The following is a 41,237-nucleotide window of genomic DNA, read 5'->3' on the forward strand; positions in this document are numbered from 1 at the left end:
TGGAAAACATCGTTATCTGATGGGTGATTGCCAGATGCTGGTCGCTGATGATACGGCAGAATTTAAGGCGGCAGCAAGGCGAGCGATTGACTCGTTCTTGGAAAAAACTGTTGTCGCTTTGGATTTGCCCACGCTGATGCAAGAACAAAACATGCTGGTGCAGCGCATCGCACAATGTGGCGACTATCGTGAGCCGATGGACATCTGGAAAATGCTAGGCATCAGCGAGCCAGAAAAAATCCCCATGCTGGATGCTGATGCATTTTTACAGCTGGCAAAATTACAGTTGAAATCTTCACTGATTCAAGAGGCATCGACGATGTCCGAAGTGAGCGTGGATGGTGGCGATGCCAAGGATGAATATTGGCGCACTATCGCTGATCAACTCTTTCCGCATGGTCATAACATCACCGAGCATCAGGAATTTTTATCTGGTAGTGCACAGCTCGGTGACACTACCATCTGTATCATCGGTACCAGCCGACATACACCTATCGGTGTCGAAATCGCTTTGAAACAAGCGCAGGCTGTGTTGCAAACGATACGTGATTTTCCGCAGCGACCGATTTTGCTGATGGTGGATACGCAAGGGCAGCGGCTGCGACATCGGGATGAAATGCTGGGTATTAACAGTTACATGGCGCATTTGGGCAAATGCATAGAATTGGCGCGGCAATCAGGGCATAAGGTGATTGCGCTGGTTTATGATCAAGCCTTGTCGGGTGGATTTATTACCAGTGGCATGATGGCAGACGCTTGTTATGCGCTGCCGCAAGCAACGATCAGGGTGATGGGATTGCCAGCGATGGCAAGAATTACCAAAGTCTCTGAAGAAAAACTCAATGAATTGGCCATCGATAATCCGGTATTTGCGCCTGGCCCGCGCAATTACGAACGCATGGGTGGCATACAGGCAATATGGGAGCATGATCTGGCGGCGCAACTCGCCGCCGCGTTTGCCAATGCGGATGCAAGCGATCAAAGAATTGCCACTGGCGCAACACGTGGCGGCCGTTGGATGGCACAAAAAGTAGTGGATGCCGTATTATCTGAGGATATTTCCAGCTAATACCAACAAAGAGCATTATTGATGAAGGCAGCACTCACTTGGACCAGATAGAACAATTTCAGCGACATGATCTGGTGTGGTTATCTCATCAGGCCTGGGCGGCGGTGTTTGCCCAACAAATGCAGCGCGTACCGGATGAGATGACCAGCTTCACGGTACAGGCTTTACATCGTTGGCAACAAGAAGAATGGCCAGCTGTCGTTCGACGCCGTGATATCGATGCGGCCGATGATGAAGTCTGCATCGGCTTTGCTCTGGTACCTGTGAATGGACGCAAGCCACGCATCGCTGCGCGGGTAAAAGCGCAAGATATTTTGGAACATCAACCAAGCTTGGCGCTGAGCACGGTTATCCCCTTCGTTGCGCCACAATGGCAACCAGCCTTGAAAGTGTTTAATAGCGAGGGCAATGCCGTTGGCGTGCGTTGGCGCGTCTATGGTTCCGTTGTATTTGAGTTTCTGACCGGACAATCTTATGTGAACGAGCAATCGGATATCGATGTGCTATTTCGTCCGCAAAGTCAGGAACATCTGGTACAAGGCCTCGCGTTGCTACGTCAATTTCAGACGCAAATTCCACTCGATGGCGAAGTGATTTTTCCGCAATCCCAGGCGGTGTCGTGGAAAGAATGGTTGTTGTCTGATCTGGTGTTGGAATCGAGTCAGACGCAACGACTGTTGGTCAAAGACAATCAGCAGGTCAGGCTGGTGTCTAAATTGGAACTCATGCAAAGCTTGAGCGCGAGCTGATTCTATGCAAAATTTTTTCCTTCCCGCATCTGAACTCCAACATCATCACGCATTGAGTTGTAAAGCGCCGGTCACAGCTGATATCTCAGCGCTTGCCAAACCGATTGCCATCATGGCGCTGCGCAGTTTGTATGCAGAATTGGTGCTGTATCCCAAACCAGGTCTGGTTTCTTTGCGTGATAATGGCAGCCATACAGACATGACGGCGACGACGTTTTTTCGCAGCTTGTTTTCTTTACGACATTACTTTCTGGCGATGGCGAATGCGGGAATAGGTGACGGCGATTTTCAAACCTTAAAAAACTTAGGTATCGTTGCTGAGCAACAAATGTTGCGCGCAACGCACGGTGTGAACACGCATCGCGGCGCCATTTTTTGTCTGGGGTTGTTATGTGCCGCAGCGGGACGTTGTTTGTCTCAAGGCGTGGCTTTACGAGCGCAAAACATACGCGCTGCGTTGCTTGAACATTGGGGGGCTGAGTTACTCGCACACAGTAATGCCGCGCTCAAGCTTATCGCAAATCAACAAACAAAAAGCCATGGTCTGCAAGTCGCGCAAAACTATGCCATTAGCGGTGCGCGTGAAGAAGCCGCGGCCGGATTTCCATCGGTATTTGAGTTGGCGTTGCCACGTTTGATGCAAAGTCTGGATCAGGGCCGCTCGCAGACAGAAGCGCAAATCGACAGCTTGTTTGCGTTGATGGCGCATATGCACGACACCAATTTGTATTATCGCGGCGGCGTTGCTGCGGCTGAATTTTCGAGACAATCAGCACGCGCTTTTTTAGCTGCGGGAGGCACAGAACAAACTGATTGGCTTGCTCAGGCTGAACATTGTCATCGTGAATTTGTTCAACGCCGTTTCTCACCTGGTGGCGCTGCTGATTTATTGGCGGCCAGCTGGTTTATTTATCAGGTTCAACAAATGCCATTGCCGCCAGCGTATGCCTAGGTTTGCATTATTGTGTCCCGGGCAAGGCGGGCAAGAGGCGCACATGTTTGCCATCGCCAACAGCAACCCGCGTGTCGCCGCGTTGCTGGATCAATTCGATACCAGCCAGTATTTTGGGATGCCATTAACAGCATTGCTCGCCTCTCCCTCACTGATGTTTGAAAACCGATTCGCACAACCCTTGATTGTCGCGGCGACACTTGCGAACTGGTTGGCCTTGCGTGAAGAATTGCCGCCCCCCGATGTGATCGCTGGCTACAGCGTCGGTGAAGTGTCAGCGCATGCTATCAGCGGCGAATTAGACGTCGGGCAAGCGATACATCTGGCGTCGATCAGAGCTACAGCAATGCAATCCTGCGTGAAGCCCCAGGCTGCACATGCGATGTTATCGGTCAGCGGTTTGCCGCTGGCACCATTGCAGGAAATATGTTTTTCTCATCACTTGTATATCGCCATTGTGACGGGTGAAACCAATGCCATCATTGCGGGTCTGCGTGACGATATTCTGAAGGCTGAACAAGCATTGCGGGAACATGCAATTGCACAATTGCATCTGAGCTTGTTACCAGTGCATATCGCGTCTCATACGCCATTAATGGCGGATGCTTTGCCGACAATGAAGCAGGTGTTGGATAAGCTACCATTTCAAGCTATTACAACGCCGGTATTGGCTGGCGTCAATGCCATGAAGAGCGTCAATAGCGCCGAGAGCAAACAAAGCTTGCTGGCGCAGATGACCCAGACCATACGCTGGCATGAATGCATGGATGCATTGGATGAAGCCGGAATGAATGTGGTACTGGAATTGGGACCAGGAAGCGCTTTATCGCGCATGCTGCAAAGCCGTCACCCACATATCGCCTGCCGTTCTGTGGCAGATTTCCGTAGTTCGTCTGCCGTGGCAGAGTGGGTGAACAGGCAAATGCTGCGTGAATAATCGCTTCATCGCTTGATCGTTCAATAATCCACGAGCCGGATTCAACAATGAATCGGCAATGAGCGATGCTGATTAATAACGACGACGCGGTTGTCCGCCACCACCGCTTTGCTTTTCGATATGACGGAAAGTGATGCGACCTTTGCTTAAATCATAAGGCGACATTTCCAGTGTCACTTTATCACCCGCCAGAATGCGGATGTGATGCTGACGCATCTTGCCAGATGTGTAAGCGATCAATTGATGACCATTTTCCAGGTTCACGCGAAAGCGGGAATCCGGCAGCACTTCTTCTACCATACCGCTCATCTCTAACAGTTCTTCTTTTGCCATTGTATTTTCACATTCATAAAAGGGTGGGTACAGCCAGACAAATCACAGGCGGTACATGCCAGCGGGTAAAAATCCACCTGCCGGGCGTTGGAGTTTGGTTCTAGGTGCACGTGATATGCACAGACAGTGTGCAATGGTGCAAAAATGATACGTTATGTAGGCTGATTCTGCTGGGCTGATAGGCAGCAAGCAAAGACAGAGCGTGAGATTGAAACGAGGTCAAGGTCACCACAACATACAACCAGGGGGTGTCCAGATAGAGTCACAGATACATGAAAATCTGTTCGATCAAAAGAAAACCGGGCTACAAGTACGGAATTATACCTTGATGTGCTGGTTTGGCCGAAAATCTTAGGCTATTTTCAGAAAATAGTGCGATCTTGGGGCAATCTCACCTCAGTATTGTCTTATTCTGTCTCAAGGTCAAGCTGCTTATTTTTTCAGCGTTTTGTTAGATTTGACACTTTTACTCTTCAGTGCAGCCGGGAAGGTTTGTAACAAGCCTGCCATTAAGACATCAAGTAAAGCATCGACGTGCATTTGGTGATTGAGCTTGGGCGTCCATTCATCACCTTCATCCATGACCAGATTGATTGATGTCAGACCATGTATACCTTGCCAGAAAATTTGCGTCATCATGTGCAGACGCATCTCATCACCGTCGACCAAACCTTGATCTTTGAGTTGGACAAATAAGCTGTGTGCAAACGCATAAGGATCTTGTTGCACATTCCCGTGTTCTACTTCGGCCGCTTCTACCGGTGCATGCGGACGACGTTCCATGAAGACCAGCGCGTATTCGTCGGGGTTGCTTAGGCCGTATTTGATATAGGCTTTACCGGTATGCTTAATTTTTTCGATAGGGTCTTCGGTCAGCGCGGCGGCTTTTTTCATGACCTTCACTAGTTCTAACAAGGTTTCGTCCATCGCCTGTGTGATGAGGGTGGCTTTGTCATGAAACAGTGCGTACACAATGGTGGTAGAAAAACCTGCTTCTTCTGCGACTTTACGGATCGTGATTTCACGTGCGCCGCCTTTTTTTACCAAGGCCTTGACCACAGAAATAATATGCTTTTTTCTGTTCTCTGATTCACGGCGTTTGCGTTCTTGTAAATTTGCGGAAGCCTTGGTCACACTTATTTCCTATTGAAAATTTCATTGAAAATTCCGAATGCACGCTGGTTCGTCTGTTTGATGAATTACCACCATGATACGAAGCAGCGTGCATATTATAGCAAGCAGCACTAAGACAACTCATGCTGCATCTTGGTGACTACATTCTGACCTTCACTTGCACACCAAACAGACGTGGTGCGGTGATCGACGCAAATGGCGTACCCAATACTGAAGTAATCGGACTGCCATCAAATACATAGCGTTTATCGAACACATTGTTCACATACATGCTGACATTCCAACGCCGGTCTTCACTCTGCCAACCCAGATGCAAATCGGTGCGGTTTTGTGCTGAACCTATGCTAAATGTCGGTGCTGTCAGGCAAGTCATCTGTGCTGCAGAATTGGCATTGCAACGGGTTGCGCCAGTGTAAGCATGTTGTATGCTCAAATTGACATTGCCATGCATGACATCGTACCAGGTGTAATCGGCACCCGCTGCCGCGCTGAAGCGTGGCGTGCCAACTGGTTGTCCAGACAAATCCGGGCCATTTTGTACGACATAGTTGGCGTATTTTTGGTCGATGTATTCCAGATTGCCATACAACTTCAGACCACGCATCGGTGCCCAATGTGCATCCAGATCGATACCGGTCGCGTTCTGATCGCTATTGGTGACCTGATACGCCGGAATCGGTGCGCCTGGTGCCTGTACCAGCGTCAAGGATTGCAGATTCGTGAACTTGTAATGGAATAAAGATGCATTCAACATCAGCTTGGCTTCTTTGAAGTAGGACTTGATGCCGAATTCGTAATTCCATACGTCTTCTGGCTGAAATTGCGCACCCATAGAGACCGAGTTAAAGCCGCCGGACTGATAGCCTTTGGTGACAGACGCATAGCCCATGATGTCTTGCGTGTAGTGGTAATCCAGCACCACGCGCGGGCTGGCATCGGTCCAACTCTTCTTGATACTCATTGCAGTTGACGGTGCGGAACTATCGACAAAAAAGTTTTGCGTCAATGCAGCCAGTGCCTGACTTTGGCCATTGAAAAAGCCATACTGATTTGCCGTTGCAATCACACTATCAAGACCAGGTGCTATCCGGTTAGGATAATTCCAGCTAAAGGTTTTACTGTCATGCGTTACTCGTAAGCCAGTCGTTAAATTCCATTTGGGTTGCAAGTGCCAGATCACGTCGCCATAAATCGCCTGAGATTGATAGCTGCCATTGTTCATCATGTTTTCTTGCCAGGAATTGCCTAAAAAATTCAAAGGCAAACCATTTTGCGCCGCCGCACCATTGAGCGTCGTAAAAAGCGGGAAACCCAGCATATTATTGGTGATGGTATCGTAACTATCGGTATTGGTATTGACCTGACTATCCTGATACGCATTTTCTTTATAAAAACTAATACCTCCTAACCAGTCGGCCGTATCATTTTTACCAGCGATTTTAAATTCTTGTTGCCAGGTCGTATTGGTTTCTATATTGGCCGTGTTTAAGAACGTCACATTGTAATTGGTACCGTCCTCATCTTCCTGATTAAACGACTTAAAGTGGCGATACGCTGTGGTCGATGTAAAATCGCCCCATGCGAATGGTTTTTCAATTTTTAAGGTGAAACCGTCGTAGCGACGGGTTTCTACATTGTTGGCATTGGTATCGTTGTAGACGATGCCGCGGCGTGGATCGACAAAGCTTGAAGGATCAGCCGGAAATGCTGGTGCAACACCGTTAGGGCTTGGCGCGACCAAAGAGATTGCCGGACGCGCCATCTGGTGTAAATCTTCATGTTCCCAGGTCAGCAAGACGCGGGTTTTTTCCGGTCCTTTCCAGAGCAAAGCAGTTCGCGTGCCCCAGTTGTCATTGTCTTTGTATTTCTGACCGTTGCCACTATCGGTCAACCAGCCGTTGCTCTTATTATCAACGACATTAAAACGCAACGACCAATCAGAATTGAGCGGGATATTCAACAAACCTGCGGCGTATTTCGTACCGTAGTTACCGAGCCTCAATGTGGCTTCGCCCTCTAATTCATCCGATGGTTCATTAGAGACAATAGAAATGGCACCGCCAGCACTATTGCGACCAAAAAGTGTCCCTTGCGGACCTTTTAACACTTCTATCCTTTGCACGTCATTGAAATTCATCAACGCACCGCCGGTTTTGCCGCTATACACCCCATCAACATAAATCCCGACGGGGGCATCGGTACCGATACCAAAATCCTGTGTGCCGACGCCACGCAAGTAGAAGCTGGGCTGCGTAGGGCGATTACCATCCACAGTCAACCCCGGAATATAACCATTCATGCTATCGAGATTGGTCGCGGCTAATTTGTCGAGCTGATCAGCTTTTAAAATCTGAAACGGAATCGGAACCGCCTGTGCTTCTTGCGAACGGCTTTGTGCTGTAACTGTCACGGTATGCCCGCTATCGAGATCGTCGGCGCTGGCAATTAAGGGTAGGCTGCCGCTAAATAGGAGTGTCTGCGAAATGCAGATCACGATTTTGCGCTGCTTGAATTTCATGTCTCTTCCTTTGGTCGGATTTCATTTGTTTTTGTATTATTTGAGCTGGCTCTTGTCCTTTGTACTCACTAGTCAAACGCTTTTTACTTCTGATTTACTTCCCTTTTTACTGCATAAATTGATGATGATTTATTCTGCTCGGATGTTGGCTTTACGCAGTGGCAGGAAAGGCTGGCCACATGTCGACGATCTTTCCATTGTCATAAACTGCAATATCGCCAAATTGCAAAAGCACGGCTTCGCTTTGACGTGGTCGGAAGATGACGACATCATCGACCTTCAAGCCTTGTCGTCCTGACTCCACCAATAACTGCTGGTTTGACGAAGTTCCATATAAGCCACTGGCGCTTAAGCCCTCGGGTGATACCGGATCAGCCAGCCAGTTACCACCGTAAATAAAGATGCCGCGCTGTTGATTGACGTCCCATGCACGGGCTGCATCCCCCAACCATTCAACGCCATACGGCATTTGAAATTGATCACTGACTTTTAACACTGGTGTGGCAATGAAAGCGGCGGCTTGCAAATCGGCCAAACCAGGTAAATCAAAGTCGCTGGCTTTGACGAAGGCTGAACCAATGGATACTTCATTTTCTATGCCTGAACCATCGTATAAACGGTAGGTTGGTGATCCTGCGGCGTTAAAAGTGAGTGGACGTTTTGGCGCGTGGCTAGTGCTGTTTTTTAACGCATTGAGCGCATATTGAGCAAAGCTGGTGTAAGTCTGATGAGCATGTTCATGTGCCGCTTTTTGCAAACCAGGTAAGTCAGGAATTTTTGCCACATGGGCGTCGTAACCCATCATGCCTGCGAATTGCAAACGTGGATCGCTTTGTAAAATCGCCAGCATTTGTTGCAAGGTGTCGGTGTGATTGATGCCACCGCGATGAAGACCAACGTCAATCTCAAAGTTAAGTAATAAATTCAGATTTTGTTGGCGCGCCAGTTCCCGATATTGGCTTAGACGTTCAGGCGTATCGACCAGCCATTGCAACTGCAGATCAGGGCGAAAGCCAGTGCTTGCAACATTATGCTGACGATAAAATTGCGCGGCCGCCGCAATAGGCATAGGCTTTCCAAGCAAAATATCGGTATCCGCTTTAGACATGCTCAGCAATTGCGGTAAGCTAAATAACATCATGCGATGGCTGCCAGTTATGCCGGTAATTTCTTTAATCAAGGCATGCGAAGGCAGAGATTTCACCACCAGGCGCTGCGCCATTTTGCCGCCGATGTTCTGCATGATATTGCGTGCATTTTGCCGTAGACGCTCGCGGTCAATGATCATCGTTGGTGTTGCTATGCCAGCATTCTTCATGGCCTGTGCGATGCCAGCGAAATACGTCGTGTGCGGCGCACCTTTCATACCTGGTTTGAGTGCAATAGCACCTGCTACGCCAAGGCCAGCAAGGGCTAATAATTTGCGTCGTTTGGTCGAGATCATGCGCTGACTCCAAACACTTGTCGTAAGTGTGGATTGAGCATGCGTCCGTGTGGATCACAATGCTCGCGGATCGCTAAAAAATCTTTCCAGCGCGGATACAAGGCCGTGAAATCAGCGGCCTGATGGGCATGCAATTTTCCCCAATGTGGACGCCCCTGGTATTTTCTAAAGATAGGCGCAATGTCTTGCACCAAATATTGATACGCTTCTCCAGCGGCTGCATGTACTGCGATTGAGCAAGTTTCACGATGATAAAATGGGCTGAGCCACGCGTCATCGGCTTTGACAAAGCGGAACTCCAGCGGGAAAAATACATCATGCCTTTGCTCTAATTTTTGTATGACTTCACGTACGCAATCTATCCCATGTTCTTGTGGGACATGGCATTCTGATTCGTTGAATTTGGTTGGACGCGATGTCGATAACAGTTTCCAGGATTTATCCTGCGCCAGTTCAACTTGCTGCGGGTCTATTAATTTCTTAGCCAGCCAGCGGCGTAAATCCGGGAAGCGTCCCATCCAATCGCGTAGCTGACGCAAGTCATGCAACATGGCTTCATCACCAGATTCCGGACGTACGATTTTTTCATCGTTAACAATGTTGTGGGTAATCGCGGCTGCATAGCCAGTGAAGGGCAGATAGTAGAATTCAAAATGCCGATGTTGATTCGCCAGATCATGCGCCATCGCCAACATCTCGTCGACCGGTTTTAACCATACTTTTCTTTGCAGGCGATATGCTGGAACTGCTTCTAACGTCACCTCGGTAATCACACCTAAACTACCAAGTGACACGCGCGCAGCCTGTAGTAAATCGGCATTGGTATTGGCGTCACAAGTCAGAATCTCGCCGTTTGGTGTGAGAAGGCGCAACGCCTGTACTTTGGCGTGCAGCGCAGGCAATTCTTTACCGGTGCCATGGGTTGCAGTGCTGATGGCCCCGGCGAATGATTGCGCATCGATGTCAGGTTGATTATGCATCGCCAGACCGATGCCATCGAGTTCACGGGCTAATTGGGCAAGGCGGGTGCCTGCTTGCACACGTACCAGATGATCATGGCGATCAATGATGCCAGACATTTTGTCGAGTGAAACGATGGTGCCGTCAGTCGGAACTAAAGGTACAAATGAATGCCCGGCACCGACGCAGCGTATGGTGCCTGAACTTTGTTTGAATAAGTCCGCAATCGCACTTTCATTTGCCGGGCTGTTGATGCCGAGGGGTTGGCAGCTTTGTATGCCTGACCAGTTTTGCCAGGTGATTGCGTTTGCGTTTCCTGCTGGTAAAGCTGGAGAAAGATTTGCTGGTGTTGCGGCCAGTTCTACCGGGACTTTAGCAAGTTCTGCCAGCATGCCCAGACCGCCGATAGCACCGACTGCAACGCCTGCTTTTAACAGTGTTCTACGAGAGCTGTGTGCAGTGTCGTGCGGATATTGCTTACTCATGAGTTGTCCTTTCCGGCTGGAATGGTGGTCGACATAAATTCAATCAGCTTTTGTAAATCCTGATCGCTACAGTCGCTGCAATAGCCTTTAGCAGGCATCGCCTTGTAGCCTTCACGCGCATGCTGTACCAGTGTCGCCATACCTTGTTGCAGGCGTGGTTGCCAGGCAGGTGCAAAGCCAACGATCGGTGCAGTGCTACTGACGGCGGTGTGACAGCCTATGCAGGAACGTTGATAGATCTTGGCTATTTGTGGATCGGCCGGAAGCGCAGTTTCGGCGGCACTGATTTGGCCGGCAGTAGGTGTGGCAGGTTTCGGGGTGCACGCCGCCAGCACCGTGGCAGCGCAAGCCGCCATGATGAGTGTTCTCAACATAGGTCATCCTTTTTTCGCTGTTCAATCGTGTGAACTAGCTAGTCTCATTCATAGTTATTTTTATACTGCATGCTGGATATTACATAACAGCGTTTTTATTATATAACGTTGTTTTTTATTTGGGACGCAATTTTTTAGTTGTTGTTTTTTGCGTCTGAAGTGAGTTTTATCGTTCAGATAAGTAGGTTGTCAGAACCGTATTCAATGCACACGCGGTGTGATTAGCATTCAGTTCCAAAAATAAAAAAAGGGTGCCGTGATGTTATCCACGGCACCCTGAGGCAAACGAAGCGTTAAATTTTTATTAGCGATTAGTAGCGTTAATCGCTTGTGTTTTCATGATTGTATTGAGACCATCACTGAGAGATATTTGCACGCTACCAGCTTGAGTCAGCTTTGGCAGACTCAGATTGATATTGCCCCCAGTGGCGCGCATGGCTAGTGTTGTACGGCTGCCGTCATTAGCAATGAAAATGGCGGTCAGCCACGGATAGTGGTTGTTATCCCACACCAGATGCAGATTGCTTCCGGACTGCTCAATCGTTGCAGTGTCAGCGACAAGTGCAGATGATTTTTTTGCGGGCAAAGTGCTCATGGCTGCGACTGTCGGTTGGGCCGAAACGACTTTAGTTGGCGCGGCTTTTGGCATGATTTTTCCGTCTTTCATCACGTCGATACTGACAATACCCGGAATGGCAGGCAGCAATACGGAGATGTGCTTTTCATCCAAATGATCCAATGATGCCGGAGTAAAGCTACGATACGTGGTCTTGCCATCAGCGCTGACAATGCGCAATTGATAGGCGCCACTTTCTGCATCTGCCTGATAACCGTTACCCAAAAGTTGCACCGGATCCAGACTGACATGGCCATCTGCGGAAATGCTACCGGATACCATCAGAATTGCTTGCGATGCAACCGATGTGGCAACACTGGCAGATTGCGCTTTATCTGCAAGCGTGGCGACCTGATAATTTGTTTTACCACGGATGTAATTCGCAATTTTTTGGTAACTGTATTCGGATAACCAGGTACCACTGCAATATCCCATCAGATCAGTAGTTCTGGAACCGACAGCACCCGGCGAGGACAACACATTATTTTCCTGATCGTACAGTGGTGCTGCTGTTAATTGTGCGGTATCCGAATTTGCCCAAGGCAGTGGATTGGTTGAGAAATAAGGATCGGGTCCACCCGCACCACCACATGGTGCATGCGACAAACTGAGGTTGTGACCGACTTCATGCACAATGACATTGTGCAGAGAATAATTTCCTCCGCGCATATCGTTACCGACGGCAGCCAATCCAGGAACGTAACCTAAGCCCGCGGTGCCATTAAATTTTACTGCTGGCACCATTGCGTAATAATGAGTTTGGCTATTCTCTGTCGTTCGTAATTGATTGATCTGACCCAACACGTTTCCGTACTCACCGGTACCCGTTAAAGAGTCCGAAAATTGACCATTTGGAGACCATGGGGCATGAAAATTCACAACCACACTTGCCAGTGGCATGACTTGTTTGAAGACGCTGATTAGTTGTGCCGAAGTTGGAACATTGGCAGTATTTGCATTGATGATCAAAGGGACGATCGTTAAATGCAAGGTATTGCTATTGTTGACGATGGGCGTTGCGCTTAGTCCCTGACCATCGGTCGTTGCAACGTCCAAAATCATGCCGGGCTGTACTTGATTGCCTGGAATCGTGGCATAACATTGTCCGTTGAGGCTATACGAAATATTGATGTCGCCATCGTAAATTGGCAGCGTAGTCGGGCAGGTCATTGTAATCGGGCTATTGGTACCACGAACTTGTACCGAGACCACTGGTGGGGATGTATTGGCCGCATTGGCCGCGTACATGTATGCGCGTACCAAAGCATCGCGACCCGGCGTCAGAACTTGGTAGGCACTGGCTGGACGTTGCGCCAGGCTTTGTGCGAGTTCAATATGTGCCAGACGTGAGCTGGCCGTATTTGGTACAACGGTTAATGTATAAGTGGCGGCAGTTGCCGTATATTGATCTGAAGGCAAATTGGCGGAAATGGTTGTTGTCCCCACTTGTAACGCGTTTATGGCGCCGCTCACACTGTCTACTGTTGCCACGGCAGGATTGCTACTCGAATACCGGATGGCGGTGCTTGGTAATATCGTACCGCTTCCATTTTGTGCCTGTGCGACTTGCAGCATATTGCCGGAAATTTGAGCTGGCATTGATTTACTCGAAGCCGGAAAGCTCAAACTCGCTGGTGTCAAACAATTGATATTAATCGTCACATCGGTCGTGCTTGCAACACCAGATGGATCCGCGAGGCTGCTGGTGCAGGTCTGACCATTGCCAGGCTGTTGTGTCACCGAGCCGCTGTATTTTCTACTGCTTTGGGTTTTAATGAAGCTGGTGACTACGCCATTTTTTGACAGCGTTTCTATGCCATAGACACCACCTGCATCGAACCAACCGTTGACACGGAAAGAAATCGTCGCGCCGGATGTGTTATCAAAACCACTGACATTCAACAAAATATTATCAATCGCATTGGTTGTTGCAGTGGCCGTTGGGCTGGCGGCGGAACAACTGCTGGGATTGCATGCCGCTACCTGATAGCTATAGGCCGTATTGGCAACCAAGCCGGTGTCGATCAGACTCAATGCAGTCAAGTTTGTGCCACCGGCATCGGTACCATTGCGTGTTAAAACGTAGCGCGTTGCGCCGGCAACACTGGCCCATGACACTGTGACAGTACTGCTATTTTTTGCAACTGCGCTAGGCTGCGTTGGCACTGCTGGAGGTGGTGTTGTAGGAGGTGTCGGCGTAACTGGTGGAGTAGGCGTAACTGGTGGGTTAGGGGTGACCGGCGGTGTCGGCGTCACAGGGGGGGTAGTGACCACGGGTGCCGCTGCAGTTTGTAAGTTACCTACCGAGCTCCAGGCTGAGCAACCAGCGCTATTACAAGCTTGTACCTGATAAGCATAACTCGTTGCCGGTGTTAATCCGGTATCTGTGTACGTGAGCCCGGAAATGGTTGCTGCATTAGCAATCTGAAAACCGTTGCGCTGCAACTGATAACTAGAAGCGCCAGGAACGCTGACCCAGTTTAAAATAATTTGGGTACTTGTAATTGTCCCTGCGGTTGGTGCTACTGGTACGTTAGGCACCGCGACAGGTGGGGCGCTTGTGGCAGCAGGAAAATCAAAATTGCTTCCGCAGCCGACATTAGAGCAGGCAATTAAACGGTACACATAATTGGTTCCCGCAGTTAAGCCGCTGTCGACGTAAGAATTGGTTGTGACATTCCCTAAGGATGTAAAACTGTTAGCATTTGCCACGCTTCGCAAAACTTCGTAATAGCTCGCACCAGTGACAACTGGCCAATTGAGACTAATGCTGGTGGAAGAACTGCTTTGCACAGTTGCAGTCGTGATTGTTGCTGGTGGTGTTCCGGTGTTATTGCTGGTTGTTTGCGTGCTACTACTGTTGGCGCTACCCCCTCCGCCGCCGCCGCAGGCAGCAAGGGCGAGTAAAGTGCAAAGAAGTACACAGCTGCTGCGATTGAATTTCATACGAAGGTCCGTGCGAGATAGAAGTTAGTGATACGTTTGCTTGACGTTGGCGAGTATTTTACTTTGATGCCGTTTAAATGTTTCTAAATGAAATTTCTTGTTACGTATTTGTCGATTTAACCATGAGTATTGCATGCTATTTTTTTGATAAATAATGGATCAAAATTGAATTTTTTAATGAGATGTGCAACGTTGTATAAAGAAGTATAAAAAAATCACTTTTCATTGGTCAGTAAAATATTTTTTGCTGCGCCGCAGATATTTCGATCAATCAGACGCATAATTCGTCTATGAATTTTTTGACACAATATCGGCGTTTCAGAATCAACCCCCTGATCGCAAGAAATTTCAAATCAACAACTAAGCGTAATGCCAAGCCTGATTTTGTCGGTACATGCGCTTTGCTTGTTGCCGCGTTGTACTTTTCGTCTCCTCTGACGTGTCAGGCAGCGGTGAACGAAGTAGAACTCGATAATCTGACCTGGACGGAAGCGCAACATCGCATTACCAGCGGTAGCACCACGATTCTGGTACCGATAGGTGGGACCGAGCAAAGCGGACCCTATGTTGCCTTGGGTAAGCACAATGTGCGTGCCTTTTTGTTGGCGCAAAAAATTGCGCAAACGCTAGGAAATACGCTAGTTGCACCGGTGATTTCTTATGTGCCAGAAGGCAGCATCCATCCACCAGTTGCGCACATGCGCTTTACTGGCACCATTTCAATTCCGGATAGTGCTTTTGAATCTATGCTGGAAGGAACTGCACGAAGTTTTAAGCAGCACGGATTTAAAGACGTGATATTTCTCGGTGACCACGGTGGCTATCAAAAGAATATGCAAAAGGTCGCTGCACGTTTAAACCGCGAATGGGCGAATGATCCAACTTGTCGCGTATCCGCATTACCGGAATACTATCAGGCAGTTTCAGTGAGCTACGTCAATACTCTGCGTAGTCGCGGGTTTAGTATGGCGGAAATCGGTACGCATGCTGGTCTGGCAGACACCGCATTGACTATGGCGCTGGATCGCTCCTTGGTCAGAGCAGATGTGATGGCGCACGCAGCGAAACCAAGCGAGAGCGAAGGCGTGTATGGTGACCCGCGCAAGGCGACCGAAGAGTTAGGGCAAATCGCCGTCAAACAAATTATAGATGCGTCGGTTACAGCGATTAAACATGTAACTGCCGCCCGATGAATTACATTTTGCTAAAGTAGTGAGTCTTAAGTATGCCTTTGAAATTTAAATATGTTGTTCGTACTGGTGTTATTGCTGCTTTGTCGATCGCTGGATTTCAGTTTCTGACCGCAGGTGCTGCACCTGCCATTCAGGCCGCTGCTACCGTCAATACATTACCTGGTATGCCAGCGGTAGTGGATGCGCGTAACCTATACAGTGAAACTGGTGCCAGTCATTTGAGTCCTCAAGTGAAAGACGATCTGCAACGTGTCTACGTACCAAATTTGCGCTCGAATGACGTTTCTGTGATTGACCCACAAACGCTTAAAGTGGTTGATCGTTTTAAGGTCGGCAAAGCGCCTCAGCATATTGTTCCTTCATGGGATTTGCGTACTTTGTGGGTCGCCAATAATGCCGAGCGTCTGGATTCTGGAAGCCTTACGCCGATTGATCCACGCACCGGTAAATCTTCCAAAGCAGTACCAGTGGATGATCCGTACAACTTATATTTCACGCCCGATGGCAAATCGGCGATCGTGGTCGCTGAAGCGAAGCACCGTCTTGACTTCCGTGATCCTCACACCATGGCTATGCAGTACTCGATTTCTACTCCGCAGTGTGGTGGCATCAATCATGCCGATTTTTCGATTGATGGTAGTTATGCGATTTTTACGTGTGAATTTGACGGCAGTATTGCAAAGATCGATCTGAAAAATCGCTCCGTCATTGGCTATCTGAAATTACAAATGCCAGCAGTACGTTTTAAAGACGTACCTAGCCTTGCTGGTCCAGGTGCGACAGAAATTTGTTCGTCCAAAAAAGGCATGCCGCAAGATATCCGCATCTCGCCAGATGGTAAGCGTTTTTACGTCGCCGACATGGAGGCAGACGGTGTTCATATCATCGATGGCTATGCGTTTAAAGAACTTGGTCTGATCCCAACTGGCGTTGCAGCGCATGGCTTATACCCTAGTCGTGACGGTAGTAAGCTTTACGTTGCCAATCGTGGCTCACATCTGATCCACGGCCCACGCAATGGTAAAGGCAGTGTGACCGTGATCGATTTCGCCAGCGGTAAAGTGGTACAGCAATGGCCTATTCCCGGTGGTGGAAGCCCAGATATGGGTAACGTCAGTGCCGATGGTAAATACTTGTGGTTATCTGGTCGCTACGATGACGTTGTCTATCGTATCGATACTACTAGCGGCGCAGTCAATAAGATTGCCGTGGGTCAGGAACCGCATGGTTTAACTGTTTGGCCGCAACCTGGTCGTTATTCACTGGGACATACTGGTAACTTGCGCTAGTATTGATCGTAATTGGTAGAAATAAGCGAGATGTCGTTTTAAATAAAGCGACAAAAAAATGCCAGCTAGTGTGTATCTGCTGGCATTTTTTTATGTTTCTGTTTTGGGATTTTTTTTGTGCGGAAAATTGCTGTGCTTATGCGATTCAGTCGTAAACATCGCAATCAACGTGGAGCTTGACGCCCTTTTCAGTTAGTTTATTTTCACGTTTTGGTCTGTCCCGCAAGATTTGATGACGACGGTGATCTTTCATTTTGCTCCACTCCCGGCATTCAGGTAGGGTGCGCAAACAGGCAATGCAAAAACCTGTTTTTCCATCGAATTTGCACACCTCAATACAAGGTGATTTAACACTCATTGTGACCTCGTTTACTTGGTGTTGCGCTGACTATTTACATCTACGTTGCGCTGGTCGGGATCGTTTTGAAATTGCGACAGATGAATGATAGTTGAGGCTGGCGTAAGTCGAATTGACAGTGCCGAAACCTACTACGGCGAACCAGTCAACTCGTCTAATTTGATTATTGCCAGTTAGTCTTTAATTACTCACCAATGCCATGCGCCTGTTGGTCAGCATGGTAGCTGGAGCGTACCATTGCACCGACGGCGGCGTGGGCGAAGCCCATTTTGTAGGCTTCTTCTTCGTACATTTTAAAGACGTCAGGATGTACATAGCGGCGTACTGGCAAGTGGTGACCACTTGGTGCCAGATACTGTCCGATGGTCAACATGTCGACGTTATGCGCACGCATGTCGCGCATGACTTGTAAGACTTCTTCATCGGTCTCACCGAGGCCAACCATGATGCCGGATTTGGTCGGTGTGTTCGGGTGCATTTCTTTAAAGCGTTTCAACAGATTTAAAGAGTATTCATAATCCGAACCAGGGCGTGCTTCTTTGTACAGACGTGGTGCTGTTTCCAGATTGTGGTTCATCACATCTGGTGGTGCCATGTTCAGAATTTCTAAAGCACGATCCATACGACCGCGGAAATCTGGCGTCAGAATTTCGATGCGTGTCATTGGAGACAGTTCGCGGATCTTGCTGATGCATTCGGCAAAATGGGCGGCGCCGCCATCGCGTAAATCGTCACGGTCAACAGAAGTGATGACAACATAGCTGAGTTTTAAGTCAGCGATGGTTTTTGCCAGATTGGAGGGTTCATTGACATCGAGTGGATCTGGACGGCCATGACCCACGTCGCAGAATGGGCAGCGGCGGGTGCATTTGTCACCCATGATCATGAAGGTGGCAGTACCTTTACCAAAGCATTCACCAATGTTAGGGCAAGAGGCTTCTTCACAGACCGTCACCAGTTTATTGGCACGCAGGATGTCTTTGATTTCGTAAAAACGGGTGGTTGGCGAACCAGCTTTGACACGTATCCAGTCTGGCTTCGGCAGGCGTTCCATCGGTACAATCTTGATAGGAATACGCGCAGTCTTACTCGCGCCTTTTTGCTTTTCAGTCGGATCGTAGGCGGCAGTAGCCGCGTTGCTGGTGTCAGCAGGAGAGACAGGAGTATTTTCGGTTGTCATGATACGGAGCGGTGTCGAAAAATTTCAAAAATTCAATCGGGTGCAGACAATAAGTCTTGCAAATTCTGTGCGAGGGCGTTTTGTACATCGGCTAAGGCTGCATGGACGCCCAGAGTTTTCATGTCGACCGTTGCCAGTCCGGCATAACCACAAGGGTTAATCCACGAAAACGGCGCTAAATCCATGTCCACATTCAGGGATACGCCATGGTACGTGCAACCGTTACCGCGCACTTTGAGGCCTAATGCCGCAATTTTTGCGCCTTTAAATGCGCCATCACTAACATAGATGCCGGGTGCGCCTTCTTTGCGTTCGCCAGCCAGATTATACGCTGCCAGCGTGTCGATCACGGCTTGTTCTATCTTGTGAACGAATTCCCGCGCAAATAAACGTGCTTTGGGGTGGCTACGACGCAAGTCCATCATGAGATAAATGACAACCTGACCGGGGCCATGATACGTGACTTCGCCACCGCGGTCAGTTTGAACCACAGGGATATCATGCGCCGCCAACACATGCGACTGATCGGCACCCAGCCCCAGCGTAAATACCGGCGGATGTTCGACAATCCAGAATTCATTGGGCGTATTGGCATCACGCGCGTCAGTAAAGGCGCGCATCGCATCGAAGGTCTGCTGATAAGGCTCAGTGCCACGCTGCAGAATGATGGGCGTAGTGGAAGTAGAGGTGCTGTTTTGCATAGACCGCTAGTTTAACATTCCTTACCAGCGACTGCGATTTTTCGCAGAGGATAAACACCTACAACCAGCGTGTGTCGCCAGTTGTAGTGTGATTCAATAACATTAAGCAAAGACGTGCGTCAGTTTTTGAGACAGTTTTTGGAAGTAATTAGACACTGCGAATTCTGGTTGTTGCACGACGACCGGGCTGGTCACTGTTTGCAATTCGATCAAACTTGCTTTTTGATCGGCTTCTACGACCACCATGCGATTGGCTGGAATGACAACGGTTTCATCGTCAGTGAGCCAGAAATCACAATCTTCACCAGCAATGGTCAGCCAGACGCGACCACATACGACTCTGACTTTACGATCGACAGGAGACACGCCAGAAAGTGTTTTTCCAGCAGTGATAGTGTAAGATGGGTTTGCGAAATTATTTGTCATTTCCTTGCTCCTTGTTGTGCAGCAAAAAATCAATTTAAAATTGACCTCTCAGGGGGAAATCCAATGCTGCATTGCGATGTATGCATTGTAGGCGTTTGTAATTCAGAAACAAAACGAGAAATTTTGGCTTTGCTTGCTAATAAAATTCACATTGTTATGTGTATTCTTGATGATGGATATATGAAAAATGGATATCAGAAAACTGCCTAATTTAGCGGCACTGCGTGCATTTGAAGCGGCAGCACGGCATCAGAATTTTTCGAAGGCGGCAGAAGAGATCCATTTGACTCATGGTGCCGTTAGTCATCAGGTGCGGGCGCTGGAAGAAGAGTTGGAAGTCGAGTTATTTGCAAGGCACGGTAAGCGCTTGGTGTTGAATGCCGAAGGCGAGCGGTACGCGGCAGCGATACGATTGTGTCTGCAAAATTTGGTCGAAGCCACAGAACAATTACAAAAACGTAACCAACAAAAGCGTCTCGGTGTTACGTCATTGCCTTCATTTGCTGCGCGTTGGTTGTCACCACGTCTGGGGCGCTTTATTGAGCATTATCCGGATTTAGAGGTCAGTTTGCAGTCGAGTAATCAACTGGCGGATTTTTCGCGTGATTCTATTGATATCGGAATACGTTTTGGGCTTGGAAATTATCCGGGTCTGGTTTCTGAATTTTTGATGGGTGATTACTATTACCCCGTCGTCAGCCCGCGTTATCACGGCGGTAATTTGCCAATGACCCCGGCTGAACTGGCGGCATCCAATTTATTGCGTTGCGAAGAAGAGCCGTGGGAACCATGGTTTCGCGCTGCCGGTTTAAATAACGAAGAGCCTACCAGCGGCTTGGTGTATCAGGATGCATCGATTCTCGCACGCGCAGCGGTGGACGGGCAGGGCATTGCTTTAGGGCGGCATGCCATCGTGCAATCGGATATTGAAAGTGGTCAGTTAGTTAGGCTGTTTGATGTAGAAATCCCTAGCCCGGTTTCATATCATCTGGTGTATCAGGAACAGTCACTCAAGAAGCCGCAAGTAAGAGCATTTCGTGAATGGTTATTAGCTGAAGTGGCATTGATAAAACGCTAGGTCGCACAGACTAAATCAAGCAAGCATGATTTTTGTTTTGATTTTGTCAAAAGTTGCATGCATTTGTTCTGGCACATCTTTATCGGTAAACAGCACATCGATTTGCGATAAGTGTCCTAATTTGACCAGGGCTGGGCGATCAAATTTGGAATGATCTGCCGCTAAAAATACGGTTCGCGAATGTTTGATGATTGCCTCGGAAACCCGTACTTCCCGATAATCAAATTCACGCAGCGTGCCATCCATTTCTATGCCAGAAATACCGATGATACCGAAGTCGACCTGAAACTGATTAATCACATCCACTGCCGCTTCACCGGTTAAGCCGCCGTCGCGCGGGCGTACCACACCACCAGTCACAATCACCTCAATATCTTGGTAATTGCTCATGATGCTGGCAACGTTCATGTTATTGGTAATCACACGCAAATTGCGGTGATGACACAAGGCGCGCGCAATCTCTTCCGTGGTTGTACCCAGATTAATAAACAGGGTTGCCTGATCGGGAATATGCCGCGCCACCAAAGCGGCGATCCGGCGCTTTTCTTCTGAAAGCAACGTCTGGCGCGTGTTGTATGCCATATTTTCTGCACTGGAAGTTAATCCGACACCACCATGAAAGCGTCGCAATAAATTCATATCAGCAAGCAAATTGATATCGCGCCGTATGGTTTGTTGCGTGACCCGGTATTGCGCGGCGAGTTGTTCCACCGAAGCAAAACCTTCTCTCTGAACGTTTGCCAACATTTCTTGTTGTCGCAAATTGAGTGTTTGCGTAGATGTCTGGCTGTATGACGGCGGTAGCGTGGTCGGCATGTAACAAGCTTCCTTCAACGAAAGAGAAAATGTTCGAAAACGAAAATATGCATTGTAATCGAAGCATGTATCAAGCGTGTTTCAGAGAAAAATAAGGGTGAGGGGCAGGGCGGATGCGACCCTCTGCATTGATGAGCTTGGATTTTCGTATGGGTTGAACCCTCCATACTCTTTATATGTAGCAGGTACGGGTATTGGCACCTATGCTGAAATGATGAGGTAAGAACAGGGTTTTTGGGTGAAGTTAAAATGTTCGAAAACGAACTTGTAATTATTCGTTTGGTGATTTATGATCGTTTTAAAACAAAAAATTGATGATCAATTTCTTAATAACATCTAATTCTTCGATTTTTTTAATAATCTATTAATTGCAATGGCGGCCTGACATCATGGCGAATGATCAACATTACGATTTACTGGTTGTGGGTGGCGGCATCAATGGTGCTGGCATTGCACGTGATGCTGCCGGGCGCGGTTTGCGTGTTTTATTGTGTGAGAAGGATGACCTTGCCGGACACACTTCATCAGCGAGTACCAAACTGATCCATGGTGGCTTGCGCTATCTCGAATATTACGAATTTGGTCTGGTACGAAAAGCGTTGAAAGAGCGCGAAGTACTATTGCGTGCAGCACCGCATATCATCTGGCCATTGCGTTTTGTGATGCCGCATGTGCCGCATTTACGCCCGGCGTGGATGATACGCATGGGCCTCTTTTTGTATGACCATCTGAGCCGACGTGAATTGCTGCCGGGATCTTGCGGCGTGAACTTAGATAAACATGCGCTTGGTGTTCCCTTGCAAGATAGTATGCACAAAGGCTTTGTCTATTCCGATGCATGGGTCGATGATGCACGTTTGGTCGTGTTGAATGCGATCGATGCCCAAGAACGCGGCGCGAAGATTATGACCCGCACCAAGCTGCAGTCGGCGCATCGTGAGGCTGGTTTGTGGCAGGCTACGTTGGTCAAAGACGGGCAGATTGAAATCAAGGTTTCTGCGCGAGCGATTGTGAATGCAGCGGGGCCATGGGCAAGCGAATTATTGCATCAGCATTTGCATCAGACCGCGAGAAATGATGTACGCCTTGTTAAAGGTAGCCACATCGTCGTCAAAAAAATGTTTGATCACGATCATGCCTATATTTTTCAAAATCCTGACAAGCGCATCATCTTTGCTATTCCTTATGAGCATGAATTCACGCTTATCGGTACTACGGATCTCGAATATAAAGGTGACCCGGGTAAAGTCAAAATCTCTTCAGATGAAGTCAGCTATCTGTGTGATTCTGCAAACCGCTATTTCAAACAAAGCATCAAACCGGCGGATGTGCTGTGGACCTATTCCGGTGTGCGGCCTTTGCTTGAACAGGAAGATGCTTCGAACCCTTCCGCAGTGACGCGTGACTATCATCTGGAGCTTGACGCCACACACGACCAGGCACCAATCCTGTCCGTCTTTGGTGGAAAAATTACCACGTTCCGTTGTCTTGCTGAGGAAGCAGTTAACCTGTTTGAACAACCATTAAAAATCACTAAAACAGCATGGACAGCAAATGCGTCTTTGCCTGGCGGGGATATTCCGAATGCCGATTTTTCTGGATTTTTCCAGCGCTTTCAATCGCATTACCCTTGGCTGCCAAAGGCGCTTGCAGAACGTTACGCGCACAGTTACGGTACCCGCGCCTTGCGCATGTTGAGCGACTGTCGTGCGCTTTCTGACTTAGGCGAGCAACTGAGCCCTGGTTTGTATGAAGCCGAAGTGAGGTATCTGGTGGAGAGCGAATGGGCACGTACAACAGATGATATTTTGTGGCGCCGAAGCAAATTAGGTCTGCACGCCACACCTTCTTCAGTACAGGTTTTGCAGGAAAAGTTAACGCACCTATTAGCAGCGGCAGGTCAAGTGCCGTCAGCCGTTTCAATGAGTAATGCAGCAACAGCGGCAGGTGCCACAAGCTTAGCAGCAGTTTCAGCAACCTCAGCAGTCAAGTAGTCAAGCAGTCAGGTAGTCGAGCCAATCGTTAGTTAATATTGGTTAATTAAAAAACTAAAATCGGAGACAAGATGGAGAAGACGCAAATGGATGGCAAATTTATTCTTGCATTAGATCAGGGAACAACCAGTTCTCGTGCGGTGCTATTTGATCGCACTGGTAGTGTGGTTGCGGTCGCACAAAAAGAGTTTCAACAAATTTATCCGCAACCGGGTTGGGTCGAACATGATCCACAAGAAATCTGGTCAACGCAGGCAGGTGTCGCAGCGGAAGCCGTCGCGCACGCTGGTCTGGCGGGTGGTTCGATTGCTGCGATCGGTATTACCAATCAACGTGAAACGACGATCGTGTGGGACAGAGAAACAGGCCGCCCTTTGTATAACGCGATCGTCTGGCAAGATCGTCGTACAGCAGAATTTTGCGACAAGTTAAAAGCCCAAGGTCTGGAAGAGAAATTCCGTTCTAAAACAGGTTTGCCGATTGATTCGTATTTTTCCGCGACGAAGATTTGCTGGATTCTGGAACACGTACCAGGTGCACGTGAGCTCGCGAATCAAGGAAAATTAGCCTTTGGTACCGTCGATACGTGGCTGGTCTGGAATTTCTCTCAACAAGCATTGCACGTCACGGACGTGACGAATGCCTCGCGCACGATGTTATTCAATATTCATACTTTGGAATGGGATGAAGAGTTGCTCGATATTCTGAAAATTCCACGCAGTATGTTGCCTGAAGTGCGTTCTTGTTCAGAAGTCTACGGTAAAACCAAAACTACATTGTTTGCATCAGAAATCCCGCTTGCAGGAATCGCAGGTGATCAGCATGCCGCTTTATTTGGACAAATGTGTGTCGAACTAGGCATGGTCAAAAACACCTACGGAACGGGTTGCTTCCTGGTGATGAATACTGGCGAAAAGCCAATTGAATCGAAAAATAACTTGGTCACGACGATCGCCTGGAAAATCGGCAATCAGGTGCACTACGCATTAGAAGGTAGCATCTTTATTGGCGGCGCAGTAGTGCAATGGTTACGAGATGGATTGGGCATTATCCGCAGCGCATCAGAAATTGAGGCTTTAGCGAAGAGTGTCCCGCACAGCGATGGTGTGTATCTGGTGCCGGCCTTTGCAGGTCTGGGTGCGCCACATTGGAATCCGCGTGCTCGCGGCACGATGTTCGGTGTGACACGTGGTACAACTTCTGCACACATTGCACGAGCTGCACTCGATAGTATCGCCTATCAATCAGTCGACGTTCTGAAAGCGATGGAAGCTGATCTTGATGGACGTATTGCGGAGTTGCGTGTCGACGGTGGTGCCGTTGCAAATAATTTACTGATGCAATTTCAGTCCGATATGTTGGGCGTTGATGTCGTGCGTCCGCAAATCACTGAAACCACAGCATTGGGCGCGGCCTATCTGGCAGGACTCGCCGTCGGTTACTGGAAAGATTTAAGTGAAATCCAGAGTCAGTGGAAATTAGATCAACGCTTTACACCCGCGATGCCGCAAGCAGAAGTTAATGCCTGCATGAAGGGTTGGCAGCGTGCGGTCAATGCCAGCAAAGCATGGGCTGACGAAGTTTAAAAAATAATAATGTCCACCAAGCAAACCAAGCAAACCAAGCAAACCAGGCAACTTAAACATAGAGATAGCGCTATGTTTGAACGTTGATGTGTGATGGCTGATCTTTGCAAAAGTGCTGAACAGCGTGCCTGGCAAGCTGTGGTGGCTCACTTTCAAATATAAAGAAAGAGTAACAAATGAATCCTTTATTTGCTGAATTTGTCGGCACCGCTATTTTGGTTTTATTGGGAAATGGTGTTGTCGCTAACGTGATTTTGAGTAAAACCAAGGGCTTTAATAGTGGTCTGGTGGTGATTGCTTTAGGGTGGGCGATGGCGGTTTTTGTGGCGGTATTTTGTACTGCGGCCGCAAGTGGTGGTCATCTGAATCCTGTAGTAACTATTGCTTTGGCCGTCGCAGATAAATTCCCTTGGGCGCAAGTGCCAGGCTATATTCTGGCGCAAATGGCGGGCGGCATGATGGGCGCGTTTCTGGTGTGGGTTGTGTACTACAAACATTTTGCGGAGACCGCATGTCAGGACACCAAGCTTGCTGTATTTTGCACCGGTCCCGCGATTCGCGGTACGTTTGGCAATCTGGCATCCGAAGCAATTGCAACCTTTGTGCTGGTGTATGCCGTATTGAATATGGCTGCCCCTAAAGTGGGGTTGGGTGCCATGAATGCCCTGCCGGTGGGTTTGTTGGTACTGGGAATTGGTGTTTCTCTTGGCGGTACGACCGGTTATGCGATGAGTCCTGCACGTGATTTGGGGCCGCGCATTATGCATGCAATTTTGCCTATCCCAGGCAAACGTGACAGTGATTGGAGGTATGCATGGGTGCCTGTCATTGGCCCATTGCTGGGTGCTGTTTCTGCGGCCTTGCTATTTACCCTGACCGCATAATTTCATTGAAATTTTGACGGCTTAAAAAATTAGTTGAACAGACCTAAAAAGCAAACCCTGCTGCACATGCCAAATATGGACGTGCAGCAGGGTTTGTTTTTTGTACTTGATTTTTTTTCGGTATGATTAAAGAACTACTTTGACCATCGGGTGTGCCGACAACTCGCGATACAAGTTATCCAATTGCTCGCGGCTGGTTGCCCATACTGTGACGGTTAAGGCCAGATAGCTTCCTTTACTCGATGGGCGCATGTCCATTTTACCTGCATGAAAAGTTGGATCATACGCCGTAACGACTTCTACCATCGTTTGAGCAAATTCATCATGCATCGCACCCATAATTTTGATCGGAAATTCGCTGGGATAAACGATCAGACTTTCTTCTGGTGGGATAGGTTTCATTTCCATTTTATTTCCATTTCTTTAGTCAGAGTCGCACTAAGATTTCACACAACACCGAAACAGCCCGGTTTTGCCTCCTGCAGACCATCTTTGATCCAGACGGCCTTTGCTGAAGGTGGCAAGATTGCATGAATTCCTTTGCAGTATTCTGTTGCTCACATTGGGAAATAAATGTGGATGGCAGAATGTTCAGTTCGCTTTGGCTTGCTGATAAGCCTTATACAATTGTTGGTAGATGGGGCCAGGTACGCCATTTCCAATAGTCTGATCGTCAATCCGGACGACAGCAAGAACTTCTTTTGTGGCAGACGACAACATGACTTCGTCGGCGGCAAATACTTCTGCCCGGGAAATGCGGCGGGCTTCCAGGGGAATTTTTAGTTCGGCACATAATTCTTGAATCAAGCCGTAACGTATGCCTTCCAGGATCAAATTGTCTTTTGGTGGTCCCATCATGACGCCGTCTTTTACTATCCATACATTCGAGGCTGATGCTTCCGTCAGATAGTCATCTCTGAATTGTATGCTTTCTGTGACTGCATGCTCGGCGGCATTTTGCGCTGCCAGCACATTGCCAAGCAACGAAATCGATTTAATTTCGCAATGCAACCAGCGCTTGTCTTCCATAGAGACACAAGCAACACCTTGTTCACGGGCTGCGGCTGTCGGCAACACGATAGGATTGGTCATGATGAAGACGGTAGGCGTGGCCTCTTTGGGAAACGCATGTGCCCGTTTGGCAACGCCGCGCGTGACCTGAATGTAGACCATCTGATCATCGGCCTCATGCGCAGCCATGACCTGATTGATCAGAGCAAACCATTCCTCTTTACTATGCGGATTGGTAATACCTATCGCATTGAGACTACGGAATAAACGTGCGAGATGTTGCTCAGCGCGAAACATTTTTCGTGCGTATACAGGAATGACTTCATAAATCCCGTCGCCAAAAATAAATCCACGATCCAGTACAGGGATTTTTGCTTCAGAAAGAGGTGTCAACGCACCATTGAGGTAGACCAGAGGATCGAGCATGATAATGTTTCCATCAGTTGAGTGAGGAAATCATTTTTGCATGAATCCCGTGGAGGGTTTATGCAAATTATGCATGTCTCTGGTTTCTTAAGAAGGAGATATACGTTTTTGAGTTTTTTAAGAACTCAGCACGGATACTATTTATCGAGAACTACTACTGGAAGGAACGCTTAGAGGTGAAAGTTGACGTTGTATGTCACCAACTTGTTGTTTATCCAATGCTTGGATTGGTTGGCTAGAAGATCGATGCGGAATATGGCTTCCTGTGACGTAATCTTCCTCTTGAGCGATTGAAGTCTTACGGGAACTTTGTTGGACATCAGGTGTGCTGCATGCCGTCAAGGTAAACAACGCTATAAGTGCGATTTTTTTCATGTAGGTCTCCATTTTTTTTTAAATACCAATAAATTTTAAATAGTTAAATACCCAAAATGCATATAGAACAATTAATTTTACACATTGTTTAACATAATTAAAAGAACTTCAAATATTTTAAAAATGACGATTGGCGGAAAAAACTACCGCAATGACTTAATACGTCTGGAGATGTAGCAATCTGATGTCTTTGAAAGCTAGTTCTAAATCCCAGAATGTTCAGAAATAAAGCTGGTAAACCAAGTACTCTGACTTTCAAAAAATCTTAAGTGAAAATTGGATGGGGGTAAAAGTGATTCATTTATATTTCGCTAAATTGGATCTATTTAGCCATTTTTTATTAAGAGCGTTCTTACTCGTTCTTAAAGGGAAACGAATTCTGATAAAAAATCCCCGCAACGGCTAAGACGAGGCGGGGAGTGACACTGCTAAGAAATTTTTGAGAAAATTGATTATAACTTTTACTTAAACATCAATCGTATCGAATCCCAGGCACGCCCAAAAATACTCGCCTGATCAACTTGTTCCAATGCCGTTACTGGAAATTCTGCAACTGGTTTTCCATCAAGCATCATTTTTACTATGCCTACTTTACTGTTCAATGCAATCGGCGCGATCAGTGGGTCTTTACGCTCCAAGGCTGGCTTCAGTTTAGCTGCTGAGCCTTTTGGCAATGTGACATATAAATCATGATCAAAGCCGATTTTGACTTGCGCTTGTGAGCCTTTCCAGACTTGTGGCGTCTCCAGTGTCTGACCTTTGGCATATAGTTTGACGGTGTCAAAGTTCAGATAGCCCCAGTTCAACAGCTTTAAACTTTCTTGAGCACGAATTTGATCACTATCAGCGCCAGTGATGACAGAAATCAAGCGACGTTGACCGCTACCGTTAGGGCGGTTGGCTGACGAGATCAGGCAATATTTCGCAGTTTCTGTGTGACCAGTTTTCATGCCATCAACTGTAGGATCCAGCCACAGCAAACGGTTACGGTTAGGCTGCGTAATTTTGTTGTAGGTATAGCTCTTGGTGCTGTAGTAGGTTTTATAAAATGCAGGGAAATCGCTGATCAGGCGCGATGCCAGCGTTGACAGGTCACGTGCCGTTGCATAATTTTCTGGACTAGGAAGGCCGTGTGGGTTCGCATAGTGTGTGGACTTCATCCCCAGACGTTCTGCCTGACGATTCATTTGTACTACAAAGGCTTCCTCGCTACCTGCCACTGCTTCAGCTAAAGCAACTGCGGCATCATTGCCTGAGTCGACAATCAAACCGTACAGTAATTCATTGATGGTGACTGGTTTGTTTGGCTCAATGAACATTTTAGAACTGCTTGAATCGACTTTCCAAGCGTGTGTGGACACATTAACGCTTTGATTCAAGTCCAGCTTTTTTTCTGTTAATGCAGTAAAGACCAGATAGGCAGTCATGATTTTTGTCAACGACGCTGGTTCGATGCGCATATCCGGTTCTTGGGCGGCGATGATCTGACCGCTAGTCACATCAAGCAGTAGCCAGGATCTGGCCGCAATGGTTGGTGCCGGGAGAGATTGGGCCATCGCAACTGACATCGTCAGTATCGAGGTAGCGAGTATAGCGAGAAGTTTTTTCATTGGATGCAGCTTATAAAAACAAAAAAAAGAGAGAATCGTTGTAGAGCTAAGTACGATGTTTTATCAGGACTTGTCCCACAAACTAGTGACCAATTGCTTGATGTGGTGCAGGCGGCGGTGAAAGAAGTGGTCAGCTCCAGGAATGACCGTCACCGGAATGTCCTGAGGACGTAGCCAGTCGAGTACCGCAGAGAGCGGAATAGTGTCATCCAGCTCGCCATGAATCAAAATTGTATCTGCGGGGATGTCCGGCATCGCCCATTTTCCGGCTGCAGCGCCGATCAATACTAAACGTTGTGCGGCGTTGTTTTCGGCGATCAGACGTTGTTGCAGACTCGCTTGCACAAAGGTACCAAAAGAAAATCCGGCCAGTGCTACAGGTAAGCCGGGAAAGCGTTCACGCATGTGCAGCAGCAGCAAGGCCATATCGTCGGTTTCACCGACACCAGCATCATGTGTACCCGCTGACTCGCCGACACCGCGGAAATTCATTCTGACTGCGGCGTAACCCAGTCCGGTGAAGGTACGTGCCAATGTTTGCGCTACTTTATTGTCCATGGTTCCACCATACAAAGGGTGGGGATGGGCAACTAGGGCTAATCCTTTTGGCAATCCCTGTGTTTCAGGATCAGGTAAATCGAGTGCGCATTGTAATGAGCCAGCAGCACCGGTGATCAAAAAATGTTCAGTTTGTGCATTCATGTATTTGGTAATTTCAAACGTTCGACCACACCGCCACCGATCAGATCGACGTCAATGATTTCATCAATATCAGATTGATCGACAAAGGTGTACCAGGTGCCTTGCGGATAGACCACCATCACTGGGCCCTCTTCGCAGCGATCCAGGCATCCAGCTTTATTGATACGGATTTTTCCGTGACCATTCATATCGAGTTGTTTAACCCGACGTTTTGCATGTTCCTGCGCAGCCTGAGCGCCACGATCAGCGCAGCAAGGCCGACCATCGTCGCGTTGGTTCATGCAGAAAAAGACATGCTTTTGAAAATACAGTGGTTCAGACATGATGGGATTGTTTGTAGTTGTTGCAGTGGAGCATGTCAGTAAAGACCGACTTGCAAAGTTAAGGCAATATAATACTGCAAACCCGCATCATCCCGCGCGCGGCTTGCGTAACAGTGCCCAGAGAGCAAGAAATGGCCAAAACATCGATAAGAACTGTGCAGCACCATTAAAGTTCAAAAATTTTCCTTGTACCCAGGTTTGCATTGTTACTTCAAAGTAAGGATTATCAGGTAACAAGTTGACGACGACCATCGAGATTATTAGCAAAAGAAAGGCTAAACGCTTTTGTACATGCACTGGCGCAAATGAAAAGCCGTACAACATTATCAGACTAATCAGCAAGCCGCCACGGGCACCGGGGGTAAACCACGCAAACGCATATTCAGGGTTGAACAGCAGTGCGCAGGCGAGAGATTTGCAGATTAACGCCATCAAGAGGAGCAACGGAGCCAGAATAAATTTCGGCGCATGGCGATTAAGTAAGCTCAGGCAAATCAGAATGGCACCAGTGCAACCGCAAGCTGTAATGAAGGCTTCCGCTAATAAATAGGCATCCGCATTGGGTTCGATTCCTTGTAAAAAGAAGGCGCTCAGATCGATGTCCATCTCAAAAAAATTGGTCAAATGTTGAGACAACAAGGGGGAAAATTGCCCCAGTCCGAACAGATACGCCTGTGGATACAGTTGTGCCATAGGCCACAGACCTAAAATGACAATTTCCCTGCTAGATTCCTGGTACGTCCATTGTTTGCGCAGTAATTGCAAGCGCCCTTTTTCGATTAACAAAGGGGTTAACAATGCACCTGCCAGCGCGCCTATCACCGCACCGCTGGCATTGGTCAAAAAATCCAGCATAGACGTAACGCGGGTAGGTAAAAAGTACTGTACTAACTCTGCAGTTGCTGACACCGCCGATCCACATAAAATCGCGATCAATACCGCCCACCAACGATTAACTCGTGGGTACAGAGAGAACACGATCAGCATTCCAAACGGGACATAGCCGACGATATTGGTACTGACATCAAACACCGTCCAATAGTGCGGCCACTGCCGGATTACATCTGGCAGAGCTGATAGGTTGTTAGCACGCCAACCAGTAAATGGATACCAGCTCGCATACAAAATCAGAAAAAGGTAAGCGACCAGACTCGCCCGCGCAAAAGGGGAACTGCGCAGTGTTTTCGGGGTTGCTGTAGGTTCAATTTGATTCATCGCATGATGCAAATCAGACCGCAGCTAATTGCGTCAGCCATTGTTGTATTTCACTGATCAACGCATCACTCGTTTCTTGCATCGCGCGGGCACCACCTGAGGCATCAGGAGTTTTGCTCGGAGATTGCACGCTAAAGCTACGTTGTGCCAGGATCATTTTTCCTTTGCTCAGAACAGCGCGTGCATTGATTTGTGCGTGGCTATTTGTGCTGCTTGTGAAGACTTGCGAAAATTCATCAAGCTCAATACGTAGAACTGGTTGCGTCACAATCCCATCATTGGCGTTGATGACTTGCGTGCCAGTTGCCAACATTTGAATTTTCAAGCGTTGCGCTAATAGCTGCGCTGGCGGCATGCTCCAACGCGCTTGTGCATAGGCTTTAAGTTGCTGTGCATTATCGTATTGCAAGCGATACCACATGGCATTGCTGTCGAGTGCTGGCACAACTTGAATATCTGCAAGGCTGACCTGTAATTTGGACGAACCATTGCCAACCGCAGGAATAGCCGGTAGACCAAAGTCATATTGCTGCCGTTGTATTGCGGCATTGCCCGAACAGGCGCTGAGTAGACACATCAGACAGCTGGCTGCCAGTAGAGGCAAATATGGTTTGTCAGCGAAATGAGTGAGAGTGCGAAAAAAGCGTGACATAAGATTTCCTTTATTCGGATGCTGACGCAGGTGCAACGAACCCTGGCTCACCTGGGCCTGGCGCTGGCGCTGGGTTACCAAACAAGATGCTTTGTGGTCTGTCGTTCAAATTTTCAGTCGTACGATTGAGCGATCGTAAGCTGCTACGGGCATCGCTGGTCAGCGTTTGTATGCGTGGCAAGGTTTCAGTCGTAATACCGTTACTGATTTGATCCAAGGTGTTATTAAAATGTGCAATCGGTCCTTCGCTAGACTGCAATTGACTACTGAGCTGGTTTAGATTTTGAGTAAATTTATTCGCATCGACGGACAAACTTTTTACCGAGCTTAGTGTACTGTGGGTTTGATCTATCAGCGCCGGAAGTTTGCTCAGGCTCGGTGCAATCTGTGCAGGTACGGTTCCCCATTGTTCTGCCGCTTTGCCGACATGATCTATCGTCGACATCAGTGAAGAAGGATTTTGCGGGTCGAGTAAGTTGTTGATGCGTTTGGTGAGTTCTTCAGTTTGGCTCAGAATTGCAATGCCTTTTTGTTCTAAGTTTTGCAACATACTTGGCCGTAAAGGAATGCGCGGCAATGCTTCGTCATCTTGCGTGCTGGCGAGCAAAGCGTGACCTTGTTGTTTATCATCATCAAGCTGAACGAAAGCAATCCCGGTGACACCCTGATACGCCAGAGTTGCAAATGTGGCACTGGTCACTGGTGTAGTCGGGATGACTTCGACCCGAAGTATGATTTGACCGGGCACTTTGGGGTTGAAGTTGATATCGGTTACATTGCCGACTTTAATTCCTTTGTAGCGCACTGCGGCTTGCAGATTTAAGCCTGACACCGAGGAGCTGGTCACAATTTCATAAGGGATACGTTGTATCTTATCTCGTCCCAAAAAAATCGCGAACATGGCAGTAATTACCAATAAAGCAATGGTAAAAAAGCCAGCAATAAGAGCATGAGATCGGTTTTCCATGGCTTTCCTAATTGGTTGCTGAAGTCATGACTTCCATCGCCCGCAGGCCGCGCCCGCCGAGGAAGAAACTTTTAATAAATGGGTTCGGAAACGCCACCACTTCGTGTGGCGATCCAATGACGATAACGCGTTTTTCCGCCAGTACCGCAATCCGGTTTGAAAGTGCAAACAGGCTGTCGAGGTCGTGCGTCACCATAATTACGGTCAAAGCAAGTTGTCGGTGTAACGACTGGATTAATTGTACGAAGCTGTCTGAGCGGTCTGGATCGAGTCCGGCGGTTGGTTCATCCAGAAACAGTAATTGCGGATCGAGCGCCAGTGCCCGTGCTAAAGCGATCCGTTTGATCATTCCTCCGGACAAATCCGAGGGCATTTTGCGGGCATGCTCAAACGCAATGTCGACCATTTGCAATTTCAGATAAACGAGATCGGTGATGAGTTCTTCGGGCAACTTGCCGAATTCACGCAAAGGTTGCGCAACATTATCAAACACGCTCAAGGCAGAGTACAGCGCACCATGCTGAAACAACATGCCGGAGCGCTTACGCAAATAATTCAGGTGTCCTTCTTTCGGCGCGTGTATATCTTCATTAAAAACCTTGATCGTACCTCGCCGTGGTTTTTCCAGACCCAGCATTTGACGCATCAACACGGTTTTGCCGGTACCCGACCCACCGACGATAGACAAAATTTCACCGCGTTTAACTTGCAGTTCCAAATTGTCATGCACGACAGTGCGACCAAACTGGGTACGCAAGCCTTGAATATCGATGATGTAATCGGATGTCATCAATCAGTATCCTACTTTGCTAAAGATAATGGCAAATACAGCGTCTGCAATAATCACAACTGTGATGGAAATGACTACCGAGCTGGTAGTGCCGCGCCCCAGACTTTCGGTATTGGGCTCAATACGTAAGCCAAAATGGCAGGCGATGAGGGCGATGAGCAAACCAAACGTCGCACCTTTTCCCAGTCCTATCCAATAATTGAGTAACGGAACCGCGTCAGGCAATTTATAAATAAAAAATGCTGGCGACATACCAAGCAAGGCCTCCGCTGAAATCATGCCGCCTATTAATGCCATGATATCGGTCCAGATAATCAGTAGTGGCATGGCGATCACAAGGGCCAGTACCTTAGGCATAATCAACCTGAAACCATGTGGAATACCCATCACACGCATCGCGTCTAATTCTTCTGTGACACGCATGACGCCAAGTTGTGCCGTGATGGCAGAACCGGAACGACCTGCCACTAAAATCGCTGCCAGCATAGGACCGAGCTCACGAATGATGCTCATACCCAGCAGATTAACGATGTACAAATCGCCACCGAATGCGCGCAATTGCTGTGCAGATAAATACGACAAAACAATACCAATCAAAATACCGACCAAGGCAGTAATGCCTAGGGCTTGCGCACCCATGCGGTAAATGTTGGCTGATAATTCTTTCCATGGACCTTTCCATGGGCGCTGCGCAAAACGGCCAAGATCCAGCATCAATTGCCCAAGCAAGCTACTGAAGCTGAGTAAATGGGCAAAAAATCCAAGCACGACCGCGCCTAGTTGCATGGTACGTGTCAGTCGTGGTTTAGGTACAACTGGCAAAGGCATGGCGGTAACTAATTCAAGTCGCTCAAAAATACCTTCATGTGCGGGCTGCATGATCAAATGTTTGGGCCGCTTTTTTCCCCATGCGCTCCACAGTGTTTGCGCGCCGACATGATCAAGATTGTTTATCTGGCGTAAATCCCATTGTGCGTTGTTTAATACCATTGCCTTGCTGAGTTCCGCACTTAATTGCTTGAGCCGGTCGCCATGCGTGAGAGCATTGACTACCCATGCGCCCGCCGCGGTGAATACGGGCTCATTGGAAGTGCTAATGGTGAGGGTAGGCGGGATATCAATAGGCATGGAGCAAGTGTAAGCGAGATAGTGTATTTCCTGCAATGAAACGACTATTGGATGTCTCACTGCGATCTTTTGGCATCAAATGCAGTAAGAAGTTCGGTGAAATTTTGAATTTACATCTATTTTCGGCCCTTTTTCTTCTTGCGCACTGGCTTTTTCGCAATGACTTCGCGGCATGAACCATTCATATCGGCATGGTCATAGTCGACCCAGCCATGACTATCGACAAAACGGGTATGCCTTTGCAACTGGCTATTCAAAATGCTCCATTCAAGTTTTTCGTCCGGATATTGAATGTTGCCCATATCTAGTAGCGTATGAAACACGTTTTCTGTTGATAACTTGGATTTTTGATGCTTGTGTAACTGCTCGATTTTTTCCGGGAACTGCTCCCCATATGCATCGGAATACCAGATGAAAGCTGGAATATGAAACTCAAACTGCGTGTTATGTCCGTGGAATGCTAATAAACAATCGCCGTCATACAAGGTTTGTCCATGATCTGACACGTACATCATGGTGCTTAGCTGATTGTTGGCCTTCAACCTCTCTATGAGCTCACCCAGGATCCAATCCGTATAAAGAACAGAATTGTCGTAGCTATTGTTTAACGCGTCTTTGTTTTTTAGATCTGTATATTCAGGATCAACGATGCCGAATAGTGATGGCTGCCAATGATCAAATTCTTTAGGATAGCGGTGGCTGTAATTCCAGTGATTGCCTAAGGTATGTAAGACAATCAGCTTCTTTGGACTCGGATCTTGCATTGCCTGGTTCATCGGCGTAAGCAATACATCGTCAAAATTCGAGTTGTTGGTAAATCCACCCAGATTCAGAAATGCAGTCACATCCGCTTCTTTTGCAAATGCGGATACCGGTGTATCAAATTTGCCGAAGCTCATCTGATTAGAAATCCAGAACGTCTTGAAGCCTGCTTCTTTGTAAGCTGTTAAAAATGACTTTTCTGAAAAACCTGCTTTTAAACCCATTGTGGCTGGTTTGCGCGAAACAATGATCGGTACCGATAAGCGAGTGGCAGTGACCGGCGTCACCATATCATTCAGACTGACGAGATTGCTTTCAGAAGAGAGACGTGGGTTAGTGTCACGTTTGTACCCATTCAAACTCCAACGATCAAATCGAGACGATTCGCCAATCACCACCACTACCGTTTGCGGCGCCTTAGGATCGCCAATTAGCTTCGCGTGGAAGCGAAAGTTGCGGTTTTCTTCTGATAGTTCCTGAAAATAAGTGCGTTCGTTCCAGAAGTCGATCGCATATGAGACCAGTCCAAATGGCCAGGTTTGCGTCATTACCTCTTCGCTGTAAGGTATCGCTGCCCAGGCGGGTAGCTTGCCGGGGCTCTTGGCAAGGCGTTGGCGCAGGCGTTCCAGATCAGGGTTGCTTAGCGCTCTTCCTTTAGTTTCGGTGGTCGGAGTGATAACGGGCGCCTCGTCTTCATCGCTACTATCCGGGTTGCTAGGTGCGACAACTGGTGTGGCTGCGATCCCCACGCAATTACCATATTGCCAGATGGCCGTGCCAAGCAAAGCCACGGCAATGACGATCCAGCGCGAGAAATGCCGCCATGTCAGTTCTGGGCTGGAGCGCGCCGCTTTGAGGCTTATTCCCCACCAGCCACAAATAGCGATAATTAAGATTAATAATAACCAAACCTTCTGCCCCAGAAATTCCATTGCTTCTTTTGGGCTGGTCTCAAACATAATACCCAGATGATGGGTAGAGATGCCTTGCCCAAAGTAAAGGCGCAAATAAATTTCAACCGGCACTGCCAGCATTGCCGGCAACAGAAGATAGTGAAACCAGCGCGGGCTTTGAAATGCCGCCCAGAAAACGACCCATGCTATCGCTTCAGTAAAAAATAGCTGCCACGCATGTTCAACAGGCTTGCCAATTGCGAATGAAAAAAACGCGACTGCCGACAGCAAAATATAGCTGCCTAGCAAAAAGCAAGAACCAGGTCTTAGTGACCATAGTGGTCGAAGTGATCTGAGTGAAAAACGCGTCATCATGGCTTTTGCCGTTGTCCGGCGAGTCTTAAGGTCAAAGAAGCGAGTAAAAAAGGCGTAGAAAAGTAGTAATAAAAATAAATTAATCTATTAATGGCACGTTTTTTAAGCAAAGCGCGACAATATAAATGATTTGTGGAGCTTGTGGTTAGGACTTCGCAATAGCGATTGTCAAATACGTTAAAGTGACAAAAGCGACATCTTGCGATGCAAGTGCTTTAATCTGAAATTTTTTTCAAAACACGGAAATACTTGATTTATCGAAGAAATTTTCTACCCTGAGAGTTCTCATTTCATCTATGCATTCGCAAGCACGCTGAATAAAAATCGTTGACAGGCTTGTGTAATGGGGCATAAAATTGCGAGTTCTCGATTTTGGGTTTGCACTTTTTTGTTATTTGTTTGCATAACATTATGTGAATTGATTGCTTAAAAAGCAGGCAAATTCAAATAAATCGGGCTCGTCTGAATATAAACGGACGTAAAAAATGATTCTTAGTTCCCGGGCAACCGTTTCCGGGTTTGTGTTTAACGTTGTATTTTGTTGGATTAAAAACGATGCCAACCATCAATCAACTGATTCGCCAACCACGTGTTTCCGCACGTGTAAAGAGCAAATCGCCGGCGCTGGAAAACAGCCCGCAGAAACGTGGCGTTTGCACCCGCGTTTATACTACAACTCCAAAAAAGCCTAACTCGGCTTTGCGTAAAGTTGCTAAAGTTCGCCTGACCAACGGTTTCGAAGTTATTTCGTACATCGGCGGTGAAGGTCATAACCTGCAAGAACATAGCGTAGTTTTGCTGCGCGGTGGTCGTGTTAAGGATTTGCCAGGTGTTCGTTACCATATGGTTCGCGGCGCATTGGATACCCAAGGTGTTAAAGACCGTAAGCAAGCTCGTTCCAAATATGGTTCTAAGCGCGCTAAGGCAGTTAAGAAGTAATTATCTCGTAATTTAATCTCCGTAAAATTTACGGATCAGTGTCGGTTCGGAATGAGCCGAGTAAGTGACTGGTTATGATGGCCTGTCGCGAGTGCCAGTAAAGTGTTATTTGGTGCTCAACTGAAGATTGAAAGGAATTGAAATGCCACGTCGTCGTGAGGTCCCGAAACGGGACGTATTGCCGGATCCAAAATTCGGTAATGTAGAAGTAGCAAAATTTGTTAATGTATTGATGTTGTCCGGCAAGAAGTCTGTTGCTGAAGGCATCATCTACGGTGCATTCGACCACATCCAACAAAAATCTGGTAAAGATCCATTGGAAGTGTTCGCTCTGGCAATCAACAATGCAAAACCACTGGTTGAGGTTAAATCCCGCCGTGTTGGTGGTGCAAACTACCAGGTGCCTGTAGAAGTTCGTCCAGTTCGCCGCTTAGCTTTGTCTATGCGTTGGTTGCGTGAAGCCGCTAACAAGCGTAGCGAAAAATCCATGCCACAACGTTTGGGTGGAGAGTTGCTGGAAGCCGCTGAAGGTCGTGGCGGTGCAATGAAGAAACGTGATGAAGTCCATCGTATGGCAGAAGCCAACAAGGCCTTCTCTCACTTCCGCTTCTAAGAGTAAGAGTAGGGAGCCTTTGTATGATATTTATGCAACGGCTCTGGCAAGTATTTTGAATCAGGCCGGGCGCGATTTTTACAAAAAAATTGCGCTCGGTTTTGTCCATTAAAAGATTTAGGATTATCTATGGCCCGTAAGACCCCCATTGAGCGCTACCGCAATATCGGTATTTCCGCTCACATTGATGCAGGTAAAACGACGACAACTGAACGCGTTCTGTTCTACACCGGTGTAAATCACAAAATCGGTGAAGTACATGACGGCGCTGCTACCATGGATTGGATGGAGCAAGAGCAGGAACGTGGTATTACTATTACTTCAGCAGCGACAACTTGCTTCTGGAGCGGTATGGCGAACAACTTCGCTCCTCACCACATCAACATCATCGATACACCAGGCCACGTTGACTTCACTATTGAAGTTGAGCGTTCTATGCGTGTTCTGGATGGTGCTTGCATGGTTTACTGTGCAGTGGGCGGTGTTCAGCCTCAGTCCGAAACAGTTTGGCGTCAAGCTAATAAGTACAAAGTTCCACGTTTGGCATTCGTCAATAAAATGGACCGTACTGGCGCGAACTTCTTCAAAGTGTACGATCAAATGCGTGCACGTTTGAAAGCTAACCCGGTACCTCTGCAAGTGCCTATCGGTGCTGAAGACTTGTTCGAAGGTGTTATCGATCTGGTTAAGATGAAGGCAATCATTTGGGATACTGCATCTCAAGGTATGAAGTTCGAATACCGTGATATTCCTGAGAATCTGGTCGCTGAAGCGCAAAAATGGCGTGAAAACATGGTTGAAGCAGCTGCTGAAGCCAGTGAAGAGCTGATGAACAAATACCTGGAAGAAGGTGATTTGTCTGAAGCCGACATCAAGCAAGCATTGCGCGCACGTACTATCGCTTCTGAAATCGTTCCAATGCTGTGTGGTACAGCGTTTAAGAACAAGGGCGTTCAGGCGATGTTGGATGCGGTTGTTGAATACTTGCCATCCCCAGTTGATATTCCACCAGTTCCTGGTGTGAATGACGATGATGAGCCAGTTGTGCGTAAAGCAGAAGATACAGAGAAATTCTCTGCGTTGGCATTTAAAATCGCAACTGACCCGTTCGTTGGTCAATTGTGCTTTATCCGTTGCTACTCAGGTACATTGAATTCAGGTGATAGCGTTTATAACTCTGTTAAAGAGAAAAAAGAACGTATCGGCCGTCTGGTTCAGATGCATGCGAACCAACGTGAAGAAATCAAAGAAATGATGGCCGGTGATATCGCTGCGGTAGTTGGTCTGAAAGACACAACAACTGGTGATACGCTGTGTGATGAAAAAGCAATCGTTGTTCTGGAACGTATGGTGTTCCCAGAGCCTGTTATTTCTCAAGCTGTTGAGCCAAAAACTAAGGCTGACCAAGAGAAAATGGGCTTGGCATTGAACCGTTTGGCTGCTGAAGATCCATCTTTCCGCGTACGTACAGACGAAGAATCTGGTCAGACAATTATTGCCGGTATGGGTGAGTTGCATCTGGATATTATCGTTGACCGTATGAAGCGTGAATTCAACGTGGAAGCAACTGTTGGTAAACCACAAGTTGCCTACCGCGAAACAATTCGCAAAACTTGCGAAGAGATCGAAGGTAAGTTCGTTAAACAATCGGGTGGTCGTGGTCAATACGGTCACGTTGTATTGAAGATCGAACCGCAAGAACCAGGTAAAGGTTTTGAATTCGTTGACGCGATCAAAGGCGGTACTGTTCCACGTGAATACATCCCTGCGGTTGAAAAAGGTGTTCGCGAAACATTGACATCCGGTGTATTGGCTGGCTACCCAGTGGTTGACGTTAAAGTTACACTGTTCTTCGGTTCTTACCATGACGTTGACTCCAACGAAAACGCGTTCCGTATGGCGGGTTCGATGGCGTTCAAAGATGGCTGCCGTAAAGCAAGCCCAGTTATTCTGGAACCAATGATGGCTGTTGAAGTCGAAACACCAGAAGACTACGCTGGTACTGTGATGGGTGACTTGTCTTCCCGTCGTGGTATGGTTCAAGGCATGGATGAAATTGCTGGCGGTGGCGGCAAAATCATTAAAGCTGAAGTACCTTTGTCCGAGATGTTTGGTTACTCTACATCCCTGCGTTCAGCAACTCAAGGTCGTGCAACTTATTCCATGGAATTCAAGCACTACTCTGAAGCGCCTAAGAACGTTATCGATGCAATCGTAACATCCAAAGCTAAGTAATTCGTATCAAATAAACCTACCCCCAGCGGGGTAGGTACTATGTTAATAAATCGTTCTTTTTGAAGGAAGAATAAAATGGCAAAAGGTAAGTTCGAACGCACCAAGCCGCACGTCAACGTCGGTACAATTGGTCACGTTGATCACGGTAAAACTACACTGACAGCAGCGATTGCGACAGTATTGTCCAAAAAATTTGGTG

Annotated in this window: 38 protein-coding genes and 1 pseudogene (1 of these 39 only partly in view); 15 read left to right on the forward strand and 24 right to left on the reverse strand. The window is 47.8% G+C overall.

The genetic code is table 11. The features are described 5' to 3' along the window. From H8K32_RS17720 to H8K32_RS17740, 5 genes and pseudogenes are all read left to right on the forward strand, one after another. A pseudogene (locus H8K32_RS17720) lies at nt 1-280 on the forward strand (biotin-independent malonate decarboxylase subunit beta); its annotated part reaches 590 nt to the left of the window's first position; the annotation flags it as partial. 39 nt (nt 281-319) lie between these two features. Continuing rightward, nucleotides 320-1,069 carry a biotin-independent malonate decarboxylase subunit gamma gene (gene mdcE, locus H8K32_RS17725; RefSeq protein WP_186913926.1) on the forward strand — a complete coding sequence of 250 codons (750 nt, stop codon included), beginning with the start codon at nt 320-322 and terminating at the stop codon, nt 1,067-1,069. 38 nt (nt 1,070-1,107) lie between these two features. Continuing rightward, on the forward strand, nt 1,108-1,818 hold the full coding sequence (gene mdcG, locus H8K32_RS17730; protein ID WP_186913894.1) for a malonate decarboxylase holo-[acyl-carrier-protein] synthase: 711 nt from the start codon (nt 1,108-1,110) through the stop codon (nt 1,816-1,818). A gap of 4 nt (nt 1,819-1,822) precedes the next feature. Beyond that, nucleotides 1,823-2,770 (forward strand): triphosphoribosyl-dephospho-CoA synthase MdcB, encoded by a 948-nt coding sequence (gene mdcB / locus H8K32_RS17735; protein WP_186913895.1) that lies wholly within the window; start codon nt 1,823-1,825, stop codon nt 2,768-2,770. Beyond that, nucleotides 2,763-3,707, forward strand: coding sequence for an ACP S-malonyltransferase (locus H8K32_RS17740; protein ID WP_186913896.1), 945 nt, complete (start codon nt 2,763-2,765; stop codon nt 3,705-3,707). Before mdcB ends, H8K32_RS17740 begins: the two co-directional genes overlap by 8 nt. A 72-nt stretch (nt 3,708-3,779) precedes the next feature. Here the strand turns inward: H8K32_RS17740 and infA are convergent, their stop codons facing one another. The 7 genes from infA to H8K32_RS17775 all read right to left on the reverse strand — a co-directional run bounded on the left by infA (nt 3,780) and on the right by H8K32_RS17775 (nt 14,517). Beyond that, the gene (infA, locus tag H8K32_RS17745; protein ID WP_186913897.1) at nt 3,780-4,040 is read right to left on the reverse strand and encodes a translation initiation factor IF-1; all 261 of its coding nucleotides are present in this window, start codon (nt 4,038-4,040) and stop codon (nt 3,780-3,782) included. 432 nt (nt 4,041-4,472) lie between these two features. After that, entirely contained in the window at nt 4,473-5,174 is a 702-nt protein-coding gene (locus tag H8K32_RS17750) for a TetR/AcrR family transcriptional regulator (RefSeq protein ID WP_343068061.1), read from the reverse strand. A gap of 139 nt (nt 5,175-5,313) precedes the next feature. Next, on the reverse strand, nt 5,314-7,692 hold the full coding sequence (locus tag H8K32_RS17755; RefSeq protein ID WP_186913898.1) for a TonB-dependent receptor: 2,379 nt from the start codon (nt 7,690-7,692) through the stop codon (nt 5,314-5,316). 151 nt (nt 7,693-7,843) lie between these two features. Next, the gene (locus H8K32_RS17760) at nt 7,844-9,136 is read right to left on the reverse strand and encodes an alanine racemase (protein WP_186913899.1); all 1,293 of its coding nucleotides are present in this window, start codon (nt 9,134-9,136) and stop codon (nt 7,844-7,846) included. Continuing rightward, nucleotides 9,133-10,581, reverse strand: a complete 1,449-nt coding sequence (locus H8K32_RS17765) for a D-arabinono-1,4-lactone oxidase (protein WP_222613178.1) — start codon at nt 10,579-10,581, stop codon at nt 9,133-9,135. The genes H8K32_RS17760 and H8K32_RS17765 overlap by 4 nt, the downstream gene beginning before the upstream one ends. After that, entirely contained in the window at nt 10,578-10,955 is a 378-nt protein-coding gene (locus tag H8K32_RS17770; RefSeq protein ID WP_222613179.1) for a c-type cytochrome, read from the reverse strand. The genes H8K32_RS17765 and H8K32_RS17770 overlap by 4 nt, the downstream gene beginning before the upstream one ends. Nucleotides 10,956-11,259: 304 nt before the next feature. Then, the gene (locus H8K32_RS17775; protein WP_186913900.1) at nt 11,260-14,517 is read right to left on the reverse strand and encodes a hypothetical protein; all 3,258 of its coding nucleotides are present in this window, start codon (nt 14,515-14,517) and stop codon (nt 11,260-11,262) included. A 290-nt stretch (nt 14,518-14,807) separates the two neighbouring features. Here H8K32_RS17775 and H8K32_RS17780 point away from each other — a divergent pair, with 290 nt between their 5' ends. Together H8K32_RS17780 and H8K32_RS17785 are read left to right on the forward strand one after the other, a co-directional pair. Further along, a complete protein-coding gene (locus H8K32_RS17780; protein WP_186913901.1) occupies nt 14,808-15,710 on the forward strand; it encodes a creatininase family protein in 903 nt (300 codons plus the stop codon). 32 nt (nt 15,711-15,742) lie between these two features. Beyond that, the gene (locus tag H8K32_RS17785) at nt 15,743-16,999 is read left to right on the forward strand and encodes a YVTN family beta-propeller repeat protein (protein WP_186913902.1); all 1,257 of its coding nucleotides are present in this window, start codon (nt 15,743-15,745) and stop codon (nt 16,997-16,999) included. Between the two features lie 145 nt (nt 17,000-17,144). On the opposite strand, the gene H8K32_RS17790 is transcribed toward H8K32_RS17785, so the two are convergent. From H8K32_RS17790 to H8K32_RS17805, 4 genes are all read right to left on the reverse strand, one after another. Beyond that, entirely contained in the window at nt 17,145-17,357 is a 213-nt protein-coding gene (locus H8K32_RS17790; protein ID WP_186913903.1) for a DUF1289 domain-containing protein, read from the reverse strand. Between the two features lie 184 nt (nt 17,358-17,541). Continuing rightward, nucleotides 17,542-18,537, reverse strand: a complete 996-nt coding sequence (lipA, locus tag H8K32_RS17795) for a lipoyl synthase (RefSeq protein ID WP_186913904.1) — start codon at nt 18,535-18,537, stop codon at nt 17,542-17,544. 32 nt (nt 18,538-18,569) lie between these two features. After that, on the reverse strand, nt 18,570-19,238 hold the full coding sequence (lipB, locus tag H8K32_RS17800) for a lipoyl(octanoyl) transferase LipB (RefSeq protein ID WP_186913905.1): 669 nt from the start codon (nt 19,236-19,238) through the stop codon (nt 18,570-18,572). Nucleotides 19,239-19,340: 102 nt separating this feature from the next. Continuing rightward, complete coding sequence (locus tag H8K32_RS17805; RefSeq protein ID WP_186913906.1) at nt 19,341-19,664, reverse strand: DUF2917 domain-containing protein; 324 nt, start codon at nt 19,662-19,664, stop codon at nt 19,341-19,343. Nucleotides 19,665-19,851: 187 nt separating this feature from the next. Between H8K32_RS17805 and gcvA the strand changes: the two genes are divergently transcribed. Beyond that, a complete protein-coding gene (gene gcvA / locus H8K32_RS17810) occupies nt 19,852-20,742 on the forward strand; it encodes a transcriptional regulator GcvA (RefSeq protein WP_186913907.1) in 891 nt (296 codons plus the stop codon). 15 nt (nt 20,743-20,757) lie between these two features. Here the strand turns inward: gcvA and H8K32_RS17815 are convergent, their stop codons facing one another. After that, a complete protein-coding gene (locus H8K32_RS17815; RefSeq protein WP_186913908.1) occupies nt 20,758-21,558 on the reverse strand; it encodes a DeoR/GlpR family DNA-binding transcription regulator in 801 nt (266 codons plus the stop codon). Between the two features lie 389 nt (nt 21,559-21,947). On the opposite strand from H8K32_RS17815, the gene glpD reads away from it, so the two are divergent. From glpD to H8K32_RS17830, 3 genes are all read left to right on the forward strand, one after another. Further along, entirely contained in the window at nt 21,948-23,552 is a 1,605-nt protein-coding gene (glpD, locus tag H8K32_RS17820) for a glycerol-3-phosphate dehydrogenase (protein WP_186913909.1), read from the forward strand. A gap of 86 nt (nt 23,553-23,638) precedes the next feature. Further along, nucleotides 23,639-25,138, forward strand: coding sequence for a glycerol kinase GlpK (gene glpK / locus H8K32_RS17825; protein WP_186913930.1), 1,500 nt, complete (start codon nt 23,639-23,641; stop codon nt 25,136-25,138). Nucleotides 25,139-25,314: 176 nt separating this feature from the next. After that, nucleotides 25,315-26,022 (forward strand): MIP/aquaporin family protein, encoded by a 708-nt coding sequence (locus H8K32_RS17830; protein WP_186913910.1) that lies wholly within the window; start codon nt 25,315-25,317, stop codon nt 26,020-26,022. A gap of 126 nt (nt 26,023-26,148) precedes the next feature. Here H8K32_RS17830 and H8K32_RS17835 read toward each other — a convergent pair whose 3' ends face one another. The 12 genes from H8K32_RS17835 to H8K32_RS17890 all read right to left on the reverse strand — a co-directional run bounded on the left by H8K32_RS17835 (nt 26,149) and on the right by H8K32_RS17890 (nt 37,251). Further along, the gene (locus H8K32_RS17835; RefSeq protein ID WP_186913931.1) at nt 26,149-26,424 is read right to left on the reverse strand and encodes a DUF493 family protein; all 276 of its coding nucleotides are present in this window, start codon (nt 26,422-26,424) and stop codon (nt 26,149-26,151) included. Nucleotides 26,425-26,613: 189 nt separating this feature from the next. Beyond that, a complete protein-coding gene (locus H8K32_RS17840) occupies nt 26,614-27,459 on the reverse strand; it encodes a D-amino acid aminotransferase (RefSeq protein ID WP_186913911.1) in 846 nt (281 codons plus the stop codon). A 141-nt stretch (nt 27,460-27,600) separates the two neighbouring features. Further along, entirely contained in the window at nt 27,601-27,834 is a 234-nt protein-coding gene (locus H8K32_RS17845; RefSeq protein ID WP_186913912.1) for a hypothetical protein, read from the reverse strand. Nucleotides 27,835-28,295: 461 nt separating this feature from the next. After that, nucleotides 28,296-29,444: a D-alanyl-D-alanine carboxypeptidase family protein gene (locus H8K32_RS17850; RefSeq protein ID WP_186913913.1), complete on the reverse strand. Its 1,149-nt coding sequence runs from the start codon at nt 29,442-29,444 to the stop codon at nt 28,296-28,298. Nucleotides 29,445-29,507: 63 nt separating this feature from the next. Further along, entirely contained in the window at nt 29,508-30,146 is a 639-nt protein-coding gene (locus H8K32_RS17855; RefSeq protein WP_186913914.1) for an alpha/beta hydrolase, read from the reverse strand. Then, nucleotides 30,143-30,469 (reverse strand): (2Fe-2S) ferredoxin domain-containing protein, encoded by a 327-nt coding sequence (locus H8K32_RS17860; RefSeq protein WP_186913915.1) that lies wholly within the window; start codon nt 30,467-30,469, stop codon nt 30,143-30,145. Before H8K32_RS17860 ends, H8K32_RS17855 begins: the two co-directional genes overlap by 4 nt. Before the next feature lie 87 nt (nt 30,470-30,556). Further along, complete coding sequence (locus H8K32_RS17865) at nt 30,557-31,684, reverse strand: VanZ family protein (protein ID WP_186913916.1); 1,128 nt, start codon at nt 31,682-31,684, stop codon at nt 30,557-30,559. Between the two features lie 13 nt (nt 31,685-31,697). After that, entirely contained in the window at nt 31,698-32,336 is a 639-nt protein-coding gene (locus H8K32_RS17870; protein ID WP_186913917.1) for an ABC-type transport auxiliary lipoprotein family protein, read from the reverse strand. A gap of 10 nt (nt 32,337-32,346) precedes the next feature. Continuing rightward, nucleotides 32,347-33,303: an MlaD family protein gene (locus H8K32_RS17875; protein ID WP_186913918.1), complete on the reverse strand. Its 957-nt coding sequence runs from the start codon at nt 33,301-33,303 to the stop codon at nt 32,347-32,349. 7 nt (nt 33,304-33,310) lie between these two features. Then, nucleotides 33,311-34,093: an ABC transporter ATP-binding protein gene (locus H8K32_RS17880; protein WP_186913919.1), complete on the reverse strand. Its 783-nt coding sequence runs from the start codon at nt 34,091-34,093 to the stop codon at nt 33,311-33,313. A 3-nt stretch (nt 34,094-34,096) separates the two neighbouring features. Next, entirely contained in the window at nt 34,097-35,221 is a 1,125-nt protein-coding gene (locus H8K32_RS17885) for an MlaE family ABC transporter permease (RefSeq protein WP_186913920.1), read from the reverse strand. Nucleotides 35,222-35,337: 116 nt separating this feature from the next. Further along, on the reverse strand, nt 35,338-37,251 hold the full coding sequence (locus tag H8K32_RS17890; protein WP_246447455.1) for a phosphoethanolamine transferase: 1,914 nt from the start codon (nt 37,249-37,251) through the stop codon (nt 35,338-35,340). A 555-nt stretch (nt 37,252-37,806) separates the two neighbouring features. Between H8K32_RS17890 and rpsL the strand changes: the two genes are divergently transcribed. From rpsL to H8K32_RS17910, 4 genes are all read left to right on the forward strand, one after another. Then, nucleotides 37,807-38,190: a 30S ribosomal protein S12 gene (gene rpsL / locus H8K32_RS17895; protein WP_186913921.1), complete on the forward strand. Its 384-nt coding sequence runs from the start codon at nt 37,807-37,809 to the stop codon at nt 38,188-38,190. Nucleotides 38,191-38,332: 142 nt separating this feature from the next. After that, nucleotides 38,333-38,803, forward strand: a complete 471-nt coding sequence (gene rpsG, locus H8K32_RS17900; protein WP_162039546.1) for a 30S ribosomal protein S7 — start codon at nt 38,333-38,335, stop codon at nt 38,801-38,803. A 129-nt stretch (nt 38,804-38,932) separates the two neighbouring features. Next, entirely contained in the window at nt 38,933-41,038 is a 2,106-nt protein-coding gene (fusA, locus tag H8K32_RS17905; protein ID WP_186913922.1) for an elongation factor G, read from the forward strand. Nucleotides 41,039-41,113: 75 nt separating this feature from the next. After that, on the forward strand, nt 41,114-41,237 hold a 124-nt coding region (locus H8K32_RS17910; protein ID WP_017454492.1), incomplete at its 3' end, for a GTP-binding protein.

The sequence above is a fragment of the Cognatundibacterium jejuense genome (assembly GCF_014284255.1).
Lineage (GTDB): Bacteria > Pseudomonadota > Gammaproteobacteria > Burkholderiales > Burkholderiaceae_D > Undibacterium > Undibacterium jejuense.

Excerpts from the sequence above, each read along its gene's own strand:
- mdcE (WP_186913926.1), top strand. The coding sequence starts at position 320 with ATGTCCGAAGTGAGCGTGGATGGTGGCGATGCCAAGGATGAATATTGG.
- mdcB (WP_186913895.1), top strand. The coding sequence starts at position 1,823 with ATGCAAAATTTTTTCCTTCCCGCATCTGAACTCCAACATCATCACGCA.
- H8K32_RS17740 (WP_186913896.1), top strand. The coding sequence starts at position 2,763 with ATGCCTAGGTTTGCATTATTGTGTCCCGGGCAAGGCGGGCAAGAGGCG.
- infA (WP_186913897.1), bottom strand. The coding sequence starts at position 4,040 with ATGGCAAAAGAAGAACTGTTAGAGATGAGCGGTATGGTAGAAGAAGTG.
- H8K32_RS17755 (WP_186913898.1), bottom strand. The coding sequence starts at position 7,692 with ATGAAATTCAAGCAGCGCAAAATCGTGATCTGCATTTCGCAGACACTC.
- H8K32_RS17760 (WP_186913899.1), bottom strand. The coding sequence starts at position 9,136 with ATGATCTCGACCAAACGACGCAAATTATTAGCCCTTGCTGGCCTTGGC.
- H8K32_RS17765 (WP_222613178.1), bottom strand. The coding sequence starts at position 10,581 with ATGAGTAAGCAATATCCGCACGACACTGCACACAGCTCTCGTAGAACA.
- H8K32_RS17770 (WP_222613179.1), bottom strand. The coding sequence starts at position 10,955 with ATGTTGAGAACACTCATCATGGCGGCTTGCGCTGCCACGGTGCTGGCG.
- H8K32_RS17775 (WP_186913900.1), bottom strand. The coding sequence starts at position 14,517 with ATGAAATTCAATCGCAGCAGCTGTGTACTTCTTTGCACTTTACTCGCC.
- H8K32_RS17780 (WP_186913901.1), top strand. The coding sequence starts at position 14,808 with ATGAATTTTTTGACACAATATCGGCGTTTCAGAATCAACCCCCTGATC.
- H8K32_RS17785 (WP_186913902.1), top strand. The coding sequence starts at position 15,743 with ATGCCTTTGAAATTTAAATATGTTGTTCGTACTGGTGTTATTGCTGCT.
- H8K32_RS17790 (WP_186913903.1), bottom strand. The coding sequence starts at position 17,357 with ATGAGTGTTAAATCACCTTGTATTGAGGTGTGCAAATTCGATGGAAAA.
- lipA (WP_186913904.1), bottom strand. The coding sequence starts at position 18,537 with ATGACAACCGAAAATACTCCTGTCTCTCCTGCTGACACCAGCAACGCG.
- lipB (WP_186913905.1), bottom strand. The coding sequence starts at position 19,238 with ATGCAAAACAGCACCTCTACTTCCACTACGCCCATCATTCTGCAGCGT.
- H8K32_RS17805 (WP_186913906.1), bottom strand. The coding sequence starts at position 19,664 with ATGACAAATAATTTCGCAAACCCATCTTACACTATCACTGCTGGAAAA.
- gcvA (WP_186913907.1), top strand. The coding sequence starts at position 19,852 with ATGGATATCAGAAAACTGCCTAATTTAGCGGCACTGCGTGCATTTGAA.
- H8K32_RS17815 (WP_186913908.1), bottom strand. The coding sequence starts at position 21,558 with ATGCCGACCACGCTACCGCCGTCATACAGCCAGACATCTACGCAAACA.
- glpD (WP_186913909.1), top strand. The coding sequence starts at position 21,948 with ATGGCGAATGATCAACATTACGATTTACTGGTTGTGGGTGGCGGCATC.
- glpK (WP_186913930.1), top strand. The coding sequence starts at position 23,639 with ATGGATGGCAAATTTATTCTTGCATTAGATCAGGGAACAACCAGTTCT.
- H8K32_RS17830 (WP_186913910.1), top strand. The coding sequence starts at position 25,315 with ATGAATCCTTTATTTGCTGAATTTGTCGGCACCGCTATTTTGGTTTTA.
- H8K32_RS17835 (WP_186913931.1), bottom strand. The coding sequence starts at position 26,424 with ATGAAACCTATCCCACCAGAAGAAAGTCTGATCGTTTATCCCAGCGAA.
- H8K32_RS17840 (WP_186913911.1), bottom strand. The coding sequence starts at position 27,459 with ATGCTCGATCCTCTGGTCTACCTCAATGGTGCGTTGACACCTCTTTCT.
- H8K32_RS17845 (WP_186913912.1), bottom strand. The coding sequence starts at position 27,834 with ATGAAAAAAATCGCACTTATAGCGTTGTTTACCTTGACGGCATGCAGC.
- H8K32_RS17850 (WP_186913913.1), bottom strand. The coding sequence starts at position 29,444 with ATGAAAAAACTTCTCGCTATACTCGCTACCTCGATACTGACGATGTCA.
- H8K32_RS17855 (WP_186913914.1), bottom strand. The coding sequence starts at position 30,146 with ATGAATGCACAAACTGAACATTTTTTGATCACCGGTGCTGCTGGCTCA.
- H8K32_RS17860 (WP_186913915.1), bottom strand. The coding sequence starts at position 30,469 with ATGTCTGAACCACTGTATTTTCAAAAGCATGTCTTTTTCTGCATGAAC.
- H8K32_RS17865 (WP_186913916.1), bottom strand. The coding sequence starts at position 31,684 with ATGAATCAAATTGAACCTACAGCAACCCCGAAAACACTGCGCAGTTCC.
- H8K32_RS17870 (WP_186913917.1), bottom strand. The coding sequence starts at position 32,336 with ATGTCACGCTTTTTTCGCACTCTCACTCATTTCGCTGACAAACCATAT.
- H8K32_RS17875 (WP_186913918.1), bottom strand. The coding sequence starts at position 33,303 with ATGGAAAACCGATCTCATGCTCTTATTGCTGGCTTTTTTACCATTGCT.
- H8K32_RS17880 (WP_186913919.1), bottom strand. The coding sequence starts at position 34,093 with ATGACATCCGATTACATCATCGATATTCAAGGCTTGCGTACCCAGTTT.
- H8K32_RS17885 (WP_186913920.1), bottom strand. The coding sequence starts at position 35,221 with ATGCCTATTGATATCCCGCCTACCCTCACCATTAGCACTTCCAATGAG.
- H8K32_RS17890 (WP_246447455.1), bottom strand. The coding sequence starts at position 37,251 with ATGATGACGCGTTTTTCACTCAGATCACTTCGACCACTATGGTCACTA.
- rpsL (WP_186913921.1), top strand. The coding sequence starts at position 37,807 with ATGCCAACCATCAATCAACTGATTCGCCAACCACGTGTTTCCGCACGT.
- rpsG (WP_162039546.1), top strand. The coding sequence starts at position 38,333 with ATGCCACGTCGTCGTGAGGTCCCGAAACGGGACGTATTGCCGGATCCA.
- fusA (WP_186913922.1), top strand. The coding sequence starts at position 38,933 with ATGGCCCGTAAGACCCCCATTGAGCGCTACCGCAATATCGGTATTTCC.